The sequence below is a fragment of the Mycolicibacter algericus DSM 45454 genome, from assembly GCF_002086455.1.
GTDB classification, from domain to species: domain Bacteria; phylum Actinomycetota; class Actinomycetes; order Mycobacteriales; family Mycobacteriaceae; genus Mycobacterium; species Mycobacterium algericum.
The window spans coordinates 1-54,870 of sequence record NZ_MVHC01000012.1 but is presented as its reverse complement, the minus strand read 5'-3'; the positions used below and the strand labels follow the sequence as shown (position 1 = coordinate 54,870).

Genomic DNA, 54,870 nt, shown 5'->3' with positions numbered 1-54,870 from the left:
GAGGTGAATCGATGCTGATCATTGCACTGGTATTGGCGGCAATAGGGCTTGCTGCGTTGGTGTTCGCCGTGGTCACCAGTAATGCGTTGGTGGCGTGGGTATGCATTGTCGCGAGCTTGCTGGGTGTGCTGTTGCTGATTGTCGACGCGCTGCGGGAACGTCGCCGCGGCAGTCGGCCCCCGGCTCCGGAGCCGGGTGAGGAACCCGGAGATTCGGACGCCGTCGTCGACGAGGACGACGAAGCGGCGGCCGAGACGTCCGAGGCGGCCGAAGCAGCCGACGAGGCGGTTGTCGCGGACTACGACGAGGAGGCGGCCGAGGAGACGGCCGACGAGGAGCCGGTCGCGCACCCTGCGGACTAACTCGCAGTGGTGGTCGGTGTGGCCAGCAGGTCCCGTACTTCGTCGTCGCTGACCTGACGGAAGTCGAGATAGGCCTGGCCAACCGCGTCGAACGAGTCCGGCATCGTCGCGCACACGACGTCGTCGGCCTCTTGGGCGATCTTGCGGCACGCCGAGAGCGGGCCGACCGGTACCGCGACGACAGTGCGGGCCGGTTCGGCCGACTGCACCGCCCGCACCGCCGCCAGCACGCTTGCTCCGGTCGCGATGCCGTCGTCGACCAAGATCACCACCCGGCCGTGCAGGTCGGCAGGTGGCCGGTCGCCGCGGTAGGCGTGTTCGCGGCGGCGCAGTTCGGCTGATTCGCGGTCGATCACCGACTGCACATCGGCGCCGCCGATACCCAGGCTGCTGAGCACCTGGTCGTTCATCACCACCTGCCCGCCGGCCAGCGCGCCCATCGCCAGCTCGGGCTGCTGCGGCACACCGAGCTTGCGGACCAGGAACACGTCCAGCGGCGCGTTGAGCGCCGCTGCGACCTCCCATCCGACCGGAACCCCGCCGCGGGCCAGACCCAGCACCAGCAGGCCGTCGGCGTCGCGGTAGTCAGCCAGCCGTTCGGCCAGCGCCCGGCCGGCGTCACGGCGGTCGCGGAAGGTGCGAGCCGACGTCTGGTTCGAGCGGCTTGGACGAGTCATGTCCTTATCGAGCCTACGACGCTGAACACATTGTCGCTGCTGGCCGGGCAACTGCCTCGTCGCGGAGGCTGGTGGCTTCGAAACGCGGAAGCGACTCATCGCACGCGGTGTCCGAGGGGGGACTTGAACCCCCACGCCCGTTAATAGGGCACTAGCACCTCAAGCTAGCGCGTCTGCCATTCCGCCACTCGGACCGACCCGGCTCGGGCCGGGCAGCTAAGGCTAACGGATGCCGATCGCCGGACCCAAACCCAGCCCGCGCGGTGCCATCCGTGGGCGTTACGGCGAAGTGGTAGGAAAGGTAACTGTGACGGTCTGTCCCGATCCTGCCGACGAAGTGGTCGAACTGGTCAGTGCGCTCATCCGGTTCGACACTTCCAACACCGGCGAGCCCGAAACCACCAAGGGTGAAGCCGAGTGCGCCCGGTGGGTGGCCGCCCAGCTCGAGGAAGCCGGTTATGAGACCGAATACCTCGAGTCCGGAGCGCCGGGCCGGGGAAACGTCTTCACCCGCCTGAAGGGCAGCGATCCGTCCCGCGGAGCACTGTTGATCCACGGCCACCTCGACGTGGTGCCCGCCGAGGCGAGCGAGTGGAGCGTGCACCCGTTCTCCGGCGCGATCACCGACGGCTACGTGTGGGGCCGCGGCGCGGTCGACATGAAGGACATGGTCGGCATGATGATCGCGGTGGCCCGCCACCTGGCCCGCGCCGGCATCACCCCGCCGCGCGACCTGGTGTTCGCGTTCCTGGCCGACGAGGAGGCCGGCGGCAAGTACGGCGCGCACTGGCTGGTGGAGAACCGGCCGGATTTGTTCGCCGGGGTCACCGAGGCCATCGGCGAGGTCGGCGGCTTCTCGCTGACGGTGCCGCGTCGTGACGGGGGAGAACGCCGGCTCTATCTGATCGAGACCGCGGAGAAGGGGCTGTGCTGGATGCGGTTGCGCGCCCACGGCCGCGCCGGGCACGGGTCGATGATCAACGACGACAATGCCGTCACCATCCTGACCGAGGCGGTGGCCCGACTGGGCAGACACCGGTTCCCGTTGGTGCTCACCGAGGCCGTCGAGCAGTTCCTGGCCGCGGTCGCCGAGGAGACCGGGCATGCCATCGACGTCGATTCACCGGACCTGGAGGGGATGATCGAGAAGCTGGGGCCGATCGCCCGCATCGTCAACGCCACCCTGCGTGACACCGCGACCCCGACCATGCTGCAGGCCGGCTACAAGGCCAACGTGATCCCCGCGACGGCCGAGGCGGTGCTGGACTGCCGGGTGCTGCCCGGCCGTCAGGCGGCGTTCGAGGCCGAGGTCGACGCGCTGATCGGCCCGGACGTCACCCGCGAATGGATCACCAACCTGCCGCCGGTGCAGACGTCCTTCGACGGCGATCTGGTCGAGGCGATGAATGCCGCGCTGCTGGCCTGCGATCCCGACGCCCGGACCGTGCCCTACATGCTGTCCGGAGGAACGGATGCAAAAGCGTTCGCCCAATTGGGTATTCGCTGCTTCGGGTTCACCCCGCTGCGGCTGCCGCCCGATCTTGATTTCTCCGCGTTGTTCCACGGCGTCGACGAGCGGGTTCCGGTCGACGCACTGGAGTTCGGCACCCGCGTACTGCACCACTTCCTGACACACTGTTGACCCCGACGAGAGGACGAAGCCATGACCAACGCCCCCGACCCGTACGCCGCCCTGCCGCAGCTGCCGACGTTCACGCTGACCTCGTCGTCGCTGACCGACGGCGGGACACTGGCCAAACCGCAGGTCAGCGGGATCATGGGGGCCGGCGGCGAGGACGCCAGCCCGCAGCTGAGCTGGTCGGGCTTCCCGGAGGAGACCCGCAGCTTCGCGGTCACCGTCTACGACCCCGATGCGCCCACCGCATCCGGCTTCTGGCACTGGGCGGTGGCCAACCTGCCGGCCACCTGCACCGAGCTGCCCGAGGGCGTCGGAGACGGCAGCCTGCTGCCCGGTGATGCGCTGACCCTGGTCAACGACGCCGGGATGCGTCGCTACGTCGGCGCCGCCCCGCCGGCCGGGCACGGCGCGCACCGGTACTACGTCGCGGTGCACGCCGTCGACACCGAGAAGCTGGACCTGGCCGAGGACGCCAGCCCGGCCTACCTGGGCTTCAACCTGTTCATGCACGCGATTGCCCGCGCGGTGATCGTCGGCACCTACGAGCAGAAGTAGCGACACCCCCGGCCAGCAGACGCGAAAGCCCCCATTTCGATCTCGATTTGGGGGCTTTCGCGTCTGCTCGCGCTAACGGGCGGCCGAGCCGACCGCTTCGGTCAGCGACGCGAACCCGCCGGCACGTAACCGGTCGGCCAGCCCGTGGTGGATGTTGCGCGCCCACAGGCCACCGCCGTAGATGAACCCGGTGTAGCCCTGCAGCAGCGAGGCGCCGGCGGTGATGCGTTCCCAGGCGTCGTCGGCGGTCTCGATCCCGCCGACGCTGATCAGCACCAGCCGGTCACCGACGCGGGCGTACAGCCGCCGCAGCACCTCCAGCGCCCGGCGCGCCACCGGCGGACCGGAGATACCGCCCGGCCCCAGGTCTGCCGCCCCCGGGGTGGCCAGGCCCTCGCGCGACACCGTGGTGTTGGTGGCCACGATGCCGGCCAGGCCCAGTTCCACCGCCAGGTCGGCGACGGCATCCAGGTCGGTGTCGGCCAGGTCCGGTGCGATCTTGACCAGCACCGGCCGGGTGGTCTCGGCACGCACCGCGGCCAGGATGGGCCGCAGCGCTTCGACCGCCTGCAGATCGCGCAGCCCCGGGGTGTTCGGCGAGCTGACGTTGACCACCAGATAGTCGGCCAGCGGCGCCAGCAACCGGGCGCTGGCCCGGTAGTCGGCGACCGCGTCCTCGGCCGGGGTGGTCTTGGTCTTGCCGATGTTGACGCCGATCGGCACGTCGGCGTGATGGCGGGCCAGCCGGGTGGCCAGCGCGCCGGCGCCCTGATTGTTGAATCCCATCCGGTTGAGCAGCGCGCGGTCGTCGGGCAGCCGGAACAGCCGCGGCGCCGGGTTGCCCGGCTGCGGCGCCGCGGTCACGGTGCCGACCTCGGCGTAACCGAAACCCAATGCGCCCCAGGCTTTCAGCCCGACGCCGTCCTTGTCGAACCCGGCGGCCAGCCCGAGCGGACCGGGGAAGTGCACACCGAACACCGTGCTGGCCAGTATCGGATCATGGGGCGCCAGCCGGCGTTGCAGCAACCGGCGCGTCGGGGACAGCGCAGTGGCCCCGCGCAGCGCGGCGAACGCGAACGTGTGGCTGCGTTCGGGCGGTGCCAGGAACAGTGCGCGGCGCAGCGCGCCGTACCACCCCATCCGGCTACAGCCCCGGCTGGTCGACGCAGCGGTTCCCGCTGATCGCATTCATTTGAGATTTTTTGCGGCGCAACAGCACCCGCCTGCTCCCATCGGTATACAGCCGCACCCGGGTCAGCTCCCAGCCGCGATACTCGGCTTCGATCGCCAACCGGGTCGAGGCGCCGATCCGGGTGACCTCCGGCGGCAGCCGCAGCGGAATCCACTCGTAGTCATCGGACAGTTCGGATTCCCAGCTCGCGGGCAACCGGCGTGGCCGCAGCGCGGTCATCGTTGCCTCGTGGCGTGCTCGATCACCTGGACTCCGGCCTCGGCGCCCGACACCACGTACAGGGTGTCCGACGTGTCGTCGAAGGCCAGGGTGTTGGGTTGCTGCACGGTCGGGTATCGAACCTTTTCCACAGGTATTCCGGTGGTCAGATCGTAGCCGACCACGGTGTTCGTCGCGGTCTGCGACACCCAGGCGAACCCGTGCGAGCCGGCCACCCCGTACGGGGATTCCGGCACCGGGTAGGCCTGCCGCAGCATCAGCGGGTCGCTGCCGTACACCAGCAACTGGCCACCGCGGGTGTCGGTCACCAGCACCGGACCGTGCGGATCAGCGGCCAGTGTCGTCGCGCCCTGGCCGGCGCGCAACGCGTACTGCGGCTTCCCGTCGGCGCCGACGGTGGTCACCGACGTCTGGCCGCGATCCAGCACGATCGAGGTATTGCCTTGCGTCACAATCTGATCGACGCGGGCGAAGATCGTCGTCCGCTCTGCGGTCCGGGAGCCGTCGGCGGTCAGGGTATAGACGGCGCCGTCGGCACTGCCCAACACCAACGTGCCGTCGCTGCGCCGGGCGATCGCGGTGAAATCGACGTCGGCGGCGTCATCGACGTCGACCCGGCTGGCCTGGCGGGTGCGCAGGTCGACGGTGAAGTAGCCGCCGCGGCCGGACAGGTAGGCGAACCCGCTGCTGTCGCCGGCCAGCGCGGTCGCCGGGCCGGGCAGCGCCACCGCCGGGTGGCCGGGCGCGCCGATCAGGTTGACGCTCGCGGGTGCCTGCGGGTCGGGTCCGGGAGACAGCACCACCAGCAGGCCGGTCGCGGCGTCGAACACCGCACCGGTGACCGGAGCGTGCAACGGCCGCACCGTGCCGGCCGGGCGCTGCGACGCCGCCGGTGAGACGGCGGGCTGCGCCGCCGGGATGGTCGGCGGCGGCGCGGTGACGGGATTGGCCGAGCACGCCGTGACCAGCAGCAGCGACAACAGCAGGCCGGAGAACGGCCAGCGGGGCCGGCGGGGGGAGTGCATCGGCACGGGCAGCTCTTCCAGCTCTGGGGCGGTCGACGGTCGACGCCGGGACGAACCACCGATTCTAAGGAAGGCCCCGGCGCCGCATCGGCATGTCCGGGGTAACTATAAGTTCGCTTAGGTGTAACGTGCCCGTCATGACTGTGGCCGAAGACTGGCAGCTGGAGTGTTCGGAGTTTCTCGTCGAGGAGATCTGGACCGGCGCGTTCGCGAGCGGGTTCGGCCAGGTCGGTGACGGCCGTAGCTTCTCGTTCCGCATCGAGCAGCAACTGCTGGTGGTCGACGTCTACCGGCCCCTGCTGGAGTGCCCGGTCCCCCATGAGGAGGACGTGGTGGCGCGGGCGCGTCGCAGCCTGGTGGACATCGACCTCAGCGACGAGCGGAGCCTGACTGCGGCCGTGCGTGACGCGGTGTCGGTCGCCCGTTGACCGGGACGCGATAGTCGGCTCCGTCGGCGCACACCGGCTCGCCGGGCGGATGCCCGGACCGGCGGTGCCGTTCAGCTGCGGAGGCCTCCGGGGTGTGGTCCTCACTGATGCCGATCCGGTCGTGAAGCCGGGCGAGTAATCCCGGCGCCCACCAGTTCGCCCGGCCCATCAGGTGCATGAAGGCCGGCACCAGCACCGTGCGCACCAGCGTGGCGTCGGTCAGCACGGCCAGGGTCAGCCCCACACCGAACATCCGCATGAACGACACGTGCGCGGCGATCAGCGCCGCGAACGATATCGACATCACCAGCGCCGCGGCGGTGATCACCCGCCCGGTGCGGGCCAGGCCGAGCGCCACGCTGGCGTCGTTGTCCGCCGGGGTGCGGCCCGAGGCCAGCCAGTACTCCCGGATCCGGGCGATCAGGAACACCTCGTAGTCCATCGACAATCCGAATGCGACGCAGAACAGCAGCACCGGCATGTTGGCCACCAGCGTCCCGGTCGGTGTCGTGCCGAACGCCCCGAAATGGCCGTCCTGGAAGATCCAGACCAGCGCCCCGAACGCGGCCGTCAACGAGAGCACGTTGAGCACCAGTGCTTTCACCGGCAACACCACGCTGCCGGTGAGCAGGAACAGCAGCACGAACGTGATGGCCGCGATCAGCCCCAGTACCAGCGGCAAGCGGGACGTGATGGCGGCCACGCTGTCGCGGTTGTTCTGCGCCAGCCCGGCGAACAGGACCGTCTTCCCGGCCGGGCCGGCGATCTGGTGCAGTTGATCGAGCTGGTCATCGGAGTCGGCCGAGAACAGCGGGGCGGTGCTGGCGATGGTCACCAGCGCGAAGCCGTCGACCAGGCCGGTCGGTGCCGCCGGTGGCCCCGCCGGCTGCCCGTTGACGAACGTGGCGGTCGGCGCGGTCACCGCCGACACATGCGTCACCGCCGACAGGGCGGCCGCATAGCGCTCGAGATCGCCGGGGGCCAGCCCGGCGGCCTCGGGTACGACCGCGCTGATGGTGGCCGACGAGTCGTCGGCGAACCCGGTGCGCAGCCGGTCGCCGACCTGGTGCGCCGACGCCGACCGGGGCAGCGCCCGGTCATCGGGGAAGCCCCATTTGACGCCCAGAAACGGCGTCCCCAGCAGCATCAGCACGGTGACCCCGGCCACTGCGACGGGCACCGCGTGGCGGATCACCGCGGTCGTCGACCGGTGCCAGAACTGCTGTTCGACCGGCTTGGGTTCGGGCTCGCCGCGGCTGAGCAGCCGACGAGCCAACCGGTGCATGTCCAGCGCGTCGAGGCGGGCGCCGAGCACCACGATCAGCGCCGGGGTCAGCACAATGGCCGCGCAGGCGACGAACGCCACGGTGGCCACCCCGGCGTAGGCGAACGATTTCAGGAAGTACATCGGGAACAGCACCATGAACGCCATGGACAACGCCACGGTGGTCGCCGAGAACAGCACCGTGCGGCCCGCGGTGACCATGGTTCGGGTCAGCGCGGCGTCGGGTGCGGCACCGGTGGCGAGTTCGTCGCGGTAGCGGCTGATGATCAGCAGGGTGTAGTCGATCGCCAAAGCCAGGCCCATCGCCGTGGTCAGGTTGAGGGCGAAGATCGACACGTCGGTGTAGGCGGTGATCACCCGCAGGATGGTCATCGACCCGACGATCGCCACGGCGGCCACCGCGAGCGGCAGCGCCGCGGCGACCAGCCCGCCGAACACCCAGACCAGCACCAGAAAGCTCAACGGCACCGCGATGGCTTCCATCACCAGCAGGTCGTGTTGGTTCTGCTCGTTGATCTGCGCGTAGATCACCGCTTCGCCGCCGGCTGCGACGGTCACGCCATCCCGGTCGTACACGCCCAGGGCGGTCATCGATTCCAGCAGCGACTTGGCATAGTGCTGAGCGTTGTTCTCCCCGCCCCTCAACTCGGCGATCACCAGTCCCGATCTGCCGTCGGTGCTCACCAGCCCGGGCGAGTTGGTCCACGTCGAGGAGGTCCCGTAAACCCACGGCGAGGTCCGCAGTTGTTCGACGATCGCGATGCCGACCGAGGCGGCCCGATCGCTCGTCGCGCCGTCGGCGTCGGTGACGGTGATCAGCATCTGCTGGTCGCTCTGGCCGAACTTGTCGACCAGAATCCGGGCCGCTCGGGCCGACTCCGAGCCGGGATCGTTGAACCCACCCGCCGACAGCTTCCCGGCTACCGGTGCGCCGAAGATCGCCGAAGCGATCAGGATCAGGCCGGCCACGGCGAGCATGCGTCGCGGCGCGGAGAGTGCAGCCCAAGTGATCCCGCGCAGCATCGCCGATCCTTCCGAGTAGGTGTCGCCGATCTCTGAGTCACACGATCCCTGAGTTACATACGGAATCCAAGGCACTTTGGTTCACCCGATTCACCCTTGAGATCCGCGTTGAACCCTGAAGTCGGTGACGGCGTAATCCCGGATGTGACTACATTTCCTGCCATCGCCTCGGCCACCGTCGCGTTTCCGCCGCACCGCTACCGCCAAGAAGAGCTGACCGCGGCTCTGGCGGGCCTCGCGGGACCGGAGTTTCGGCGCTTCGGTGCCGCCAGCGGGGTCGCCACCCGGCGGCTGGCGCTGCCGTTGGAGCGCTACCGCGAGCTGAGCGGGTTCACCGAGGCCAACGACGTCTATCTCGACGTGGCACTGGAACTCGGTGAGCGAGCACTGTTGTCGGCGCTGGAGTCGGCCGGTCTCGAGCCGACCGAGGTCGATGTCGTCTTGTCGACGACGGTGACCGGGCTCGCCGTCCCGACACTGGAGGCGCGGCTGGCCAAGCGGGTCGGGCTGCGCCCCGATGTGAAGCGGGTCCCGCTGTTCGGGCTCGGCTGTGTCGCCGGTGCCGCCGGGGTGGCCCGCATGCACGACTATCTGCGGGCCTTTCCCGGTCATGTGGCGGCGCTGCTCGCAGTTGAACTGTGCTCGTTGACCATTCAGCGCAACGATCACTCGGTCGCCAATCTGGTCGCGTCCAGCCTATTCGGCGACGGCGCCGCGGCGGTCATCGCGACCGGCGCCGAACGCCCGCCAGCCGGGCCGACGCTGCTGGCCACCCGCAGTCACCTGTACCCCGACACCGAGGACGTCATGGGATGGCATATCGGCAGCGACGGATTCCGGATCATCCTGTCCGCCGACGTGGCGACCGTCGCCGAGAAATACCTCGGTGAAGACGTGCGCGAATTCCTCTCCGACAACGGACTGTCGGTCGCCGACGTCGCCTGCTGGATCTGCCATCCGGGCGGACCACGGGTGATCGAAGCCGTCGAAAACGGCTTGGGCCTGCATGCCGATGCGTTGGATCTGACCCGGAACTCATTACGGGACAACGGGAATCTGTCGTCGGTGTCGGTGCTCGACGTGCTGCGCGAGACGCTGGACGATCCGCCGCCGCCGGGGTCGGTCGGCTTGATCATGGCCATGGGTCCGGCGTTCTGCTCCGAACTCGTCCTGTTGCGCTGGTGACGCCGATGTACACCCTGTTGATCGTCGCGGTCGGGATCGAACGGTTGGTGGAGTTGCTGGTGTCGCGTCGCAACGCCGGTTGGGCTTTTTCCCAGGGTGGTGAAGAGTTCGGGCGCGGCCACTACCCGGTGATGGTGGTGCTGCACGGGGCCCTGCTGGCCGGCTGCCTGATCGAGGTGTGGGCCGCGCATCGGGTGTTCATCCCGCGGCTCGGCTGGCCGATGCTGGCGGTGGTGGCCGCCGGCCAGGCGCTGCGCTGGTGGTGTATCGGCACGCTCGGGCCCCGGTGGAACACCCGGGTGATCGTGATCCCGGGCTCGCCGCTGGTGCGCCGCGGCCCCTACCGATGGCTGCGCCACCCCAATTACGTGGCGGTGATGGTTGAAGGACTGGCCCTGCCGTTGGTTCATTCCGCCTGGCTGACCGCCATCGGTTTCGGTGTGGCCAATGCGGTGCTGCTGGTGGTCCGGATCCGGGTGGAGAACACCGCGCTGGGGTATGCATGACGACCTGTGACGCCGACGTGCTGGTCGCCGGCGGCGGGCCGGGCGGACTGGCCGCCGCGTTGTGCGCGCGCCGGCAAGGACTTTCGGTGATCGTGGCCGAACCACGTCCCGACCCGATCGACAAGGCGTGCGGCGAGGGGCTGATGCCCGGTGGGGTGGCCGAGCTGGCCGCTCTCGGGGTCAACCCGGCCGGAATGGCGCTCGCGGGCATCGCCTACGTGGGGCAGCGGCACCGAGCCGAGGCGCGGTTCACCGGTCCGCCGGGGCAGGGAGTGCGGCGCACCACGCTTCAGGCAGCGCTCACCGAACAGGCCAAAGCGCAAGGCGCCCAATGGGTTGCTCGACGGATCTCCGATGTCGAACAGGACCGGTGCGCGGTGGCGGCGGCCGGGATCCGGGCACGGTGGTTGATCGGTGCCGACGGGCTGCACTCGGTGGTCCGCCGCGCGGTCGGAATCCCGGCGGTAGCCGGCTCGCCCCGGCGCTACGGCGTGCGCCGGCACTACACCGTCCCGGCGTGGTCGGAGTTCGTCGAGGTGCACTGGTCGCAGTGGGGCGAGGCGTATGTCACACCGGTGCAGCCCGATCTGGTGGGCGTGGCCATCTTGTCCTCGCGCCGACCCGACCTGGACTGGTTCCCGTGGCTGGCGCACCATCTGCGGGACGCTGAGGCCGGGGCGGCCCGCGGCTGCGGCCCGCTGCGACAGGTCGTTGCCCGCCGCGTCGCCGGGCGGGTGCTGCTGGTCGGCGATGCCGCCGGGTACGAGGACGCCTTGACCGGCGAAGGCATCAGCCTGGCCGTCAAGCAGGCCGCCGCGGCGGTGGACGCGATCGCCGCCGACGCCCCGGCGTCCTACGAGCGGGCCTGGCACCGGCTCACCCGCCACTACCGCCTGGTGACCCGCGCCCTGGTGCTGGCCAGCGCCCCGCGCGCCACCCGGCGGGCGATCGTGCCCGCATGTGCGGCCCTGCCGGGTGTCTTCGGCGGGATGGTGCACACCCTGGCGCACTGAGGTTACTCACAGCGTGCGTTGCAACAGCACCTCGTCGCTGTCGGCGGAGACCACCTGGACCGAGGCGATCTGATCGACCGACATCGAGGTGCTGCCGGTGGGTGTCGCGGTGTGCCCGGGATGGGCCACCCAGCTCGCCAGCCGGTTGCGGCTGCCGTCGCGGCCCACCACCACCAGCGCCAGCAGGTCATGCGGGGCGCTGCTGTCGGCCAGGCAGACGCAGCGCAGCTCGATCAGCGTTCCCCAATCCATGTCGCTCACCGACACCGTGGAGGCCAGCAGCGCGGTGTGCACCTGGAGCATCGGCACCGCGGTGGCATCCGGGGGCGGAGCGGACTGACCGGCGACACCCACGAACACGGCCACCGCCACCGCCGCAGCCGCAGCCGCGGTGCCCACCCAGGACAGCCGCAGCCGGCGCCCGTTCCGGGCCGGCGGCACCGGCGCCGGCAGCTGATCATCCTCATCGTCCGGGTCCAGAGCCGCCACCAGGTCGAGGTCCAGGTGCGACAGCAGCTCGGACATTCCCTCAAGTTCGGCGACCGCGCTCTGGCACCACGGACACCCGATCAGGTGGCCCTCGAACTCGGCCCGTTCGGCCGTCGACAACGCCCCCAACACGTAGGCGGCGTCCCACATCGCGTAGGTGTGCGCAACCCCGCGGCCCGCATCGGGCCTTTGCTGTGTCACCGGGCCACTCCCATCTCCTGCAGGGCGCGTCGCAGTGCGCGTACCGCATAGTGCAGCCGCGACTTCACGGTTCCTTCGGCGATCCCGAGATCGGCGGCGATCAGCGCGGTGGTCCAGCCGTGGTAGTACGACCGGCAGATCACCTCGCGATGCTCGGGCGACAACCGGGTGACCGCTTCGGCGATCAGCATCCGGTCCAGTGTCGCGTTGATCTCGTCGGGGCCGGCCTGCTCGGGGACGCCGTCGAGCAAGCCGACCTCGTGGCGCGCCTGGGCGCTGCGGCTCTGGTCGATGATCAGGTGGCGGGCGACGGTGAACAGCCAGGCGCGGGCGGAATTGCCGGTGACCTCGAGGTGCTTCCAGGCCCGCAACAGCGTCTCCTGGACGATGTCGTCGGCCCGGCCCCGGTCGCCGGTCAACCGCAGTGCATATCGCCGGAGGGCGGCCGCGTGCTCGGCGTAGAGCACCCCGACCAGCGCATCTCTCGGGCTGCGGTCGGTGACGGTTCCGGCGGCGACGGCCATGCGATAAGACCTCCGGTGATGACACGATCGGCGACCCCGGCTGGTTCACTGTCGCGCGGTCAGTCCCCGAGCCAGTTGCCGTGGAACCCGTGCGGTACCCGTCTCGGCAACCGGATTCGGGCCACCGGATCACCAGCGAAATCGGCGGCGTCGATGATCACCAGGTCGCTGGCGTCGCGGGCCGGGTCGTAGACGTAGCTCAGGTACCACCCGGCCAGCTCGTCGTCGGGCCCGCCGTCGGCCGCGACGAAGATCGCCTCATCGGCGGTGCCGCGCACACCGTCGCTGACGAACCGGTGTTCCTCGGCGCTGCCGTTGTCGAGGTCATAGCGGACCAGCGTGTTGGTGCCGACGGTGACGGCGTACCGAGCCCGCCGACCGGAGCGCCGGTCGTCGATACGCGGGAATTCCACCCCGCGGTCGTCGAGTTGGGTTTGTTCGACGGAGCCGTCCGCCAGGTCGATCGTCCAGCGCCACAGCGTGGCGGCGTCATCGAAAACACTGTCGTCGCGCCACAACTCGGGGTACCGGATCACTTGCAGCACAATGGAATCGCCGTCTGCTGACGTCACGTCGTAGGCGTTGGCGATGTGAAAGACGTAGCAGGGGTCGACCTCGAACCAGCGCACCGCGCCGTACGGGTCGTCGCGGCGCAGCACCCCCAGGCGCGCACCGTAGGAGTCGTCCCACCGGTAGGGCAGGTCCTGGCCGGCGTCCATGGTCAGGGCCAGGCTCAAATCGAACAGCACCGGTAGGTCCAGGAACACGATGTGCCGGGCGGTCAGTGCGAAGTCGTGCATCAGGGTCAGCGCCGGAACGTCGATCGGACGGCTCAGGATGAGCTCGCCGACGGCGTCGGCACGGTGATAGGTGACGTGCGGCTGCACCAGGCTGCCGTAGCCGAAGAAGTGCAGCTCACCGGTGTCCGGGCAGATTTTGGGATGGGCGTTCATTGCGTCGGCCAATTTGCCGCCGAAATCGTAGGCGCCCAACGTCTTCAGGTCGTTGGTGATCTGGTACGGCAGGGACGTCTCCATCAGGGCCAGGGTCCTCCCGGCGTGTCGTACCACGTGAGTGTTGGCCACGCTGGAGCGCAGGTTGCGGCGGCCTCCGGCCCCGTACACCGGGAACGGGCGGTCGAAACTGTCGGTGTGCACCCAGCGGTTGCGGTACCAGGCGGCCCGGCCGCGCTCCAACCGGATGCCGTGGACCATGCCGTCGCCGATGCACCAATGACCCGTGGCGGTGCGCGGGTTCGGGCCGTTGCGCAGGTACCAGCCGGTCAACTCGGGCGGGATGGCGCCCTCGACGGGCAGGCCGAACGCGGTCTGCTCGTCGGGCACCGGGGCGTAGTTGCGGGTCCGGAAGAACGGCATGACCGTCTCGACCGGTTGAGCCGTTTCGCCGGTGCCCGGCGGCCCCGACCCGTTGCCGCTCGGCGCCGGGACCCGGCGGGCGGGCAGTGCCCGGCCCGCCTCGAGGGCGGCCAGGTCGTCGCGTGAGAGCAACGACAGCAGCCGGGGGATCGGGGCCAGCTCGGCGACCGCACTTCGACACGATGAACACCGGTCGAGGTGCCCCTCGAATTCCCGGCGGTCGGCACTCGACAACGAACCCAACACGTAGGCGGCGTCCCACGTGGCGTAGGGGTGATCGTCGCCGGTGGCACCCGCGTCGAACTCGCCCGTCATCGCGTCATCCCCATCTCGTCCAGCGTGTGGCGCAGTGCGCGCAGTGCGTAATGCAGCCGGGATTTCACGGTGCCTTCGGCGATCCCGAGGTCGTCGGCTATCTGTGCGGTGCTCCAGCCTTGATAGTAGGAACGGCGAACCACGCCACGGTGGTCCGCGGACAGCCGGGCAATCGCCTCGGTGATCAGCATCCGGTCCAGCGACAACCCGGCCTCGTCCGGGCCCGGCGGGTCGGGTGTTCCCGGACCGGAACGACTCTCGGAGCGGAAACGCATGCTGCGGCGCTCGTCGATGACGATGTTGCGGGCGACGGTGAACAGCCAGGCCCGCGCCGAGCGGGTGACGTCGTCGACGACCTCGGGGTGCTGCCAGGCGCGCAGCAGCGTCTCTTGGACCACGTCCTCGGCCCGGGAGGGGTCGCCGGTCAGCCGGAGCGCGTAGCGGCTCAACGCGGCCGCGTGTTGGTCGTAGAGCATCCGCATGGCACCGGCTTCCGGAATGTCCATTCACAGCCTTCCGGTGGGAAATACGGCAGATCCGCCCCCCGCGTTCACCGCAGGCGCCGATGGCAGCGGTGAATTCAAGTGTGCGACACCCGGCCGTCCGTCGCCACCCCCGCGGTACGGTCTTCGTCGTGTCGGTAGTCGAGGCCGCGATGTCGTGGCCGCAGGTCATCGTCCTGGCGATTGTTCAGGGGCTCACCGAATTCCTGCCGGTCTCGTCCTCCGGGCATCTTGCGCTGGTATCGCGGGCGTTCTTCGCCGGTGACGCCGGCGCATCGTTCACCGCGGTGACCCAGCTCGGCACCGAGGTGGCGGTCCTGGTCTATTTCGCCAAGGACATCGCGCGGATCGCCACCGCGTGGCTGTCCGGGGTGGCGTCGGCGCTGACCAGGACGCCGCTGGCCGCCGACCGCCAGGTCGACTACCGGATGGGCTGGTACGTCATCATCGGCACCATCCCGATTTGCGTGCTGGGCCTGGTGTTCACCGACCAGATCCGGTCCGGGGTGCGCAACCTGTGGGTGGTGGCGACCGCGCTGGTGGTGTTCTCGGCGGTGATCGCCGCCGCCGAATACCTCGGCCGCCAGACTCGCCACGCCAAACAGCTGACCTGGCGCGATGCCGTACTGGTGGGGTCGGCGCAAACCCTTGCGCTGGTGCCCGGCGTGTCCCGCTCCGGCGCCACGATCAGCGCCGGGCTGTTCGCCGGCCTGGACCGCGAACTGGCTGCCCGCTTCGGCTTCCTGTTGGCCATCCCGGCGGTGTTCGCCTCCGGGCTGTTCTCGTTGCCCGATGCGTTTCACCCGGCCGGTACCGGGATGAGTGCCAGCGGGCCGCAACTGTTGGTAGCCACCCTGATCGCCTTCGGGGTCGGCTGGGCGGCGGTGACCTGGTTCCTGCGGTTCCTGGTGTCCCACAGCATGTACTGGTTCGTCGGGTATCGGGTGGTCGTCGGGACGACGATCCTGGTCCTGCTGGCCACCGGTGTATTGGCGGCCCAGTCATGACGGTCATCTTGGTCCGGCACGGCCGGTCCAGCGCGAACACCGCCGGGGTGCTGGCCGGGCGTTCCGAAGGTGTCGCGCTCGACGCGTTGGGCCGCGAGCAGGCCGCACAACTCGTCGACCGGCTCGCCGGCCTGCCCATCAAGGCGCTGGTGCGCTCCCCGCTGCTGCGCTGCCGCAGCACCGTCGAGCCGCTGGCCGCCGCGCTCGGGCTGGACCCGCTCATCGACGATCGGCTCGTCGAGGTCGACTACGGAACCTGGACCGGTCGCAAGATGAGTGAGCTGACCGGCGAGCCGCTGTGGCGGGTGGTGCAGGCGCAGCCCAGCGCGGCGGTGTTCCCCGGCGGGGAAGGGCTGGCGCAGGTGCAGGCCCGGGCGGTGGCCGCGGTCCGCGATCACGACCGCGAGCTGGCCGAGCGGCACGGCGCCGACGTGCTGTGGTTGGCCTGCACCCACGGCGACGTCATCAAGGCCGTGATCGCCGACGCGCTCGGTGTCCACCTGGACGGCTTTCAGCGCATCACCGCTGACCCGGCGTCGGCCAGCGTGATCCGCTACACGCCGTTGCGCCCGTTCGTCATCCACCTCAATCACACCGGGGACTCACTGGCCGCCGCGGTCAGGAATTCGCCGCCCGCCGACGGCTCGTCGAGCGACGCCGTTGTCGGTGGGTCCACCACCTAGTCGACAGGGATACCGGTGTCATCGCCGACTGCCGGTATTTTGGAGATGCCATGTCCCGAGCCATCCACGTCTTTCGCACTCCCGACCGCTTCGTGGCCGGGACCGTCGGCCAACCCGGGAACCGCACCTTCTACCTGCAGGCGGTGCACGACGAGCGGGTGGTCTCGGTGGTGCTGGAGAAGCAGCAGGTAGCGGTGCTCGCCGAGCGGATCGGTGCACTGTTGTTGGAGGTCAACCGCCGATTCGGTACCCCGGTACCACCGGAGCCCACCGAGATCGAGGACCTCAACCCGCTGGTGACGCCGGTGGACGCCGAGTTCCGGGTCGGAACCATGGGCCTGGGCTGGGACTCCGAGGCGCAGACCGTGGTGGTCGAGCTGCTGGCGGTCAGCGACACCGAATTCGACGCGTCGGTGGTGCTCGACGACACCGAGGAGGGCCCGGACGCGGTGCGGGTGTTCCTGACGCCGGAGTCGGCGCGGCAGTTCGCCACCAGGTCGAACCGGGTCATCTCCGCGGGCCGCCCGCCGTGCCCGCTGTGCGACGAGCCGCTGGATCCGGCCGGCCACATCTGCGTCCGCACCAATGGCTATCGGCGGGGTGCATTCGGGCCCGACGATGAGCCCGATGACTCCGACCTCTGACGATAGGGAGGCGCTGCGCTCCGGGGAGCTGGAGATCCTGGGCCGCATCCGCTCGGCGAGCAACGCCACTTTCCTGTGCGAGGCGACGATGGGGGAGCGGCGCACCCACTGCGTGTACAAGCCGATCGCCGGTGAGCAGCCGCTCTGGGACTTCCCGGACGGCACGCTGGCCGGCCGCGAGCTCGTTGCGCACCTGATCTCCGTCGAGCTGGGCTGGAATCTGGTGCCCTACACCATTATTCGCGACGGCCCGGCCGGTCCGGGAATGGTGCAGCTGTGGGTGGACCAACCCGGCGACGGCGGCGACCCGCCGGCCGGGCCCGCGCTGGTCGACCTGGCGCCGGTCGGCGAGATCCCGGCCGGCTACCTGTCGGTGCTGCGGGCCTACGACTACGCCGGCGACCCGGTCGTACTGGTGCACGCCGATGATCCCCGGTTGCGTCGCATGGCGGTGTTCGACGTGGTGATCAACAACGCCGACCGCAAGGGCGGGCACGTCCTGTGCGGCACCGACGGTGTGGTCTACGGCGTCGACCACGGTGTGACCCTGCACACCCAAGACAAGTTGCGCACCGTGCTGTGGGGCTGGGCCGGCATGCCGCTGGACGACCCGGCCGAGTTGCAGGCGCTGGCCCGCTTGGCCGCCGCCCTGGACGGCCCGCTGGCCGCCGCCCTGGAGCCACATCTGACGTCGGCCGAGATCGCGGCCCTGCGGCAGCGCGTCGAGGATCTGCTGGAACATCCGGTGATGCCCGGCCCGAACAGTCATCGCCCGATACCCTGGCCGGCGTTCTGACCGCCTTCACCCCGGCCGAGTGTGCGTTCTGGTCGGGAAAAACCGCTCCGGGCGTACCGAACCGCACACTCGCGGCGGGGCCCCGCTGCCGGGTCGGGGATACTTCCTGACGTGACGCTGACCGACGCGGCGCTGGCCGCCGAACTGGCCGTCGAGGCCGGGAAGCTGTTGCTCAAGGTCCGCGACGAGGTGGGGTTCGGCCACCCGTGGCGCCTCGGCGACGCCGGGGATGCGCTCGCCAACCGTTTGATCCTCAGCCGGCTGCGGGAGGTACGCCCCGACGACGCGGTGCTCAGCGAGGAATCGCCCGACGATCTGGCCCGGTTGCAGGCCGATCGGGTCTGGATCATCGATCCGCTCGACGGCACTCGGGAGTTCACCACCCCCGGACGTGATGACTGGGCGGTGCATATCGCGCTGTGGCAGCGGGACGGTTCGGGGCTGGGCGCCATCACCGACGCGGCGGTGTCGCTGCCGGCCTATGACAACAGGAGCAACGTCGTCTTCGCCACCGACACGGTCACCGCGAACGCCTCGCCGGCCGGGGTCCCGAACCCGATACGGGTGGCGGTCAGCGCAACCCGGATGCCCGCGGTGGTGCGCATCATCCGGGAGGTGCTGCCGGTCGAACCGGTGCTGATGGGTTCGGCGGGCGCCAAGGCGATGGCGGTGGTGCGCGGCGACGTGGACGCCTACCTGCACGCCGGCGGCCAATGGGAGTGGGATTCGGCCGCCCCGGCCGGTGTGGTGCGGGCGGCCGGGCTGCACGCCTCTCGGCTCGACGGGTCGCCGCTGCTCTACAACCGCCCCGACCCCTACCTGCCCGACCTGCTGATGTGCCGGCCCGAGGTGGCGCCGACGCTACTCGACGCCATGCGGCGCACACTGCTGTAGCTAGTGGGCCTTACAGTCGAGGGCATGCAATCGTGGTCCGCGCCGGCCGTTCCGGCCCTGCCCGGGCACGGCCCGGCGCTGCGTCTGTATGACACCGCCGACCGCCAGGTCCGCCCCGTGTCGCCGGGCCCGACGGCCACCATGTACGTCTGCGGCATCACCCCTTATGACGCCACCCATCTGGGTCACGCCGCCACCTATCTGGTCTTCGACCTGATTCACCGGCTCTGGCTCGACGCCGGCCACCGGGTGGACTACGTGCAGAACGTCACCGACGTCGATGACCCGCTGCTCGAACGCGCCGACCGCGACGGTGTGGACTGGCAGCGGCTGGCGGCCGGCCAGGTCGAGCTGTTCGCGGCGGACATGACCGCGCTGCGGGTGCTGCCGCCCCAGCACTACGTGGCTGCCAGCGAGGCGATCGACGAGGTCGTCGAGGTGGTCGAGAAGATGCTGGCCTCCGGATCGGCCTATGTCGTCGACGGCGAACACCCGGACATCTATTTCCGCGCCGACGCCACCGACCAGTTCGGCTACGAATCGGGTCTTGACCGCGCCACCATGCTGGAACTGTTCGGCGAGCGCGGCGGAGATCCGGACCGGGCCGGCAAGACCGATCCGCTCGACGCCCTGCTGTGGCGCGCCGCCCGGCCGGACGAACCCAGCTGGCCCGCGCCGTTCGGCGCCGGACGGCCCGGCTGGCACGTCGAGTGCGCCGCGATCGCGTTGAGCCGGATCGGCAGCGGAATCGACATCCAGGGCGGCGGGTCCGACCTGATCTTCCCGCACCACGAGTTCTCCGCCGCGCACGCCGAATCGCTCACCGGGGAGCGGCGCTTCGCCCGGCACTACGTGCACGCCGGGATGATCGGCTGGGATGGGCACAAGATGTCCAAGAGCCGCGGCAACCTGGTGCTGGTGTCCAAGCTGCGTGCCCAGGGCGTGGAGCCGGCGGCGATCAGGCTGGGTCTGCTGGCCGGCCACTACCGCAGCGACCGGTTCTGGGACGACGCGATCCTCCAGGAGGCCCAAGCGCGGCTGGCCCGCTGGCGCGCCGCGACCACCCTGCCGGCCGGCCCGGCCGCCGACGACGTGATCGCCCGGCTGCGCCGCTACCTCGCCGACGACCTGGACACGGTGAAGGCGCTTGCCGCGCTGGACGCTTGGGCGACCGACGCGCTGGAGTACGGCGGCCACGACACCGCCACCCCGGGGCTGGTGGCCACCGCCGTCGACGCCCTGTTGGGTGTGGCGCTCTGACCCACCTGCGTCGGGAGTAGTTTGGCCGCATGGTTGCGATTCACTCCCAAGTCATCTTCATCACCGGCGGTGCGCACGGTATCGGCGCCGATACGGCCCGCCGGCTGCACGCCCAGGGCGCCAAACTGGTGCTGACCGACCTGGACCAGGCTCAGCTCACGGCGTTCGCCGACGAACTCGGCGGTGACCGGGTGCTGACCGTGGCCGCCGATGTCCGCGACCTGGACGCTATGCAGGCCGCCGCCGATGCGGCCGTCGAGCGGTTCGGACGGATCGACACTGTGGTCGCCAACGCTGGTATCGCCAGCTACGGCTCGCTGCTGGCCGTCGATCCCGAGGCGTTCCGACGGGTGATCGATGTCAACCTGGTGGGGGTGTTCAACACGGTGCGGGCCACGTTGCCGGCCATCGTCGAGCGCCGCGGCTATGTGCTGATCGTGTCGTCACTGGCGGCGTTCGCCGCCGCGCCGGGCATGATCCCCTACGACGCATCCAAGGCCGGTGTCGAGCACCTGGCCAACGCGTTGCGCCCGGAGGTCGCCCACCTCGGGGTGACCGTCGGCTCGGCGCACATGTCCTGGATCGACACCGCGCTGGTGCGCGACACCAAGTCCGACCTGTCGACCTTCGGTGAGTTGCTGACCAAGCTGCCCTGGCCGCTGAACAAGACCACGTCGGTGGCCGAATGCGTCGACGCGTTCGTCGACGGGATCGAGAACCGTCGCACCCGGGTGTACTGCCCCCGCTGGGTGGGCCTGTTCCGCTGGCTCAAGCCGCTGCTGTCCAGCGGGGTCGCGGAGGGCCAGATCGGCAAGGTGGCCGCCGAAATGCTGCCGCGGATGGACGCCGAGGTCGCCGCGCTGGGCCGTTCCACCAGCGCCTACAACGAGGCCATCGAAAAGTAAGCGGAAATAGCCGAAAAACAGGCGCGACGGAGGTCAGCGCCGGCGGCGCCGCAGGTAGCGCTCGAACTCCGCGGCCAGCGCGTCGCCGTCGATCTTGTTGAGCGCATCGGTCATGTCGACCTCGGCATCGCCGCGCTCCTCCAGCGACGTGACGTAGTCGGCGATCTCCTCGTCCTCGCTGGCCATTTCGGTGACCGCCAGCTCCCACTCCTCGGCTTGCGCCGGCAGATCGCCCAGCGGCACCTCGATGTCCAGGGCGTCCTCGACGCGGCGCAGCAGTGCGACCGTCGCCTTGGGGTTGGGCGGCTGCGAGACATAGTGCGGCACCGCCGCCCAGAACGTCACCGCCGGAATCCCGGCCGCCACGCACGCGTCCTGAAACACCCCGGTGATCCCGGTCGGACCCTCGTAGCGGGTCTCGGTCAGACCGAATCGGGTGGCCGACTCCGGCGAGTACGCCGCCCCCGAAACCGGCACCGGCCGGGTGTGCGGGGTGTCGGCCAGCAGCGCGCCCAGGATCACCACGGTGTCGACGTCGAGTTGCTCGATGACCGCCAGCAGCTGGGCGCAGAACATCCGCCAGCGCATGTTGGGCTCGACGCCGTGCATCAGCACGATGTCGCGGTCGCTGCCCGGTGGCCGGCAGTGCGAGACCCGCATCGACGGCCACACCAGTTCACGGGTGACACCGTCGAGCTGCCGGATCACCGGCCGATTCACCTGGTAGTCGTAGTACGCCTCGTCGTCGATGTCGACGATCAGCCGGGCGTCCCAGATGTCGTGCAGGTGCTGCACCGCGTCGCTGGCGGCGTCGCCGGCGTCATTCCAGCCCTCGAAAGCGGCCACCACGATGGTGTCGTGCAGGTCGGGAAGCGCGGTGCCGTCATCCGGTCGGGTCACACCGCCAGGGTAAGGCCTGTGCGGAGATCACGGGCCCTACCGAAGCGGCTGAGTCGGCTCGTTCGTCGGCGGATTCGTCCCCATGCCGGGTGAGCAAGTAGACTTTTCGGCGTCGAGAGGCGTTGCAACGGTTCGCCGGTTCCCGCCGGTGGCCGCCACGCTCGACGGAGTTAAGGACGCCTTCCGTCATGGAAGGGACCCGCGTGACTAACTTTGAGCCCAACATCCAGCCTGACTGCACCGAGGAGCTGACGGCTGCGCTGCGACGGCGGATCGTGGTGATCGACGGCGCGATGGGCACGGCGATCCAGCGCGACCGGCCGGATGAGGCCGGTTACCGCGGCGAGCGGTTCAGCGAGTGGCCCACCCCGCTGCAGGGCAACAACGACCTGCTCACCTTGACGCAACCGGAGATCATCGAGGGCATCCACCGCGAGTATCTCGAGGCGGGCGCCGACATCTTGGAGACCAACACCTTCAACGCGAACGCGATCTCGCTGTCGGACTACGACATGGCGGACCTCAGCTATGAGCTGAACTATGCGGGCGCCGCCCTGGCCCGCAAGGCCGCAGACGAATACAGCACCGCCGCCTTGCCCCGCTACGTGGCCGGCACCATCGGGCCGACGACGCGGACCGCGTCGATCTCGCCGGACGTCAACGACCCCGGCGCCCGCAACGTCTCCTACGACCAGTTGGTCGCTGCCTACCTCGAAGCCGCCAACGGCCTGGTCGACGGTGGCGCCGACATCATCCTCATCGAGACGATCTTCGACTCGCTCAACGCCAAGGCAGCGGTGTTCGCCGTCGAGACGTTGTTCGAGGAACGCGGACGCCGCTGGCCGGTCATCATCTCCGGCACCATCACCGATGCGTCCGGGCGCACCTTGTCGGGTCAGGTCACCGAGGCGTTCTGGAACTCGATCCGGCACGCGAGGCCCATCGCGGTGGGCCTCAACTGCGCCCTGGGCGCGCCGGAGATGCGGCCCTACATCGCCGAGATGGCGCGGATCGCCGACACCCACGTGTCCTGCTATCCCAACGCCGGCCTGCCCAACGCCTTCGGCGAGTACGACGAGGACCCGGAGCGTCAGGCCAGCTACATCGCCGAGTTCGCCGAGGCCGGCCTGGTCAACCTGGTCGGAGGTTGCTGCGGAACGGCGCCCGAGCACATCGCCGAGATCGCCAAGGTCGTCGAGGGCAAGCCGCCACGTGAGCTGCCGACCATCGAGGTGGCCACCCGGCTCGCGGGCCTGGAACCGCTCAACATCACCGACGACTCGCTGTTCGTCAACATCGGCGAGCGCACCAACATCACCGGTTCGGCCCGGTTCCGCAACCTGATCAAGGCCGAGGACTACGACACCGCGCTGTCGGTCGCGCTGCAACAGGTCGAGGTCGGTGCGCAGGTCATCGACATCAACATGGACGAGGGCATGATCGACGGCGTCGCCGCGATGGACCGGTTCACCAAACTGATCGCCAGCGAACCGGATATCAGCCGCGTCCCGGTGATGATCGACTCCTCCAAGTGGGAGGTCATCGAGGCGGGCCTGAAGAACGTGCAGGGCAAGCCGATCGTCAACTCGATCTCCATGAAGGAGGGCGAGGAGAAGTTCATCCGCGAGGCACGGCTGTGCCGCAAATACGGCGCCGCCGTCGTCGTGATGGCCTTCGACGAGCAGGGGCAGGCCGACAACCTGGAGCGCCGCAAGGAGATCTGCGGGCGCGCCTACCGGGTGCTGACCGAGCAGGTCGGCTTCCCGGCCGAGGACATCATCTTCGACCCCAACTGCTTCGCGTTGGCGACCGGCATCGAGGAGCACGCCACCTACGGGATCGACTTCATCGAGGCCTGCGCCTGGATCAAGGAGAACCTGCCCGGGGTGCACATCTCCGGCGGCATCTCGAACGTGTCGTTCTCGTTCCGGGGCAACAACCCGGTCCGCGAGGCCATCCATGCGGTGTTCCTGTACCACGCGATCAAGGCCGGCCTGGACATGGGCATCGTGAACGCCGGAGCGCTGGTGCCCTACGACTCGATCGACTCCGAGCTGCGGGAGCGCATCGAGGACGTCGTGCTGAACCGTCGCCCGGATGCGGCCGAGCGGCTGCTGGAGATCGCCGAACGGTTCAACTCCTCCGGGGAAGGAACCCGCGACGCGGATCTTGCGGAGTGGCGCAACCTCCCGGCCCGCGAGCGGATCACGCACGCCCTGGTCAAGGGCATCGACGCCCACGTCGACGAGGACACCGAGGAGCTGCGGGCCGAGATCGCCGCCGCCGGCGGCCGGCCGATCGAGGTCATCGAGGGCCCGCTGATGGACGGCATGAACGTCGTCGGCGACCTCTTCGGCGCCGGCAAGATGTTCCTGCCCCAGGTCGTGAAGTCGGCCCGGGTGATGAAGAAGGCCGTGGCCTACCTGCTGCCCTACATCGAGGCCGAGAAACAGCCCGGCGAAGACGACCACACCAACGGCACCATCGTGATGGCGACGGTCAAGGGCGACGTCCACGACATCGGCAAGAACATCGTCGGGGTCGTGCTGCAGTGCAACAACTACACCGTCGTCGACCTCGGGGTGATGGTGCCCGCCGAGAAGATCCTGACCGCGGCCCGGGAGTACGACGCCGACATGATCGGCCTCTCCGGCCTGATCACCCCGTCACTGGAGGAGATGGCCGGCTTCGCCGCCGAGATGGAACGCGAAGGCCTGGAGATCCCGCTTTTGATCGGCGGCGCGACCACGTCGAGCGCCCACACGGCCGTCAAGATCGCGCCGCGTCGTAGCGCTCCGGTCATCTGGGTCAAGGACGCGTCGCGCTCGGTTCCGGTGGTTGCGGCGCTGCTCGACGACAAGCAACGCCCGGCGCTGTTGGAATCGACCGCGGCCGACTACGCGTCGCTGCGGGAACGGCACGCCCAGAAGAACGAGCGGCCGATGGTGCCGCTGGAGAAGGCCCGCGCCAACCGGACTCCCATCGAGTGGGACGGCTACACGCCGCCGGTGCCCGTTATAGGGACCGGAGTGTGGGAATTTCTTGATTACGACCTCGCCGAGTTGCGCGAGTACATCGACTGGCAGCCGTTCTTCAACGCCTGGGAGATGAAGGGCCGCTTTCCCGACATCCTCAACAACCCGGCTTCCGGCGAGGCCGCGCGCAAGCTGTACAACGAGGCCCAGCAGATGCTCGACACCGCGATCGAGGAGAAGTGGCTGACGGCCAACGCGGTGATCGGGTTCTTCCCGGCCAACGCGGTCGGTGACGACGTCGAGGTCTACACCGACGACACCCGTACCGAGGTGTTGACCATGTTCCACAACTTGCGCCAGCAGGGCGCGCACCGGCCGGGTATCCCGAACCGGTCGCTGGGCGACTACATCGCCCCCAAAGAAACGGGTCTGGCCGACTACATCGGCGCCTTCGCCGTCACCGCGGGGCTGGGCAGCGGCGAGAAGATCGCGGAGTTCAAGGAGGCGCTCGACGACTACAGCGCGATCCTGCTGGAGTCGGTCGCCGACCGGCTGGCGGAGGCGTTCGCCGAACGGATGCACCAGCGGGTTCGCAAGGAGTTCTGGGGATTCCAGCCGGACGAGGCCTTGGACAATGACGCCCTGATCGCCGAGAAGTATCAGGGGATCCGCCCTGCCCCGGGCTACCCGGCCTGCCCGGAGCACACCGAGAAGGCGACGATCTGGAAGTTGATGGACGTCCAGGAGCGGACCCGCATCGAGCTGACCGACTCGATGGCGATGTGGCCCGGTGCCGCCGTCAGCGGCCTGTATTTCTCGCACCCGCAGTCGCAGTATTTCGTGATCGGCCGGTTGGCCCAGGACCAGGTCGCCGACTACGCGAAGCGCAAGGGCTGGACGCTGGCCGAAGCCGAGCGCTGGCTCGGCTCCAACCTCGGCTACAACCCGGAGGACTGAGTCCTGAGGTGGTGCCCTGATGGGTGAGTTGCGCGCGGTGCTGTGCGACATGGACGGCACCCTGGTCGATTCCGAGAAGCTCTGGGATGTCGCGATGGATGCGCTCTACGACCGCCTCGGCGGGGTGCTGACGCCGCAGGTGCGGGCGGCCACGGTCGGTGGCAGCGCGGCCGACAACATCCGCATCGTCTACGACGACCTGGGCCTGACACCCGACCCGGCGGCGATGGCCGACTCGGCGGCCTGGATGCACGACTACACCGCCGGGTTGTTCGATGCGGCCCTGCCCTGGTGCGACGGCGCCCAGGAGTTGCTGGAGGGACTCGCGGCGGCGGCCCTGCCCATGGCGCTGGTCACCAACACCCCGCGGCTGCTGGCCGAGCGGGCGCTGAACACCATCGGCCGGCACTATTTCGACGCGGTGGTCTGCGGTGACGAGGTGGGCCGGGGCAAGCCGGCGCCGGATCCCTACCTGCGGGCCGTCGAGTTGCTGGAGCTGGATCCGCGCGAGTGTCTGGCCGTGGAGGACTCGCCGACCGGCGCCGCCTCGGCCGAACTGGCCGGTTGTGCGGTGCTGGTGGTGCCCAACGCGATACCGGTGCCGCCCGGTGCGATGCGTCACCAGGTGGGGTCGCTGGCCGGGCTCGGGCTGACGGACCTGCACGAGATCTACACCCGGCTCTCTTCCTCCCGCGACCGGGCGCGTCTGCCCGCCGACACGCCGTAACGGCTGTACCGCTGTGCACGCTCGCCCGGCCACCGGAACCACCACGGGCGAAACTGCCGTGACTGCCCAGGACGGGGCATGAAACAATCCCTGCTCGTGAAGACCTTCGAGGAGCTGTTCGCCGAGCTCGGTGACCGCGCCGCCACCCGACCGGCCGGCAGCGCCACCGTGGCCGCGCTGGACGCCGGGGTGCACACCATCGGCAAGAAGATTCTGGAGGAGGCCGGCGAGGTGTGGCTGGCCGCCGAGCACGAGTCCGATGACGCGCTGGCCGGCGAGATCAGTCAGCTGCTGTATTGGACCCAGGTGCTGATGATCTCGCGCGGGCTGACGTTGTCCGACGTGTACCGGAAGTTGTGATCATGTTGCGTGTCGCGGTTCCCAACAAGGGAGCGCTCAGTGAGTCCGCCGCGGCGATGCTGGCGGAGGCCGGCTACCGCAGCCGTGCCGACGCCAAGGACCTGACGGTCCTGGATCCGTCGAACAAGGTGGAGTTCTTCTTCCTGCGGCCCAAGGACATCGCCATCTACGTCGGGTCGGGGGAGCTGGACCTGGGGGTCACCGGCCGGGACCTGGCCCTGGAATCCACTGCGCCGGTGCGCGAACGGCTGGCGTTGGGATTCGGCTCGTCGCGGTTCCGCTACGCCGCCCCGGCCGGGCGGGACTGGACCGTGGCGGATCTGGCCGGAAAGCGGATCGCCACCGCTTATCCCAATCTCGTTCGGAAAGACCTGGCGGCCAAGGGAATCGAGGCGACCGTCATCCGTCTGGACGGCGCGGTGGAGATCTCGATACAGCTCGGGGTGGCCGACGCGATCGCCGACGTGGTCGGGTCGGGCCGCACCTTGCGCCAGCACGACCTGGTGGCTTTCGGTGAGACACTGTGCGATTCGGAGGCGGTGCTCATCGAGGCCGCCAAGCCGAACGGCCGCAGTGAACAGACGGCCGCAGCCCGCGATCAGCTGGCGGGCCGGGTGCGCGGCGTGGTCTTCGGTCAGCAGTACCTGATGCTGGACTACAACTGTCCGCGGGCGGCTCTTGAGCAGGCTGCCGCGATCACCCCCGGCCTGGAGTCACCGACCATCGCTCCGCTGGCCGAGCCGGACTGGATCGCGGTCCGCGCGCTGGTGCCGCGCCGCCAGGTCAACACGATCATGGACGAACTGGCCGCCATCGGGGCCAAGGCCATCCTCGCCTCGGACATCAGGTTCTGCCGATTTTGATCAGTGCAGGTCGGGGAGTTGTTGACGTGTTAGCGTCCGGGAGAACCTAGGAGGCTCTCGTGACGCATTTCCTTGTGCTGCTCCTCGCGCTGTTGATCGGTGTCGTCGCCGGACTGCGTGCGCTGACCGCGCCGGCCGTGATGGCCTGGGCGGCCGCACTGCACTGGATCAACCTGGACGGCACCTGGGCTCAGTGGTTGAGCCACTCGGCGACCGTCACCATCCTGACGGTGCTGGCGGTTGGTGAACTCGTCACCGATCAATTGCCCAAGACACCGAACCGCACCGTGCCGCTGCAGTTCACCGCTCGGATCGTGTTGGGCGGGTTCGCCGGTGCAGTGCTCGGCACAGCCTGGAACTACACCTGGACGGCACTGGGCGCGGGCATGATCGGCGCGGTGATCGGCACGTTGGTCGGTTTTGCCGTGCGGCAGCGCCTGGTCGCCGTCAGTGGCGGGCGCGACCTGCCGATCGCGCTGCTGGAAGACAGTGTCGCGGTGCTGGGTGGCATCGCGATCGCGGCTTACACCGCGGTGCTGTGAGCTGAGACGTTCAGCGCCACTGCACCACCGAGCGGCCGTTCACGCCGCGCCGTCCATCGGCCAGCCGGGATAGGCCGGTGGGGTCCCGCCGAACGCCGGACACAACGCGCGGTGCGCGCACCTATCGCAGAACCGCGACGGGTTCGGCCGGAAATCACCGGTGGCACCGGCAGTTTGGATGGCACGCCAGATCGCGATCAGGGTCTTCTCGAAGCGCAGCAGCCCCGCGTGATCGGGTGAGTAGTCCAGCAACTGGCCGTCGGCCAGGTAGATCAGCCGCAGCTGTGCCGGAAGCACCCCGCGTGACCGCAGCAGCGCCACCGCATAGAACTTCATCTGGAACAGCGCCTTCGACTGGGCCGACGCGCTGCCCGACGAGGGCATGCGCCGACAACCCGCGCCTTCCACCCTGCGTAGGGTGAACGGCTGTGTCCGAATCCGGGATCTTCCAAGCAGGCGACCGGGCCCAGTTCACCGACGCCAAAGGTCGCCGCTACACCACGGTGCTGGTCCCCGGCGGTGACTTCCACACCCATCGGGGCGCCATCCCGCACGACGAGGTGATCGGGCTGCCGGACGGCAGCGTGGTCAAGTCCGCCAATGGTGACCCGTTCCTGGTGCTGCGGCCGCTGCTGGTCGACTATGTGATGTCGATGCCGCGCGGGGCGCAGGTGATCTATCCCAAGGATTCCGCACAGATCATTCACGAGGGCGACATCTTCCCCGGCGCCCGGGTGCTGGAGGCCGGTGCCGGTTCGGGCGCATTGACGCTGTCGTTGCTGCGAGCCGTCGGGCCGCAGGGCCGGGTGGTCTCCTACGAATTGCGCGATGACCACGCCGAGCACGCCCGCCGCAATGTCGAGACCTTCGTCGGGCAGCTGCCCGACAACTGGCGGCTGGTGATGGGCGATGTCGCCGACTGCGATCTGCCCGACGGGTCGATCGACCGGGTGGTGCTGGACATGCTGGCGCCGTGGGACGTGCTCGACGTCGTGTCGCGGGTGCTGATTCCCGGCGGGGTGCTGGTGATCTATGTTGCCACCGTCACTCAGCTCTCCCAGGTGAACGAGGCGCTGCGCGAGCAGCAGTGCTGGACCGAGCCGCGATCATGGGAGACCATGCAGCGCGGCTGGAACGTCGTCGGGCTGGCGGTGCGCCCGCAACATGCGATGCGCGGCCACACCGCCTTCCTGGTCTGCGCCCGCAGGCTGGCGCCCGGCACGGTCACCCCGACCCGGCTGGGACGCAAACGCCCGGTGTGAGCAGACGGGTCCGGTTGGGTTTACGGCCCCCAGAGGCGCGGATTCATGGCATGCGCCGACGGTGCCTCCACTTCCACGGCGCCATCCGCACCGGTCGTGTAGGGGAAGATCAGCCCTACCGCGGCGCCCTCACGGTGCTCGACACTGATCTCGATCCCGTCGCGGTGCGGATCGGTCAACGTGACGTTCAAGGCGACGACGGCGGCCCGCAGACTGTCCTTGAGCGCGGTCACGGCCCGCCAATGCGCCGCCAGTTGTTCGACGACGGCCAACTTCGCTGACGTCGGGTAGTCGGGTGCGATCACCTGGCGTTCGCCGTCGACGGACACCGCCAGCGCGAAAGGCAGGAACTCGCCGCGGGCCGCGATGGTCTCCAGCGCGAGGTTGACCGCGGCGTCGGTGAGTCCGTCAAGGTCCGCCTGCGCCTGTTCGGACACGGTGTCGCGCCAGCTCGCCATCTGCTGATCGCCTCCTCGTCAGATCGGTCTCAACGGTAGCCGGTCACCATCCGGATACCGGTCGTATCGCTGACCACCGGTCCAACTGAGCGCCGGCCCGCGACGGATCGCCGCGGCACTGTCGGCCTCGGCCGCCTCATATGAAGACTGAATCGGCCTGCGGCACAATCTCAGTCGTCGCTGCGGCTCAACCCCCGCCGCACCGACAGCAGCTCGATCTCTGGGCGCGCGGCCACCAGCCGCTCGGCCGCATCGAGGACTTCGACCACATGTCGGCGCTCCCCGGAAACCGCGGCCAGGCCGATGCCGCTGCGCCGGTGCAGATCTACCGAATCCGTCTCGGCCGCTGACACATTGAACTTACGGCGCAACTCCGCGACGATCGGGCGCACCACCGAGCGCTTCTGCTTGAGCGAGTGCACGTCACCGAGCAGCAGGTCGAACTCCAACCAGCCGACCCACATGGCTACGGCGTCGGCGTGGGAGGCGCTGTGGAGCCGGCATGTGCCTTGCCGAACGCCAGCAACGTTTTGGCGGTCTCCTGCGACAGTTGCCAGCCGCCGTCGCGCGGCGTGAACTCCATCGGGAACGCAAACCCACCGGCGTCGGGGTTGGCGGTATTGACGGTGACGTCGGCGGTCACGTTGCCCGGGTGGCGATCCGACCAGGTGATGCCGGCGGCATCGAGGGTCAGCGGCAGGTACCCGCCGTCTTTGAGCGCGGTGGCGAACTTGTCGATGGTCGCGGCGTCGGTGGGCTTGGCGCTCTCGATCAGGCTGACCTTCTCGGCGCCGGGAATCTCCGGATCGGACAACCGGTAGAGCACATCCGTGAGCGCCTCGGGCGCCGGCAGCGGCGACGACGGCGGCTCTGCCGCCACCGTTGTCGTGGCCGTCACCGGGACCTCGGTCGGCGGCTCAGCCGGTTGCGGGTGGCCGGCGCAGCCCGACAGCGCCAGCACCGCCGCCAGGGCGGTGCTGACGGTGCTCAAGGCGATGCGCTGCCGGGACATCCGCGATCAGTTCGACGTCAGTTGGACGAAGTCATCTGCGACAGCGTCATCAGCGACGTCTTGGACAGCTTCCAGCCGCCCTGGTCGACGAACATCAGGTTGACCGAACGCGGCTCCAGCTGCGGTCCGGAGGCGGTGACATCCGCGGTGGCCGCGCCGGGGCCGGCCGGGGCGATATTGGCCACGCTGATCGACAGCGGGAACTTGCCGTTGGCGACGCCCTTGGCCATCTTGCGGTCCATCACGCTGCTCTCGACCGGGCCGAGGCCGCCCTCGATGAGGTGGGACTTGCCGGCGGCGGGGATGCCGGGGTCGGCCAGGGTGTTCAGCACGTCGGTCAGCTGCTCCGGCGCCGGGATGGCGGCCGGCGGCTCGAGCGGCAGGGGCGCGCCCCAAACCGTCAACTGCACCTGCGGGGTCACGGTTGCAACCGAGGTCACACCTGCTGCGGCTGCCCCCACGAGCGCGGCGGCTGCGATGCCTGTGGCTAGGTATTTCACGGTCACAAAGGTCCTTTCGACGGCTTGAATCGTCACCCAGGCTAACAGCGTTTGTCGGTGTGTCGGATTGCCACAGCGCACGCGAATGCACAATGGCCGGTAGCGTTGAGGTATCCGTCGCTTCAACTTCCAGTTCGGGAAAGGAGCGCAACATGGACAACATGGGAGACTCGGCGCGTTCTGGGGCCTTCGACGCTTCCAGTGGGTCCGGCACGCCCGGCGACGACCTGGCCGAGCTGGAGGAGCTGCGCCGCGAGGCCGCTGTGCTGCGCGAACAACTCGACAACGCCCCGCAGGACACCGCCCGCGTCGGGCGTGACGTCCGTCAGCTCGAAGCGCACATCGACTCGCTGACCGCGCGCAACTCCAAGCTGATGGACACCCTCAAGGACGCACGTCAGCAGTTGCTGGCGCTGCGTGAGGAAGTCGACCGGCTTGGCCAGCCCCCCAGCGGTTATGGCGTGCTGCTGGCCACCCACGAGGACGAGACCGTCGACGTGTTCACCTCGGGGCGCCGGATGCGGCTGAACATCTCGCCCAATATCGAGGTCGTGACCCTCAAGAAGGGCCAGACGGTACGGCTCAACGAGGCGCTGACGGTGGTCGAAGCCACAACATTCGAGGCGGTCGGGGAGATCTCGACGCTGCGGGAGGTGCTGGCCGACGGCCACCGGGCGCTGGTGGTGGGCCACGCCGACGAGGAGCGCATCGTGTGGCTGGCCGAGCCGCTGGTCGCGGCGGATCTGCCCGAACGCAACCCGGACTCCGACTCGGACGACCGGCGGCCCCGCAAGCTGCGCCCCGGCGACTCCCTGCTGGTCGACACCAAGGCCGGCTACGCCTTCGAGCGCATCCCCAAGGCCGAGGTGGAAGATCTGGTGCTCGAGGAGGTGCCCGACGTCAGCTACGGCGACATCGGGGGCCTGGGCCGCCAGATCGAGCAGATCCGCGACGCCGTGGAGCTGCCCTTCCTGCACAAGGAGCTCTACCGCGAGTACGCGCTGCGCCCGCCCAAGGGTGTGCTGCTCTACGGCCCGCCCGGCTGCGGTAAGACGCTGATCGCCAAGGCGGTGGCCAACTCGCTGGCCAAGAAGATGGCCGAGGTCCGCGGCGACGACGCCCACGAGGCCAAGTCGTACTTCCTCAACATCAAGGGCCCGGAGCTGCTCAACAAGTTCGTCGGCGAGACCGAACGCCACATCCGGCTGATCTTCCAGCGGGCCCGGGAGAAGGCGTCCGAGGGCACTCCCGTGATCGTGTTCTTCGATGAGATGGACTCGATCTTCCGCACCCGTGGCACCGGTGTCTCCTCGGACGTGGAGACCACGGTGGTTCCCCAGCTGCTCAGTGAGATCGACGGCGTGGAGGGGCTGGAGAACGTCATCGTGATCGGGGCCTCCAACCGCGAGGACATGATCGACCCGGCGATCCTGCGGCCCGGCCGGCTCGACGTCAAGATCAAGATCGAGCGTCCCGACGCCGAAGCCGCCCAGGACATCTTCTCCAAGTACCTCACCGTGGGGTTGCCGGTGCACGCCGACGACCTGGCCGAGTTCGGTGGCGACCGTGCCGCGTGCATCAAGGCGATGATCGAGAAGGTCGTCGACCGGATGTACGCCGAGATCGACGACAACCGGTTCCTGGAGGTCACCTACGCCAACGGTGACAAGGAAGTCATGTACTTCAAGGACTTCAACTCCGGGGCGATGATCCAGAACGTCGTCGACCGGGCGAAGAAGAACGCCATCAAGTCGGTGCTCGAGACCGGTCAGCCCGGTCTGCGCATCCAGCACCTGCTGGATTCGATCGTCGACGAGTTCGCCGAGAACGAGGACCTGCCCAACACCACCAACCCCGATGACTGGGCACGGATCTCGGGCAAGAAGGGGGAGCGGATCGTCTACATCCGCACCCTGGTCACCGGCAAGTCGTCGAGCGCCAGCCGGGCGATCGACACCGAGTCCAACCTCGGTCAGTACCTGTAGCAGTCCCCGTTTGCGCGCCGAGCGTGCGCGTCCCCGTTTGCGCGCCGAGCGTGCGCGTCCCCGGTCGACACGCCGACAGAATCACCGGGAGTACGCACGCTCGCGTCAGGTACAAACCAGCCGGCGCCCCTGACTAGTTCGATGTGGCGACCTCGGCTGCGACATTGGCTGCGCCGATGGCCGCATACGAGCCGGTTAGGCCGACCATGCCCAGCGCCGCGCGCAGCGGCAGGTCGCCGCGCACCAGGTGGCTGAGCCCGTTGACGGTGTCGATGGTGTCCACCGCCAGCGAGAGTCGCTTCCAGCGGTAGCGTTCCCGGGCGCCACTGGTGAGGTACCCCAGACCCATCGCGAACGCTCGGGCGCCGTAGATGCGGGTCAGGTAGGTCAGTTCGGGCGACGGGGTCACGCCGAGCGCCCGGGCGAATTGCCGCGGCGCGGCCAGCGATACCGCAGCGAGGATCACCCGGCCGAGCGCCATCACCTGCAGTGGCCCGGGCCGGCGCGCAGCGACGGAAAGGTTCTGGCCGGTAGCGGTCTGGGTTGTTGCCATCCGAGCCTCCTCAGGCCTTGTCCAATACTGACTGACCGTCAGTCATGTTACTGTAACGGTGGATTTCCGGCGCTGTCAAACGTGCGATCCGCGCATTGGGGCGCCCGGGGAAGGGAGCGGTGCGGTGGCCCAGCAGGGGGTCCGGCGGCGGACGACGCTGCCGGCGGCGCAGCGCGAAAGTCAGTTGTTGGAGGTGGCGCGCGGCCTGCTGTTGGCCGACGGGCCGACCGAGCTGACGGTGGACAAGATCACCGCCGCCGCCCAGGTCGCCAAGGGAACGTTCTACCTGTACTTCGATTCCAAAGACCACCTGCTGGCGCGGCTGTGGGCCGACTACCTCGATGCCTTCCTTGACACCGTGCAAGACCAACTCGCCGCACCGATGGCCCCGGAACCGGGTTGGCCGGCAGCGCTCGATGCGCTGATCGAGCAGATGATCCGCTACGACATGACCAATGCCGCTCTGCACCGGGCGGTGTTCTCCCAAGCATCCGGCGACGGGCTGCGCCAATTGCGCCAGGCTGATGCAAAAGTCGTCACGCTGCTCGCCGACACCGTTGCCGCGGCGGTGGCAGCCGGGGCCGCGACCGTGACCGATCCGCCCACCACCGCCGCGCTGTTGTACTACGCCGTCGATGGCCTGCTGAACGCTGCCTACCTGGCGCACGCCGAGCCGGATACGGACACCGTCATCGCGGCGGCCAAGGAGATGGTCCACCGCACCCTGCGGACCGCCCACGACTAGATTCGCCCAGCGTTCGTGGTTGTGACGCCGGCACGCCCATGTTCGGGCACCGGCCATCTGCTGATCATGGAAGATGCGGGTCCGCTGTGCCTGCACTGCTCGACCCGCAGGCAGTTCGGCTGGCGGTTGCGGCCTCGGTCCGCCACACTGACACCGACTACGACGTGCTGCTGATGGCAGGTGTGGGTCGGGAAGCAGCTCGACTCCGGGTACACGACCATGTCGAGGACGTGCTTGCCAACTGGCGCTCGCGCCACCTGCGTTAGCCCTTCGTACCCCTCGCCTAGGCTCTAGGCATGCAACGGATCATCGGTACCGAAGTCGAATACGGCATCGCTTCGCCGTCGGATCCGACCGCGAACCCGATCCTGACCTCGACTCAGGCGGTGCTGGCCTACGCCGCTGCCGCCGGAATCCCGCGCGCCAAGCGCACCCGCTGGGACTACGAGGTGGAGTCACCGCTGCGCGACGCCCGCGGATTCGACCTGAGCCGATCGAGCGGCCCGCCGCCGATCATCGACGCCGACGAGGTCGGCGCGGCCAACATGATTCTGACCAACGGGGCGCGGCTCTACGTCGACCACGCCCACCCCGAGTACTCCGCACCCGAGGTGACCGACCCGCTGGACGCGGTGATCTGGGACAAGGCCGGCGAGCGGGTGATGGAGGCCGCCGCTCGCCACGTGGCCAGCGTGCCGGGTGCGGCCAAACTGCAGCTGTACAAGAACAACATCGACAACAAGGGCGCCTCCTACGGCACCCACGAGAACTACCTGATGAGCCGGCAGACGCCGTTCTCGGCGATCATCGCGGGGCTGACCCCGTTTTTCGTGTCGCGGCAGGTGGTCACCGGCTCCGGCCGCGTCGGTCTGGGCCCGGCCGGCGACGAACCGGGCTTCCAGCTCTCGCAGCGCGCCGACTACATCGAGGTCGAGGTGGGGCTGGAGACGACGCTGAAACGCGGCATCATCAACACCCGCGACGAACCGCACGCCGACGCCGACAAGTATCGCCGCCTGCACGTGATCATCGGCGACGCCAACCTCGCCGAGACATCGACGTATCTGAAGCTGGGGACGACCGCGCTGGTGCTCGATCTCATCGAGGAGGGGCCCGAGCACGGGATTGACCTGAGCGATCTCGCGCTGGCCCGCCCGGTGCGCGCCGTACACGTGATCAGCCGCGACCCGACACTGCGGGCGACCGTCGCGCTGGCCGACGGGCGGGAGATGACCGGCCTTGCGCTGCAACGGATCTACCTCGACCGGGCGGCGAAGCTCGTCGATGCGCGCGATCCGGACGCGCGAGCCACCGACATCATCGAGACCTGGGCCCGGGTCCTCGACCAGCTGGAACGCGACCCGATGGAGTGCGCGGACCTGCTGGACTGGCCGGCCAAGCTGCGGCTGCTGGAGGGTTTCCGGCAGCGGGAGAATCTGAGCTGGTCGGCGCCGCGGTTGCACCTGATCGATCTGCAGTACTCCGATGTCCGCCTCGACAAGGGCCTCTACAACCGGCTGGTGGCCCGCGGGTCGATGAAGCGGCTGATCACCGAGCAGCAGGTGCTCGACGCAGTCGACAATCCGCCGACCGACACCCGCGCCTACTTCCGCGGCGAGTGCCTGCGCCGGTTCGGCGCCGACATCGCCGCCGCCAGCTGGGACTCGGTGATCTTCGACCTGGGCGGGGAATCGCTGGTCCGGATTCCGACCCTGGAGCCGCTGCGCGGCAGCAAAGCCCACGTCGGGGCGCTGCTGGACTCGGTGGACAGCGCGGCTGAACTGGTCGAACAACTCACTACGTAGACGTTCGTGAAATCGGCGACGGCGTCGTAGCTTTCACCGTCCGCCGCGGGGTCGTCAGCGGACACGGATCTCTACGCTGTGACCACCCGAGCGCGCCAGTCGCCGGTCACGGGTCAGCACAGCGCATTCCAACGCCTCGGCGAGCGCCACATAAGCCGCGTCGTAGGCCGTCAGATTGTCGCGCAGCGTGAACGCCCGCAGCCGAAGTTCCGCGCTACCGGGCCACCGCCGGATGGCCAGCGCATCGAAGTCGGCCAGGGCGTCGTGCGCCCGTGCCGCGCTGAGCTGCCCGCCGCGGGTCAGGCCACGCAACGCGGAGACGACTTCGAAGTCCAACAACGCCGGGGCATGTAGTTCCTCGTCGGCGAGTTCACTGCGCAGTTCGTCGGTGCCGTCGACGCCGGTGAGCGCGTCGACGAGCGCTGCGGCATCGACGACGATCATCTGCGGGGGCCGGCCAATTGCGCATCCCGCTCGATTCGGTCGGCGTCGACTACATCGATCGCCGACCCGCTGGCATGCTCGGCGCGTTGCGCGGCGCGCTGCAGGACTTCGGCGACTGTGGGGCGGTTCACTTCCCGGCTGATCAGGTCGAGCAGGTAGGCGTTCAGTGACTGGCCCTGTATGGCCGCCCGCGCCTTGAGTTCCCGACGAACCGCGTCGGGAACATTGCGGATCTGAAGTAGCGAACTCATGCATACAGTCTATATCAATAACCATACATTCTGTATTCATTGACGACGTTTCGCCGGGGTCGTTCCCCACACTTGTGCGGAGTCGTTCGACACGCAATACACCCGGGGCAACACCGGCACGGACCGGTAGGGTGGAGAAACCGGCCTGCACGTCATGCGTGGGTCGATGGAGATGCAGGAGGCAGCGATGGCTCAAGAGCAGACCAAACGTGGCGGTGGCGGTGGCGATGAGGACGATCCCACCGGTCCCGCGGCGGCCGGCCAGGAGCGTCGCGAGAAGCTGACCGGCGAGACCGACGACCTGCTCGACGAGATCGACGACGTGCTGGAAGAGAACGCAGAGGACTTCGTGCGCGCGTACGTCCAAAAGGGCGGCCAGTGAGCTGGCCGTTCCATGATCGCCTTCCTGTCAATTCCGCACTTCCCGGGATGCCGTCCAGCCCGGTAGACCTGTCGTCGTTCTCGGATTTCCTGCGCCGCCAGGCGCCGGATCTGCTGCCGGCGGGCAGTGCAGGCTTGAGTTCGGCCGGCACCGCTGAGCTGCCGCACGGCACCACCATCGTCGCGCTCAAATACCCCGGCGGTGTGGTGATGGCCGGCGACCGGCGCTCCACGCAAGGCAACATGATCGCCGGGCGCGACGTGCAGAAGGTCTACATTACCGACGACTACACCGCCACCGGCATCGCCGGCACCGCCGCGATCGCGGTCGAGTTCGCCCGGCTCTACGCCGTCGAACTGGAGCACTACGAGAAGCTCGAAGGGGTGCCGCTGACGTTCGCCGGGAAGGTGAACCGGCTGGCGATCATGGTGCGCGGCAACCTCGGTGCGGCGATGCAGGGGTTGCTGGCGCTGCCGCTGCTGGTGGCCTACGACATCGACGATCCCGACGGGCAGCATGCCGGGCGCATCGTGTCGTTCGACGCGGCCGGCGGCTGGAACGTCGAGGAGGAGGGCTACCAGGCGGTGGGCTCCGGTTCGCTGTTCGCCAAGTCGTCGATGAAGAAGCTGTACGCGCAGGTGGCCGATGCGGATTCGGCGTTGCGAGTGGCGGTCGAGGCGCTGTACGACGCCGCCGACGACGATTCAGCCACCGGCGGACCGGACCTGGTGCGCGGCATCTACCCGACGGCGGTGTCCATCGACGCTGACGGCGCCGTTGATGTCCCCGAGTCGCGGATTGCCGAACTGGCCCGTGAGATCATCGAGAGTCGAACTCGCGGAGGGGATTCGGCAGCGAAGACCAAGCGGGGTAAGAAATGAGCTTCCCGTACTTCATCTCGCCCGAGCAGGCGATGCGTGAGCGCGGTGAGCTCGCGCGCAAGGGCATCGCCCGCGGCCGCGGCGTGATCGCACTGGCCTACGCCGACGGCGTGTTGTTCGTCGCCGAGAACCCTTCGCGCTCACTGCAGAAGATCAGCGAACTCTATGATCGGGTCGGGTTCGCCGCCGCCGGACGGATCAACGAGTTCGAGAACCTACGCCGCGGTGGCATCCAGTTCGCCGACACCCGTGGCTACGCCTACGACCGCCGCGACGTGACCGCGCGCCAGTTGGCCAACGTCTACGCGCAGACCCTGGGAACGATCTTCACCGAGCAGGCCAAGCCGTATGAGGTCGAGTTGTGCGTGGCCGGGGTGGCCTACCAGGGTCAGACCAAAGCCCCTGAGCTGTACCGGATCACCTACGACGGGTCGATCACCGACGAGCCGCACTTCGTGGTGATGGGTGGCACCACCGAGCCGGTGATCGCCGCGCTCAAGGAGTCCTACACCGAGAACGCCGAGCTTGCCGACGCACTGCACATCGCGGTCAACGCGCTCAAGCAGACCGACACCGGCAACGGTGCCGAGCAGCGTGAGCTGGGTCCGGGAACACTCGAGGTGGCCATCCTCGACGCCAACCGGCCCAAGCGGGCATTTCGCCGTATCGCCCGGTCGACGCTGGAAGAACTGTTGCCGCAGGCAGATTCGTCGGGGGAGAACTCCGGCAACGCTTCCGGCTAGGGTGACGGCTACCGGCCGATCCGGAAGCGCTTGACCCGCGCCGCTGCTCCCGAAGCCAGCTCGACGCGGCTGCGCGGCACCTCGAAGTACTGCGCCAGCAGCCGGATCACCGCTGCATTGGCTTTCCCGTCGACAGCCGGCTCGCGCACGTAGACCGTCAGCTGGCCGTCGTCGTCGGTCTCCACCAGCGGGCCTTTGCGGCTGCCGGGTTTGACCTTGACGACGACGGTTTCACTTTGAGACATGATGACAGCATGCTATCAATAGGTTTGATGCTATGCTGTCATATGCGCACCACCGTGACATTGGATGATGACGTCGAGCAGTTGATTCGTCGCCGGATGGCAGAACGTCAGCTGTCGTTCAAGCAGGCGCTCAACGAGGCGATCCGCGACGGATCGGCCGGCCGCGCAACACCGCAATTCCAGACCCGGACCGCTGATCTCGGGGTCCCGTCGGTCAATCTGGACAGGGCACTGCAGCTTGCTGCGGATCTGGAGGACGAAGAGCTGATCCGCCGGCAACGCCGCGGTGCCTAGCAGACCATGAAGATCGTCGACGCCAATGTGTTGCTCTATGCGGTGAACACTGCCGCAGAGCACCATGACGCCTCGCTGCGCTGGCTCGACCGTGCGCTGTCCGGGGCGGACACGGTTGGCTTCGCCTGGGTTCCGCTACTGGCGTTCGTCCGGCTCTCCACCAAGGAGGGTTTGTTTCCCCATCCGCTGCGGCCGGAGGACGCGGTGGACCGGGTGGCCGAGTGGACCGCGGCATCTAGTGCGGTAGTCGTCAATCCCACGCCTCGACATGCCGACATCCTGACCGGGCTGCTCGCCCGTGTCGGCGCCGGGGGAAACCTGGTGAACGACGCGCACCTGGCGGCGCTCGCCATCGAGCACCGCGGCGGAATCGTTTCCTACGACGCGGATTTCGGCCGATTCGGGATCCGTTGGGATCGGCCCGACGACCTGGCGTAGGCGAGGCCTACCGCGAAGGTGCGTAAATCCGGCCCAAACGTCGGCGTGTCGATGGGGGACACGCACGCTCGCGCGAATGGTGATCGCTAGCGGGCGACGATCACCGACGAGCCGTGCCCGAACAGCCCCTGATTGGCGGTCACACCCACGGTGGCGCCCTCGACCTGCCGGCCGGTAGCGGTGCCGCGCAGCTGCCAGGTCAGCTCGCACACCTGGGCGATGGCCTGCGCCGGGATCGCCTCACCGAAGCAGGCCAGCCCGCCGGACGGGTTCACCGGGACGCGACCACCGATCGTGGTGGCGCCGCTGCGCAGCAGCTGCTCGCCCTCACCCTTGGGGCACAGGCCCAGGTGCTCATACCAGTCCAGCTCCAGTGCGGTGGACAGGTCGTAGACCTCGGCCAGGCTGACGTCCTCCGGCCCGATACCGGCCTCGGCGTAAGCCGCGTCCAGGATCTGGTCCTTGAACACCCGCTCCGGCGCGGCCACCACCGCGGTGGAATCTGTTGCGATGTCAGGCAATTCGGGCAAGTGCTGCGGGTACTGCGGGGTGACGGTTGACACCGCCCGCACCGACGGCACGCCGTCGAGCGACCCCAGGTGCTTGCGCGCGAACTCCGCGCTGGCCACGATCAGCGCCGCCGCGCCGTCGGAGGTGGCGCAGATGTCGAGCTGGCGCAGCGGGTCGGAGACCACCGGGCTGGCCAGCACGTCTTCGACCGCGGACTCCTTGCGGTAGCGGGCATTCGGATTGGACAAGCCGTGCCGGGAGTTCTTCACCTTCACGCTCGCGAAGTCCTCGGAGGTGGCGCCGTAGAGGTCCATCCGGCGGCGCGCCAGCAGCGCGAAGTACACCGGGTTCATCGCGCCGATCAGGTGGAACCGCTGCCAGTCCGGGTCGTTTTTGCGCTCACCGCCGACCGGGGCGAACGCGCCCTTGGGGGTGGTGTCGGCGCCGATCACCAGCGCGACGTCGCAGAACCCGGCCAGGATCTGGGCGCGGGCGCTCTGCAGCGCCTGCGAACCCGACGCGCAGGCGGCATAGCTCGACGACACCGGAACGCCGTTCCAGCCCAGCTTCTGGGCGAACGTCGAACCGGCGATGAAACCGGGATAGCCGTTGCGGATGGTGTCCGCGCCGGCGACCAGCTGGATCTGGCGCCAGTCCAGGCCGGCGTCGGCCAGCGCGGCGCGGGCGGCGACCACGCCGTACTCGGTGAAGTCACGGCCCCACTTGCCCCACGGGTGCATGCCCGCACCCAGGATGTAGAGCGGCTCGGGAGTGCTCATGCGCCCACCTTCTTCCACGCATAGACGGTGCGCGTCACGCCGTCGTCGTCGGTGTAGAGCGGCATGGTGGTCAGCTCCATCTCCATCCCGACCTTCAGGTCCGCGGCCAGCGTTCCCTCGACGACCTTGCCCAGCACGATCAGGCCTTCGTCGGCCAGCTCCACCGCGGCGATCGCGAACGGCTCGAACGGCTCGCTCGGCGGGTACGGCGCCGGCGGCAGGTACCGGTTCTCGGTGTAGCTCCAGATGGTGCCGCGCCGCGACAGCGCGACGGGTTCGAGCACATCGCCGTCGCAGGCGGGGCTGGGGCAGTTGTTCTCACGCGGCGGGAACACATAGGTGCCGCACTGCGGGCATTTGGCGCCGATCAGGTGGGGGAGGCCGGCGTCGTCGGTGGCGTACCACCCGTCGATGGCCGGCTGCGAGGCTACATCTGGCACCAGGTCAGCGTACCGAACCACGACCGCAAAACTGAAACGTGTTGCAATTCCGCCGGGGCCGACGGCCGCGCCCACCGGGTGCATAGAGTTGTCTCCGTGAGCTCAGCCAAGACCGCCCCGACCGACGCTGCGCAAGAAACCCAGACCAAACCGACGCTGTTGCTGCTGGACGGAAACTCGCTGGCCTACCGGGCCTTCTACGCCCTTCCCGCGGAGAACTTCAAGACCCGCAGCGGCCTGACCACCAACGCCGTCTACGGATTCACCGCCATGTTGATCAACCTGCTGCGCGACGAGACACCCAGCCACGTCGCCGCCGCGTTCGACGTGTCACGGCAGACGTTCCGCTCCGAGCGCTACCCGGAATACAAGGCCACCCGCTCGTCGACGCCCGACGAGTTCCGCGGCCAGATCGACATCACCAAGGAGGTCCTCAATGCGCTGGGGATCACCACCTTGTCCGAGCCCGGCTATGAGGCCGACGACCTGATCGCCACGCTGGCCACCCAGGCCGACGGCGAGGGCTACCGGGTGCTGGTGGTCACCGGCGACCGCGACGCACTGCAACTGGTCAACGACAACGTGACCGTGCTCTACCCCCGCAAGGGGGTCAGCGAGCTGACCCGGTTCACCCCCGACGCCGTGCTGGAGAAGTACGGCCTGACCCCGGCGCAGTACCCGGATTTCGCGGCGCTGCGCGGTGACCCGAGCGACAACCTGCCGGGCATCCCCGGGGTGGGGGAGAAGACCGCCACCAAATGGATCGCCGAGTACGGCTCCCTGGAAGGACTGGTCGACAAGGTCGACACCGTCAAGGGCAAGGTCGGAGATGCGTTGCGCGCCAACCTGTCCAGCGTGATCCTCAACCGGGAGCTCACCGACCTGGTGCGCAACGTGCCGCTGGCCCAGACACCGGACACGCTGCGGCTGCTGCCGTGGGACCGCGAACAGATCCATCAGCTCTTCGACGACCTCGAGTTCCGGGTGCTGCGCGACCGGCTGTTCGAGACGCTCGCCACCGCCGAGCCGGAGGTGGAGGAGGGCTTCGAGGTGCGCGGCGGCGCTCTGGAGCCGGGGACGGTGGCTTCCTGGCTGGCACAGCATGCCGCGGACGGCCGCCGTGCGGGACTGGCGGTGATCGGCACCCACCGCAGCTACGACAGCGACGCCACCGCCTTGGCGATCGCCACCGCCGACGGGGAGGGCGGCTACGTCGACACCGCCACCCTGACCGCCGACGACGAGGCGGCGCTGGGCGCCTGGCTGGCCGACCCGGCTAGACCCAAGGCGCTGCACGAGGCGAAGCTGGCCATGCACGACCTGGCCGGGCGCGGCTGGACGCTCGACGGTGTCACCAGCGACACCGCGCTGGCCGCCTACCTGGTCCGGCCCGGCCAGCGCAGTTTCAGCCTCGACGACCTGTCGGTGCGTTACCTGCGCCGCGAACTGCGTGCCGAATCCGATGAGCAGCAACAACTCTCGCTGCTCGACGACACCGACGGGATCGATGACCAGGCGGTGCAGACCGCGATCCTGCGGGCCCGCGCCGTCACCGATCTGGCCGACGCGCTGGATGCCGAACTGGCCCGCATCGACTCGGGCGGCCTGCTTGACGACATCGAATTGCCGCTGCAGCGGGTACTGGCCGAGATGGAGTCCGTCGGCATCGCCGTCGACCTCGACCACCTCGGACAGCTGCAGAGCCGCTTCGGCGACCAGATCCGTGACGCGGCCGAGGCCGCCTACGCGGTGATCGGCAAGCAGATCAACCTGGGTTCGCCCAAACAGCTGCAGGTGGTGCTCTTCGACGAGCTCGGCATGCCCAAGACCAAGAAGACCAAGACCGGCTACACCACCGACGCCGACGCGCTGCAGTCACTGTTCGACAAGACCGGCCACCCGTTCCTGGAACACCTGCTGGCCCACCGCGACGTCACCCGGCTCAAGGTCACCGTCGACGGGCTGCTCAAGGCGGTGGCCTCCGACGGGCGGATTCACACCACGCTGAATCAGACCATCGCCGCCACCGGCCGGCTCTCCTCGACCGAGCCGAACCTGCAGAACATCCCGATCCGCACCGAGGAAGGCCGGCAGATCCGCAACGGCTTCGTCGTCGGCTCAAACGACGACGGGGCCTACACCGAGCTGATGACCGCCGACTACAGCCAGATCGAGATGCGCATCATGGCGCATCTGTCGAAAGACGACGGCCTGATCGAGGCGTTCAACACCGGCGAGGACCTGCACTCGTTCGTCGGCTCACGGGCGTTCGGCGTGCCGATCGGCGAGGTGACCGCGGACATGCGGCGCCGGGTCAAGGCGATGTCCTACGGCTTGGCCTACGGCCTGAGCTCCTACGGGTTGTCGCAGCAGCTCAAGATCTCCACCGAAGAGGCCAAAGAGCAGATGGACGCCTACTTCGACCGGTTCGGCGGGGTGCGCGACTACCTGCACGACGTCGTCGAGCAGGCCCGCAAGGACGGTTACACCTCGACGGTGCTGGGCCGGCGGCGCTACCTGCCGGAGCTCGACAGCAGCAACCGCCAGGTCCGCGAGTCCGCCGAGCGGGCCGCGCTCAACGCCCCGATCCAGGGCAGTGCGGCCGACATCATCAAGGTGGCGATGATCGACGTCGACCAGGCCTTGAAGGCTTCCGGCCTGCGCTCGCGGATGCTGCTGCAGGTGCACGACGAGTTGCTGTTCGAGGTCGCCGAGGGCGAGCGCGAGGAGCTGGAAAAACTGGTGCGCGCTCAAATGGGCGGCGCGTATCAGCTGAGCGTCCCGCTTGAGGTCGCGGTCGGCTACGGGCGGTCCTGGGACGCTGCCGCGCACTGACGGCTTGTCGCAACCGACAACAGGCGAGGTGTTCGTCGAGTGTGCGGTTTGGCAGGCAAATTCGGCCGAACGCGTGCCAAAACGCACACTCGGCGCGGAATTGCGGGAGCTACCGGCGGACGAGCACCGGCGAACGGTAACCGGCCATCACCTGCAGCACCGGTGCCGCGGCCCGGGCCGCCACCACCCCGTGGGCGTCCTCGTGCTGGCGGGCGAACACCTCGGGATCGCCGAAGCCGCGGTCGATGCGGTCCCGCACGAACGCCAGCTCGACGACCTGGGCGGCGAACTTCTTGACGCTGCGGGCGGCCGGCTTGCCACCGATACGGCGCGCCTCGCGGATCGCGTGCTTGCGGGCCCGGATCGAGCCCAGCCAGGTCTCCTCGTTCGGGCTGATCAGCCCGCCCATCACCATGGCGGGCAGCTTGGTGGAGACCAGGTGTTGCTCGTGCCGGCGACTCACCGCGCCCAGCACCACCATCAGCAGGAACACCGGGACCATCCAGAACAGGTAGGTGGTCAGGAAGTACCGGGCGCCGCCCATCGCCAGCGACGCGTTCCACAGGGCGTGCATGCCCACCGCCCCCAGGTACCCGAGCAGGATCACGAACGCCTTCGACCAGAACCCGCGGCGACGCAGCGCGAAGAACACCCCGATGCCGGTCATCGTGGTGAACAGCGGGTGGGCGAACGGCCCGACGACCAGCCGCGCGATGGCCACCGCGGCCATCTTGGCCGGCGAGTCGGCGGGCGCGATGTAGACGATGTCCTCCATCCAGGCGAATCCCACCGCCGCTACGCCCGCGTAGACCATGCAGTCGGTCAGCGAGTTGAGCTCATGGCGCCGGCGGCCGGTCAGCATGATCAGCAGGAACAGCCCCTTGGCGGCCTCCTCGATGAACGGCGCCTGGATCGCGGCCATGTCGAAGGTCTTCGACACCAGCGGCCGCACCGTGGCCACCGAGGAGCCGAACGTCTCCAGCCCCACCGCCAGCACCACGGCGACCGACGCGCCCCACAGGAAGGCCAGCTGCAGCAACCGGCGTGGTTCGGGTTCCCAGCGGTCCAGCCAGCGGTAGCAGAGCAGCACCACCAGCATTGACATGCTGGCCAGCACCAGCGCGGTGAGGGTGCCGGCCGGGTTGGCCGCGGTGAAGAACAGCAGCAGCAACGCGGTGAGGACGCTGAGCAGGACGATGACGTACAGCGGCGCTCCGACCTTGCGGCGGTTCCGCATCTGGGGCATAGCGACGCAGCTTAGATGTTATGACCACCGGTTTGTCCAGCGTGCAACGCGTCGAGTAGCCTCGACAGGTAGTCCTCGGCCAGTTCTAGCAGGGTCGTCGGCCACCGCATGCCTGGCATGCGTGATATCACCTGTCCCTACGACCACAACTTGTCCGGAGCAACCCAACACATGCCAAGTCCCACCGTCACCTCGCCGCAAGTAGCCGTCAACGACATCGGCTCGGCCGAGGATTTTCTCGCCGCCATCGACAAAACGATCAAGTACTTCAACGATGGCGACATCGTGGAAGGGACGATCGTCAAGGTTGACCGGGACGAGGTCCTGCTCGACATCGGCTACAAGACCGAAGGCGTCATTCCCAGCCGCGAGCTGTCCATCAAGCACGACGTCGACCCCCACGAGGTGGTGTCCGTCGGTGACGAGGTCGAGGCCCTGGTCCTGACCAAGGAGGACAAAGAGGGCCGGCTGATCCTGTCCAAGAAGCGCGCCCAGTACGAGCGCGCCTGGGGCACGATCGAAGAGCTCAAGGAGAAGGACGAGGCCGTCAAGGGCACCGTCATCGAGGTCGTCAAGGGCGGCCTGATCCTCGACATCGGGCTGCGCGGCTTCCTGCCCGCCTCGCTGGTGGAGATGCGCCGGGTCCGTGACCTGCAGCCCTACATCGGTCGCGAGATCGAAGCCAAGATCATCGAGCTGGACAAGAACCGCAACAACGTGGTGCTGAGCCGCCGCGCCTGGCTGGAGCAGACCCAGTCCGAGGTGCGCAGCGAGTTCCTCAACCAGCTGCAGAAGGGCGCCGTCCGCAAGGGCGTGGTGTCCTCGATCGTCAACTTCGGCGCGTTCGTCGACCTGGGCGGGGTGGACGGCCTGGTGCACGTCTCCGAGCTGTCCTGGAAGCACATCGACCACCCGTCCGAGGTGGTTCAGGTGGGCGACGAGGTCACCGTCGAGGTGCTCGACGTCGACATGGACCGCGAGCGGGTTTCGTTGTCGCTCAAGGCCACCCAGGAAGACCCGTGGCGGCACTTCGCCCGCACCCACGCGATCGGCCAGATCGTGCCGGGCAAGGTCACCAAGCTGGTGCCGTTCGGCGCGTTCGTCCGCGTCGAGGAGGGCATCGAGGGCCTGGTGCACATCTCCGAGCTGGCTGAACAGCACGTCGAGGTGCCCGACCAGGTGGTCGCGGTCGGCGACGACGCCATGGTCAAGGTCATCGACATCGACCTGGACCGCCGCCGCATCTCGCTGAGCCTCAAGCAGGCCAACGAGGACTACACCGAGGAGTTCGACCCCTCGAAGTACGGCATGGCCGACAGCTACGACGAGCAGGGCAACTACATCTTCCCCGAGGGCTTCGACGCCGAGACCAACGAGTGGATCGAGGGTTTCGACAAGCAGCGCGCCGAGTGGGAGGCCCGCTACGCCGAGGCCGAGCGCCGGCACAAGATGCACACCGCGCAGATCGAGAAGTTCGCCGCCGCCGAGCACGCCGAGCCCCGCTCGGGTGCCAACGGGTCGCACCGCGACGAGGCACCGGCCGGCGGCTCGCTGGCCAGCGACGAGCAGCTCGCGGCGCTGCGGGAGAAGCTCGCCGGTAACAGCGCCTAGGCACGCGGCAACGCAGATGCTGCGTATCGGGCTGACCGGCGGGATCGGCGCCGGCAAGTCGACGGTGTCGGCCGCCTTCAGCCGGTTCGGCGCCGTCGTCGTCGACGGCGACGTCATCGCCCGTGAAGTCGTCGAACCCGGCACCGAAGGCCTGGCCGCACTGGTCGAGGCCTTCGGGCCGGGGATCCTGTTGCCCGACGGCGCCCTGGACCGCCCGGCGCTGGCCGCGATCGCCTTCAGCGACGACGACAAGCGGGCGACCCTCAACGGCATCGTGCACCCGCTGGTGGCGCGGCGCCGCAGCGAGCTGATCGCCGCGGCAGGCGAGGATGCGATCATCGTCGAGGACATCCCGCTGCTGGTCGAGTCGCAGATGGCGCCGATGTTCCCGCTGGTGATCGTCGTGCACGCGGACGTCGAGACGCGAGTAACCCGACTCCGCACCCACCGCGGCATGCCCGAGGCGGATGCGCGCGCCCGCGTGGCCGCACAGGCCACCGAGCCGCAGCGCCGGGCGGTCGCCGACGTCTGGCTGGACAACTCCGGGGATCCCGACGATCTGGCGGACCAGGCGCTGCAGTTGTGGCAGCAGCGCATCGAGCCGTTTGCCCACAACCTGGCGGCCCGCCGCACCGTGTCGTCGCCGTCCCAGCCGGTGCCGGCCGACCCGACCTGGCCGGATCAGGCGCAGCGCATCATCGCCCGGCTGCAGACCGCCTGCGGGCACCGGGCGCTGCGCATCGACCACGTCGGCGACACCGCGGTGGCCGGGCGCGACGCCCGCGACGTCATCGACATGCAGGTGACCGTGGAATCCCTGGCGGTAGCCGACGAGCTCGCCGAGCCGCTGCTGGCGGCCGGCTACCCCCGGGTCGAGGGGGTCATCGCCGACAGCGCGCTCACCGACGACGATCCAGCGTTGTGGGAGAAGCGGTTTCACGCTTCCGCTGACCCGGGACGGCCCACCCGCATCCAGCTGCGGGTGGACGGCCGGCCCAACCAGCGGTTCGCCCTGCTGGTTCCGGCTTGGCTGGCGGCCAACCCGGAAGAGCGTCTCGCCGACGCCGACGATCTCGACGAAGGCGCCTACCGGCGGGCGTGGGCGTGGGCCGACGACACCGGCTGGCGTCCCTAACGGGTTTAGCGGCCGGTCAGGCCATGCTGCTGATCAGCGCGCCGCAGAGCATCGCGCCGTTGCGCGGGTCGCTGCTGTCTTTCCAGGTGGTGACGAAGCGGTCGCTCTTCACGGCCACGATGTCATCGACGTGGATCTCGCAGTGCACGTTCGCCGACGACGGCCAGCGCAGCCGGATCACCATGCCCGCCTTGCTCGGGTCGGACAGCACCGCGTTGGCCTGGAAGGGCGCCCCGAAGCCGTCGATGTCACCGCTGGCGGTCTGATTGTCATTGAGCATGAAGGTGACCACGCTGCCGGTGGTCCACGCGTCGACCCGCGCGATGTAGGTGACGTTGTGCAGCTCGTCGGCTGCGGCCGTCGCCGGGATCAGCTGACCGCACCCCAACAGGGCCGCGGTCGTCGCGGTGGCGACACCGATTCGCAGGTTGGCGTTCATCTTCTCGAGATTACCTAACCAACAGCCGGCGGTGTCGCGGTTGACTAGGGCGCTCCCGGCGGCGACCCGGTGAGACCGTCGCTGACCGGCCAGGACACCGGCATTCCCAGGCCGGTCAGCCAGCGCTGCAGGTCGTAGCCGTTGCCGGCCAGGCCATCGACGGCGGCGACCGCCCGCATCACCGCCCGCTCGGCGTCGTCCTGGGTGAGCAGGCCCTCCCGCACGGCGACCATCAACTCGTCGACGTCGGTGAGCTCGACGCCGCGGCCGGTGCGCACCACCAGGTCCAGATAGTGGTCCCGGGAGCGCCACTGCTCCGGTCCCGGGGTGTAGTCGCCGACGTCGAGGTAGAAGTCCTGGTCGCGTTCGTGGCCTGGGTTGAAGTGGAAGATCGTCGCGCGCAGCCCCAGCTCGGGGAGCAGCCACGACTCCAGGTAGCGGAACTGGGCGCGCCCCGGGGTGGGTCGGGCCAGGTAGAGACCCCACGGCTGCACGGTGTAGACGTCGACGGCGCGCACCACCCCTTTCGGGTCGGTGTTGGTGTTCGCGACCAGGTCAAAAGTCTCGTGCTTGGGTGGATGCACCGTGCCTCCTTCTTGCCGCCAACGTGCGTGTCCCCCGTCCGACGCGCCGTGTCGGGACCGGAAGCACGCACGCTCGCGTTGTCAGACACCCGGCCTACTCTGGGTTCGTGGCTTTCGCAACCGAACACCCCGTCGTCGCGCATTCGGAGTACCGGCCGCCCGCCGACGCCGTCGAAGGCATCGTGCGGGCCGGCGGCCGTTTCGAAGTGGTCAGCGACTACCAGCCCGCCGGTGATCAACCTACCGCCATCGCCGAGCTGGACCGGCGCATCACCGCGGGGGAGAAGGACGTGGTGCTGCTCGGCGCCACCGGCACCGGAAAGTCGGCCACCGCGGCCTGGCTGATCGAACGGCTGCAGCGGCCCACCCTGGTGATGGCGCCGAACAAGACGCTGGCCGCGCAGCTCGCCAATGAACTACGAGAGATGTTGCCGCACAACGCCGTCGAGTACTTCGTCTCCTACTACGACTATTACCAGCCGGAAGCCTACATCGCCCAAACCGACACCTACATCGAGAAGGACAGCTCCATCAACGACGACGTGGAGCGGCTGCGCCACTCGGCGACCTCGAGCCTGCTGTCCCGGCGCGACGTGGTGGTGGTGGCGTCGGTGTCGTGCATCTACGGTCTGGGCACCCCGCAGTCCTATCTGGACCGCTCCGTCGAGCTGCAGGTGGGCTCGGAGGTGCCGCGCGACGGGCTGCTGCGGCTGCTGGTCGACGTGCAGTACACCCGCAACGACATGGCGTTCACCCGCGGCTCGTTCCGGGTGCGCGGCGACACCGTCGAGATCATCCCCTCGTATGAGGAGCTGGCCGTGCGCATCGAGTACTTCGGCGACGAGATCGAGGCGCTCTATTACCTGCATCCGCTCACCGGGGACGTGGTCCGCAAGGTCGACTCGCTGCGTATCTTCCCGGCCACCCACTACGTGGCCGGCCCGGAGCGGATGACGCAGGCCATCTCCACCATCGAGGAGGAGCTGGCCGTCCGGCTCGACGAGCTGGAGCGCCACGGCAAGCTGCTGGAGGCGCAGCGGCTGCGGATGCGCACCAACTACGACATCGAGATGATGCGCCAGGTCGGGTTCTGCTCGGGCATCGAGAACTATTCGCGTCACATCGACGGTCGCGGCGCCGGCTCGCCACCGGCCACCCTGCTGGACTACTTCCCGGAGGACTTCCTGCTCATCATCGACGAGTCGCACGTCACAGTGCCGCAGATCGGCGGCATGTACGAGGGCGACATGTCGCGGAAGCGCAACCTGGTGGAATTCGGGTTCCGGCTGCCGTCGGCGTGCGACAACCGGCCGCTGACCTGGGAGGAGTTCGCCGACCGGATCGGGCAGACGGTCTACATGTCGGCCACCCCCGGCCCCTACGAGCTCAGCCAGGCCGCCGGTGAGTTCGTCGAGCAGGTGATCCGCCCGACCGGCCTGGTCGACCCGAAGGTGGTGGTGAAGCCGACCAAGGGCCAGATCGACGACCTGATCGGCGAGATCCGGCAGCGCGCCGAGGCCGACGAGCGGGTGCTGGTGACCACGCTGACCAAGAAGATGGCCGAAGACCTCACCGACTACCTGCTGGAGATGGGGATCCGGGTGCGCTACCTGCACTCCGAGGTCGACACGCTGCGCCGGGTGGAGCTGCTGCGGCAGCTGCGGCTCGGCGACTACGACGTCCTGATCGGGATCAACCTGCTGCGGGAGGGCCTGGACCTGCCGGAGGTGTCGCTGGTGTCGATCCTGGATGCCGACAAGGAGGGCTTCCTGCGCTCCACCCGCAGCCTGATCCAGACCATCGGCCGGGCGGCTCGCAACGTCTCGGGCGAAGTGCACATGTACGCCGACAAGATCACCGACTCGATGCGCGAGGCCATCGACGAGACCGAACGGCGCCGGGCCAAGCAGATCGCCTACAACGAGGCGAACGGAATCGACCCGCAGCCGCTGCGCAAGAAGATCGCCGACATCCTCGACCAGGTGTATCGGGAGGCGGCCGACAGCGAAACCGTCGAGGTCGCCGGCTCGGGGCGCAACGCCTCGCGCGGGCGGCGCGCGCAGGGGGCACCGGGACGGGCGGGCCAATCCGTCAGCGCCGGGGTGTTCGAGGGCCGCGACACCAAGAGCATGCCGCGCGCCGAACTGGCCGACCTGATCAAGGACCTCACCGAACAGATGATGAACGCAGCCCGTGACCTGCAATTTGAGTTCGCCGCACGAATCCGCGATGAGATCGCCGACCTCAAGAAAGAATTGCGGGGTATGGACGCCGCCGGAATCAAGTGACGCGCCAGCATGGGGACCGTTTTCGCGTGTCATGGCGATCCGTGATTGACTGCAAGCGGTGGTGGATCTGACTGAAGCGGTGACGACCGAATCCGCTATAAACACCGGCAGCTGGCGTGAGCTGCTCGGAAGGCGCTACTTAGGCACTTCAGCCGTGCTGGCCGGGGGCGTGGCGCTCTACGCCACCAACGAGTTCCTGACGATCAGCCTGCTGCCGAGCACGATCAAGGAGATCGGCGGCGAACGGTATTACGCCTGGGCCACCACGCTGTATCTCGTCGGGTCGGTGATCGCGGCCGCCGCAGCCAACCCGGTGCTGGTTCGCATCGGTTCCCGGTTCGCCTACCTGCTGGGCGTGCTGGCGTTCGGCGTCGGCGCTGTGGTGTGCGCGATAGCACCCCAGATGGAGATCCTGCTGGTCGGCCGCACCCTGCAGGGCATGGGCGGCGGCCTGTTGGCCGGGCTGGGTTATGCACTGATCAATGCGGTCCTGCCCAGCTGGCTGTGGACCCGCGCATCGGGGCTGGTCTCGGCGATGTGGGGTGTCGGCACCCTGGTGGGGCCGGCGGCCGGTGGCCTATTCGCCCAGTTCGGCATTTGGCGGTGGGCGTTCGCCATCATGGCGGTGCTGTCCGGAGTGATGGCTGTGGCGGTGAGCGTGGTGCTGCGTGCCAGCCGCGGCGGCCAGCAGGACGATGCGATGAAGGTCCCGGTGCGCTCGCTGCTGTTGCTGGGGGGCGCCGCGCTGGTGGTCAGCACCGCCCAACTGCCGCACAGTCTCATCGGGGCCGCCAGTCTGCTGATCGCGGGCGCGGTGCTGTTGGGCGTGTTCCTGGTGGTGGACCGCCGCTCGTCGGCGGCTGTGCTGCCCCCCAGCGCGTTCCACCCCGGCCGGGAGAAGTGGATCTACCTGACGCTGGGCGTGCTGATGGCCACCACGAAGGCCAACCTGTACATCCCGCTGCTCGGGCAGCGACTGGCTCACCTGCCGCCGGTGATGGCCGGATTTCTGGGTGCCGCCCTGTCGACCGGCTGGACGATCAGCGAGATCGCCAGCGCCTCGGTCAGTAAGGTGCGGGTGATCATCGGGCTGGTGATCAGCGGGCCACTGGTGATGTCGGGCGGCCTGGCGGTGGTCGCCTTCGCCCGGATGAGCAGTTACAACCCGACCGCGGTCGGCGCGATCTGGGCGCTGGCGCTGCTGGTCGTCGGTGTCGGTGTCGGTGTCGGCTGGCCGCATCTGTCGGCATGGGCCATGAGCTGCGTCGATGACCCCGCCGAGGGCGGTACGGCCGCCGCCGCGATCAACACCGTCGCGCTGATCGGCGGGGCATTCGGCGCGGGTATCGCCGGCCTGGTGGTCAACACCGCGATGAGCTCCGGCCTTCCGGCGGCCCGCTGGCTGTTCGCGATCTTCGCTGTCATGGCCGCCCTGGGTTGCGTGGTGGCCTATCGGGCCGCCCGCGGCGCCGATCCGGTGGTCGGCCCCCACGTCTGAGGGGTTGATGCGGTGGTTCCAGCGGGATCACCGGGTGGCCTTGATGACCTGGGAGAAGGTGAACTGCCAGCGTTCGACGACGTGGAAGCCCAGCTGGCGCAGCACCTGGCCGTCGGGGGTGCGGGCGAACCGGGTGCCCGACGGCAGCTTGACGGCGACCTGGTGGGCCGGCAGCGATCGGTCGTGATCGGTGATCGTCCAGATCGTCGAGCACCGCTCGAGCTCGTCGGTCAGCGCCCACACCGCCAGATGCCCGTCCCAGAGCCGGCCCAGCTGCTGCCGGTGCGGGCCCCGGCCCGGGTCTCGCAGCTTGGCGAACGTCTCGGGCCGACCGGCGGGCAGTGCCCGGATCGGGCCGGGCAACCACCTGGTGGTGTTGTCGATCAGTAAGCAGTCCCCGGGCCGAGCGTGCGCGTCGATCACGTCGGCCACCGCACTGTAGTCCCAGCCCTCTTTGGTGTAGCGATCACGTTGATTGGCAACATAATTGGGTGCTGCGGCGATCATCAGTACCGTCATGGCGCCGATGATGGCGCGGCGAGGCCGGGCGAGTGTGGTCACGGCGATGTGCAACGCGAGGGCCAACGTGATCGCCATGGCGGGCGCCGTACTGATCAGGTAACGCGGATAGTAGACGGGTTTCACCATCACCGAATAGGCCACGGTGGCCACGGTGGGGATGACCAGCCAGGGAGCCTGTCACGAATTCTGTGTAAGTCAGAGATGATTTGACTACGAGTTGTAGTCTAGCACAACGGGATTCGACCGGGGAACAGCCTGGCGAGTGTGTTGAGTGCCACGGTCCAGTTGTGGGTTCCGGTCCCGGAATAGCCTCCTCTCTCGCTGGAGATGTTGCGCAGCCCGAGGTACAGCAACTTCATCGCGGCGTCCTTGTCCGGGAAATGGCCCCGGTTCTTGGTGATTTTGCGCAGCTGGAAGTTGATCGACTCGATGGCGTTAGTGGTGTAGACGATCTTGCGTAGCTCCACCGGATAGTCCAGGAACGGCACGAATTCTGGCCAGGCGCCCCGCCACACGTCGATCGCGCCCGGGTACTGGGTGCCGAATTGCTGATCGAACTCCTTGAGTGCCAATTCAGCGCCATCGACGGTGGGCGCGGTGTAGATCGTCCGCATCGCGGTGGCGACCTTTTTGCGGTCCTTGTAAGACACGAACCGCATCGCGTTGGGGCGTGTCATTCCATCTGTGTAAGTCCGAGGTGGTCCATCATCGGACCGCCGTTGGGGCGGACAGAAGGAGTGTTTTGTGACCAAGTCCACGAAGGCGCCGGCTCAGGACAAGACGGCGGCCCGACGGTTGGCGGAGGCGTTCAGCGCCGACACACTGGATTCGCTGATCGCCGATGCAGTGAAATCGGGGACCCCGATCGACGGCGCGGACGGTTTGCTCAACGAGCTGACCAAGGCCGTGCTCGAGCGTGCCCTGAATTCGGAGTTGACCCATCACCTGGGTTACG

General features: G+C 68.6%; 58 protein-coding genes, 1 tRNA gene and 3 pseudogenes. 35 read left to right on the top strand and 27 right to left on the bottom strand.

The window, feature by feature from the left end:
• The first annotated feature begins 11 nt into the window (after window positions 1-11).
• The gene (locus tag BST10_RS13010) at window positions 12-362 is read left to right on the top strand and encodes a hypothetical protein (protein ID WP_083038178.1); all 351 of its coding nucleotides are present in this window, start codon (window positions 12-14) and stop codon (window positions 360-362) included.
• On the opposite strand, the gene BST10_RS13005 is transcribed toward BST10_RS13010, so the two are convergent.
• Together BST10_RS13005 and BST10_RS13000 are read right to left on the bottom strand one after the other, a co-directional pair.
• Complete coding sequence (locus tag BST10_RS13005) at window positions 359-1,039, bottom strand: phosphoribosyltransferase (RefSeq protein ID WP_083038177.1); 681 nt, start codon at window positions 1,037-1,039, stop codon at window positions 359-361. The two genes, BST10_RS13010 and BST10_RS13005, sit on opposite strands and share 4 nt — an antisense overlap.
• Before the next feature lie 108 nt (window positions 1,040-1,147).
• Window positions 1,148-1,233, bottom strand: a tRNA-Leu gene (locus tag BST10_RS13000).
• A gap of 95 nt (window positions 1,234-1,328) precedes the next feature.
• Between BST10_RS13000 and BST10_RS12995 the strand changes: the two genes are divergently transcribed.
• A complete protein-coding gene (locus BST10_RS12995) occupies window positions 1,329-2,681 on the top strand; it encodes a M20/M25/M40 family metallo-hydrolase (RefSeq protein ID WP_193374463.1) in 1,353 nt (450 codons plus the stop codon).
• A 21-nt stretch (window positions 2,682-2,702) separates the two neighbouring features.
• Entirely contained in the window at window positions 2,703-3,233 is a 531-nt protein-coding gene (locus BST10_RS12990; protein WP_013828691.1) for a YbhB/YbcL family Raf kinase inhibitor-like protein, read from the top strand.
• A gap of 72 nt (window positions 3,234-3,305) precedes the next feature.
• On the opposite strand, the gene BST10_RS12985 is transcribed toward BST10_RS12990, so the two are convergent.
• The 3 genes from BST10_RS12985 to BST10_RS12975 are packed head-to-tail and all read right to left on the bottom strand — an operon-like array spanning window position 3,306 to window position 5,669.
• Entirely contained in the window at window positions 3,306-4,373 is a 1,068-nt protein-coding gene (locus tag BST10_RS12985) for a quinone-dependent dihydroorotate dehydrogenase (protein WP_083038176.1), read from the bottom strand.
• A gap of 4 nt (window positions 4,374-4,377) precedes the next feature.
• Window positions 4,378-4,644 (bottom strand): DUF5703 family protein, encoded by a 267-nt coding sequence (locus BST10_RS12980; protein WP_083038175.1) that lies wholly within the window; start codon window positions 4,642-4,644, stop codon window positions 4,378-4,380.
• Window positions 4,641-5,669: a YncE family protein gene (locus BST10_RS12975; protein ID WP_083038234.1), complete on the bottom strand. Its 1,029-nt coding sequence runs from the start codon at window positions 5,667-5,669 to the stop codon at window positions 4,641-4,643. The genes BST10_RS12980 and BST10_RS12975 overlap by 4 nt, the downstream gene beginning before the upstream one ends.
• A 137-nt stretch (window positions 5,670-5,806) precedes the next feature.
• Between BST10_RS12975 and BST10_RS12970 the strand changes: the two genes are divergently transcribed.
• The gene (locus tag BST10_RS12970; protein WP_041317739.1) at window positions 5,807-6,097 is read left to right on the top strand and encodes a hypothetical protein; all 291 of its coding nucleotides are present in this window, start codon (window positions 5,807-5,809) and stop codon (window positions 6,095-6,097) included.
• On the opposite strand, the gene BST10_RS12965 is transcribed toward BST10_RS12970, so the two are convergent.
• The gene (locus BST10_RS12965) at window positions 6,039-8,405 is read right to left on the bottom strand and encodes an MMPL family transporter (RefSeq protein WP_083038174.1); all 2,367 of its coding nucleotides are present in this window, start codon (window positions 8,403-8,405) and stop codon (window positions 6,039-6,041) included. The genes BST10_RS12970 and BST10_RS12965 overlap by 59 nt on opposite strands.
• 144 nt (window positions 8,406-8,549) lie before the next feature.
• Here BST10_RS12965 and BST10_RS12960 point away from each other — a divergent pair, with 144 nt between their 5' ends.
• The 3 genes from BST10_RS12960 to BST10_RS12950 are packed head-to-tail and all read left to right on the top strand — an operon-like array spanning window position 8,550 to window position 11,109.
• The gene (locus tag BST10_RS12960; protein WP_109559506.1) at window positions 8,550-9,590 is read left to right on the top strand and encodes a type III polyketide synthase; all 1,041 of its coding nucleotides are present in this window, start codon (window positions 8,550-8,552) and stop codon (window positions 9,588-9,590) included.
• A gap of 5 nt (window positions 9,591-9,595) precedes the next feature.
• Window positions 9,596-10,096 (top strand): isoprenylcysteine carboxyl methyltransferase family protein, encoded by a 501-nt coding sequence (locus tag BST10_RS12955; protein ID WP_083038170.1) that lies wholly within the window; start codon window positions 9,596-9,598, stop codon window positions 10,094-10,096.
• Window positions 10,093-11,109 carry an NAD(P)/FAD-dependent oxidoreductase gene (locus tag BST10_RS12950; RefSeq protein ID WP_083038168.1) on the top strand — a complete coding sequence of 339 codons (1,017 nt, stop codon included), beginning with the start codon at window positions 10,093-10,095 and terminating at the stop codon, window positions 11,107-11,109. Before BST10_RS12955 ends, BST10_RS12950 begins: the two co-directional genes overlap by 4 nt.
• A gap of 6 nt (window positions 11,110-11,115) precedes the next feature.
• On the opposite strand, the gene BST10_RS12945 is transcribed toward BST10_RS12950, so the two are convergent.
• Genes BST10_RS12945 through BST10_RS12930 form a run of 4 tightly spaced genes read right to left on the bottom strand, consistent with a single transcriptional unit; the run spans window position 11,116 to window position 14,520 of the window.
• Entirely contained in the window at window positions 11,116-11,748 is a 633-nt protein-coding gene (locus BST10_RS12945; protein ID WP_083038167.1) for an anti-sigma factor family protein, read from the bottom strand.
• A 47-nt stretch (window positions 11,749-11,795) separates the two neighbouring features.
• Entirely contained in the window at window positions 11,796-12,323 is a 528-nt protein-coding gene (locus BST10_RS12940; RefSeq protein ID WP_083038165.1) for a sigma-70 family RNA polymerase sigma factor, read from the bottom strand.
• 59 nt (window positions 12,324-12,382) lie between these two features.
• The gene (locus BST10_RS12935) at window positions 12,383-14,014 is read right to left on the bottom strand and encodes a carotenoid oxygenase family protein (RefSeq protein ID WP_083038163.1); all 1,632 of its coding nucleotides are present in this window, start codon (window positions 14,012-14,014) and stop codon (window positions 12,383-12,385) included.
• A complete protein-coding gene (locus BST10_RS12930; protein ID WP_083038161.1) occupies window positions 14,011-14,520 on the bottom strand; it encodes a sigma-70 family RNA polymerase sigma factor in 510 nt (169 codons plus the stop codon). Before BST10_RS12930 ends, BST10_RS12935 begins: the two co-directional genes overlap by 4 nt.
• A 149-nt stretch (window positions 14,521-14,669) precedes the next feature.
• Between BST10_RS12930 and BST10_RS12925 the strand changes: the two genes are divergently transcribed.
• From BST10_RS12925 to BST10_RS12895, 7 genes are all read left to right on the top strand, one after another.
• Window positions 14,670-15,524, top strand: a complete 855-nt coding sequence (locus tag BST10_RS12925; protein WP_083038159.1) for an undecaprenyl-diphosphate phosphatase — start codon at window positions 14,670-14,672, stop codon at window positions 15,522-15,524.
• Window positions 15,521-16,207: a histidine phosphatase family protein gene (locus BST10_RS12920; RefSeq protein ID WP_083038157.1), complete on the top strand. Its 687-nt coding sequence runs from the start codon at window positions 15,521-15,523 to the stop codon at window positions 16,205-16,207. Before BST10_RS12925 ends, BST10_RS12920 begins: the two co-directional genes overlap by 4 nt.
• Before the next feature lie 50 nt (window positions 16,208-16,257).
• Window positions 16,258-16,851: a DUF3090 domain-containing protein gene (locus BST10_RS12915; protein WP_013828705.1), complete on the top strand. Its 594-nt coding sequence runs from the start codon at window positions 16,258-16,260 to the stop codon at window positions 16,849-16,851.
• Window positions 16,835-17,647, top strand: a complete 813-nt coding sequence (locus BST10_RS12910; RefSeq protein WP_083038155.1) for an SCO1664 family protein — start codon at window positions 16,835-16,837, stop codon at window positions 17,645-17,647. Before BST10_RS12915 ends, BST10_RS12910 begins: the two co-directional genes overlap by 17 nt.
• Window positions 17,648-17,758: 111 nt before the next feature.
• A complete protein-coding gene (locus tag BST10_RS12905) occupies window positions 17,759-18,541 on the top strand; it encodes a 3'(2'),5'-bisphosphate nucleotidase CysQ (RefSeq protein WP_109559505.1) in 783 nt (260 codons plus the stop codon).
• A gap of 24 nt (window positions 18,542-18,565) precedes the next feature.
• Window positions 18,566-19,801, top strand: a complete 1,236-nt coding sequence (gene mshC / locus BST10_RS12900; RefSeq protein WP_013828708.1) for a cysteine--1-D-myo-inosityl 2-amino-2-deoxy-alpha-D-glucopyranoside ligase — start codon at window positions 18,566-18,568, stop codon at window positions 19,799-19,801.
• 29 nt (window positions 19,802-19,830) lie between these two features.
• Entirely contained in the window at window positions 19,831-20,706 is an 876-nt protein-coding gene (locus BST10_RS12895) for an SDR family oxidoreductase (protein ID WP_083038152.1), read from the top strand.
• Between the two features lie 33 nt (window positions 20,707-20,739).
• Here the strand turns inward: BST10_RS12895 and BST10_RS12890 are convergent, their stop codons facing one another.
• A complete protein-coding gene (locus tag BST10_RS12890; RefSeq protein WP_083038150.1) occupies window positions 20,740-21,606 on the bottom strand; it encodes a PAC2 family protein in 867 nt (288 codons plus the stop codon).
• Window positions 21,607-21,809: 203 nt separating this feature from the next.
• On the opposite strand from BST10_RS12890, the gene metH reads away from it, so the two are divergent.
• The 5 genes from metH (at window position 21,810) to BST10_RS12865 (ending at window position 28,030) form a co-directional block, all read left to right on the top strand.
• The gene (gene metH, locus BST10_RS12885) at window positions 21,810-25,538 is read left to right on the top strand and encodes a methionine synthase (protein WP_242665669.1); all 3,729 of its coding nucleotides are present in this window, start codon (window positions 21,810-21,812) and stop codon (window positions 25,536-25,538) included.
• Window positions 25,539-25,557: 19 nt separating this feature from the next.
• Window positions 25,558-26,265: an HAD family hydrolase gene (locus BST10_RS12880; protein WP_205277385.1), complete on the top strand. Its 708-nt coding sequence runs from the start codon at window positions 25,558-25,560 to the stop codon at window positions 26,263-26,265.
• Window positions 26,266-26,343: 78 nt separating this feature from the next.
• A complete protein-coding gene (locus BST10_RS12875; RefSeq protein WP_041317750.1) occupies window positions 26,344-26,625 on the top strand; it encodes a phosphoribosyl-ATP diphosphatase in 282 nt (93 codons plus the stop codon).
• Between the two features lie 2 nt (window positions 26,626-26,627).
• Window positions 26,628-27,488, top strand: coding sequence for an ATP phosphoribosyltransferase (gene hisG, locus BST10_RS12870; protein WP_013828714.1), 861 nt, complete (start codon window positions 26,628-26,630; stop codon window positions 27,486-27,488).
• Window positions 27,489-27,547: 59 nt separating this feature from the next.
• On the top strand, window positions 27,548-28,030 hold the full coding sequence (locus BST10_RS12865) for a DUF4126 family protein (RefSeq protein WP_083038144.1): 483 nt from the start codon (window positions 27,548-27,550) through the stop codon (window positions 28,028-28,030).
• A gap of 39 nt (window positions 28,031-28,069) precedes the next feature.
• On the opposite strand, the pseudogene BST10_RS12860 reads toward BST10_RS12865, so the two are convergent.
• A pseudogene (locus BST10_RS12860) lies at window positions 28,070-28,390 on the bottom strand (PD-(D/E)XK nuclease family protein); the annotation flags it as partial.
• Between the two features lie 68 nt (window positions 28,391-28,458).
• On the opposite strand from BST10_RS12860, the gene BST10_RS12855 reads away from it, so the two are divergent.
• The gene (locus BST10_RS12855; RefSeq protein ID WP_013828717.1) at window positions 28,459-29,292 is read left to right on the top strand and encodes a tRNA (adenine-N1)-methyltransferase; all 834 of its coding nucleotides are present in this window, start codon (window positions 28,459-28,461) and stop codon (window positions 29,290-29,292) included.
• A gap of 20 nt (window positions 29,293-29,312) precedes the next feature.
• Here BST10_RS12855 and BST10_RS12850 read toward each other — a convergent pair whose 3' ends face one another.
• The 4 genes from BST10_RS12850 to BST10_RS12835 all read right to left on the bottom strand — a co-directional run bounded on the left by BST10_RS12850 (window position 29,313) and on the right by BST10_RS12835 (window position 31,268).
• Window positions 29,313-29,750 carry a hypothetical protein gene (locus BST10_RS12850; protein ID WP_013828718.1) on the bottom strand — a complete coding sequence of 146 codons (438 nt, stop codon included), beginning with the start codon at window positions 29,748-29,750 and terminating at the stop codon, window positions 29,313-29,315.
• A 170-nt stretch (window positions 29,751-29,920) separates the two neighbouring features.
• The gene (locus BST10_RS12845) at window positions 29,921-30,214 is read right to left on the bottom strand and encodes a DUF503 domain-containing protein (protein ID WP_013828719.1); all 294 of its coding nucleotides are present in this window, start codon (window positions 30,212-30,214) and stop codon (window positions 29,921-29,923) included.
• A gap of 2 nt (window positions 30,215-30,216) precedes the next feature.
• On the bottom strand, window positions 30,217-30,762 hold the full coding sequence (lppK, locus tag BST10_RS12840) for a lipoprotein LppK (RefSeq protein ID WP_083038142.1): 546 nt from the start codon (window positions 30,760-30,762) through the stop codon (window positions 30,217-30,219).
• Between the two features lie 17 nt (window positions 30,763-30,779).
• Window positions 30,780-31,268, bottom strand: a complete 489-nt coding sequence (locus BST10_RS12835; protein ID WP_041317756.1) for an MTB12 family secreted protein — start codon at window positions 31,266-31,268, stop codon at window positions 30,780-30,782.
• Window positions 31,269-31,423: 155 nt separating this feature from the next.
• Here BST10_RS12835 and arc point away from each other — a divergent pair, with 155 nt between their 5' ends.
• Complete coding sequence (gene arc / locus BST10_RS12830; RefSeq protein ID WP_083038229.1) at window positions 31,424-33,247, top strand: proteasome ATPase; 1,824 nt, start codon at window positions 31,424-31,426, stop codon at window positions 33,245-33,247.
• A gap of 133 nt (window positions 33,248-33,380) precedes the next feature.
• On the opposite strand, the gene BST10_RS12825 is transcribed toward arc, so the two are convergent.
• On the bottom strand, window positions 33,381-33,800 hold the full coding sequence (locus BST10_RS12825; protein ID WP_083038140.1) for a hypothetical protein: 420 nt from the start codon (window positions 33,798-33,800) through the stop codon (window positions 33,381-33,383).
• Window positions 33,801-33,924: 124 nt separating this feature from the next.
• Between BST10_RS12825 and BST10_RS12820 the strand changes: the two genes are divergently transcribed.
• From BST10_RS12820 to dop, 3 genes are read left to right on the top strand one after another with little or no spacing between them, the layout of a single operon-like run.
• Entirely contained in the window at window positions 33,925-34,545 is a 621-nt protein-coding gene (locus BST10_RS12820) for a TetR/AcrR family transcriptional regulator (protein WP_083038138.1), read from the top strand.
• 38 nt (window positions 34,546-34,583) lie between these two features.
• Window positions 34,584-34,811: a DUF2293 domain-containing protein gene (locus BST10_RS12815; protein WP_083038136.1), complete on the top strand. Its 228-nt coding sequence runs from the start codon at window positions 34,584-34,586 to the stop codon at window positions 34,809-34,811.
• Between the two features lie 30 nt (window positions 34,812-34,841).
• The gene (gene dop / locus BST10_RS12810; RefSeq protein WP_013828727.1) at window positions 34,842-36,350 is read left to right on the top strand and encodes a depupylase/deamidase Dop; all 1,509 of its coding nucleotides are present in this window, start codon (window positions 34,842-34,844) and stop codon (window positions 36,348-36,350) included.
• Window positions 36,351-36,404: 54 nt separating this feature from the next.
• On the opposite strand, the gene BST10_RS12805 is transcribed toward dop, so the two are convergent.
• Window positions 36,405-36,794 carry a type II toxin-antitoxin system VapC family toxin gene (locus BST10_RS12805; RefSeq protein ID WP_013828728.1) on the bottom strand — a complete coding sequence of 130 codons (390 nt, stop codon included), beginning with the start codon at window positions 36,792-36,794 and terminating at the stop codon, window positions 36,405-36,407.
• A complete protein-coding gene (locus BST10_RS12800) occupies window positions 36,791-37,045 on the bottom strand; it encodes a FitA-like ribbon-helix-helix domain-containing protein (protein WP_013828729.1) in 255 nt (84 codons plus the stop codon). The genes BST10_RS12805 and BST10_RS12800 overlap by 4 nt, the downstream gene beginning before the upstream one ends.
• 187 nt (window positions 37,046-37,232) lie before the next feature.
• On the opposite strand from BST10_RS12800, the gene BST10_RS12795 reads away from it, so the two are divergent.
• Genes BST10_RS12795 through prcA form a run of 3 tightly spaced genes read left to right on the top strand, consistent with a single transcriptional unit; the run spans window position 37,233 to window position 39,051 of the window.
• Entirely contained in the window at window positions 37,233-37,427 is a 195-nt protein-coding gene (locus tag BST10_RS12795; protein WP_013828730.1) for a ubiquitin-like protein Pup, read from the top strand.
• Window positions 37,424-38,308: a proteasome subunit beta gene (gene prcB / locus BST10_RS12790; RefSeq protein ID WP_041317760.1), complete on the top strand. Its 885-nt coding sequence runs from the start codon at window positions 37,424-37,426 to the stop codon at window positions 38,306-38,308. The genes BST10_RS12795 and prcB overlap by 4 nt, the downstream gene beginning before the upstream one ends.
• Window positions 38,305-39,051 (top strand): proteasome subunit alpha, encoded by a 747-nt coding sequence (gene prcA / locus BST10_RS12785; protein WP_013828732.1) that lies wholly within the window; start codon window positions 38,305-38,307, stop codon window positions 39,049-39,051. The genes prcB and prcA overlap by 4 nt, the downstream gene beginning before the upstream one ends.
• 8 nt (window positions 39,052-39,059) lie before the next feature.
• Here the strand turns inward: prcA and BST10_RS12780 are convergent, their stop codons facing one another.
• Complete coding sequence (locus BST10_RS12780) at window positions 39,060-39,296, bottom strand: DUF167 domain-containing protein (protein WP_013828733.1); 237 nt, start codon at window positions 39,294-39,296, stop codon at window positions 39,060-39,062.
• A 42-nt stretch (window positions 39,297-39,338) separates the two neighbouring features.
• On the opposite strand from BST10_RS12780, the gene BST10_RS12775 reads away from it, so the two are divergent.
• Together BST10_RS12775 and BST10_RS12770 are read left to right on the top strand one after the other, a co-directional pair.
• Entirely contained in the window at window positions 39,339-39,590 is a 252-nt protein-coding gene (locus tag BST10_RS12775; RefSeq protein WP_013828734.1) for a hypothetical protein, read from the top strand.
• A 6-nt stretch (window positions 39,591-39,596) separates the two neighbouring features.
• A complete protein-coding gene (locus tag BST10_RS12770) occupies window positions 39,597-40,028 on the top strand; it encodes a type II toxin-antitoxin system VapC family toxin (RefSeq protein ID WP_013828735.1) in 432 nt (143 codons plus the stop codon).
• 86 nt (window positions 40,029-40,114) lie between these two features.
• On the opposite strand, the gene BST10_RS12765 is transcribed toward BST10_RS12770, so the two are convergent.
• Window positions 40,115-41,317 (bottom strand): lipid-transfer protein, encoded by a 1,203-nt coding sequence (locus tag BST10_RS12765; protein WP_083038134.1) that lies wholly within the window; start codon window positions 41,315-41,317, stop codon window positions 40,115-40,117.
• A complete protein-coding gene (locus BST10_RS12760) occupies window positions 41,314-41,757 on the bottom strand; it encodes a Zn-ribbon domain-containing OB-fold protein (protein ID WP_083038228.1) in 444 nt (147 codons plus the stop codon). Before BST10_RS12760 ends, BST10_RS12765 begins: the two co-directional genes overlap by 4 nt.
• Before the next feature lie 96 nt (window positions 41,758-41,853).
• Between BST10_RS12760 and polA the strand changes: the two genes are divergently transcribed.
• Complete coding sequence (gene polA / locus BST10_RS12755) at window positions 41,854-44,592, top strand: DNA polymerase I (RefSeq protein ID WP_083038132.1); 2,739 nt, start codon at window positions 41,854-41,856, stop codon at window positions 44,590-44,592.
• Window positions 44,593-44,701: 109 nt separating this feature from the next.
• Here polA and BST10_RS12750 read toward each other — a convergent pair whose 3' ends face one another.
• Complete coding sequence (locus BST10_RS12750) at window positions 44,702-45,838, bottom strand: PrsW family intramembrane metalloprotease (RefSeq protein ID WP_371869101.1); 1,137 nt, start codon at window positions 45,836-45,838, stop codon at window positions 44,702-44,704.
• A 171-nt stretch (window positions 45,839-46,009) separates the two neighbouring features.
• Here BST10_RS12750 and rpsA point away from each other — a divergent pair, with 171 nt between their 5' ends.
• Together rpsA and coaE are read left to right on the top strand one after the other, a co-directional pair.
• Window positions 46,010-47,449, top strand: a complete 1,440-nt coding sequence (gene rpsA / locus BST10_RS12745) for a 30S ribosomal protein S1 (protein ID WP_013828741.1) — start codon at window positions 46,010-46,012, stop codon at window positions 47,447-47,449.
• Between the two features lie 16 nt (window positions 47,450-47,465).
• Complete coding sequence (coaE, locus tag BST10_RS12740) at window positions 47,466-48,584, top strand: dephospho-CoA kinase (protein ID WP_083038129.1); 1,119 nt, start codon at window positions 47,466-47,468, stop codon at window positions 48,582-48,584.
• A gap of 16 nt (window positions 48,585-48,600) precedes the next feature.
• Here the strand turns inward: coaE and BST10_RS12735 are convergent, their stop codons facing one another.
• Complete coding sequence (locus BST10_RS12735) at window positions 48,601-49,023, bottom strand: hypothetical protein (RefSeq protein WP_083038126.1); 423 nt, start codon at window positions 49,021-49,023, stop codon at window positions 48,601-48,603.
• A gap of 44 nt (window positions 49,024-49,067) precedes the next feature.
• Window positions 49,068-49,607: a ribonuclease FAU-1 family protein gene (locus BST10_RS12730; RefSeq protein WP_083038124.1), complete on the bottom strand. Its 540-nt coding sequence runs from the start codon at window positions 49,605-49,607 to the stop codon at window positions 49,068-49,070.
• A 107-nt stretch (window positions 49,608-49,714) separates the two neighbouring features.
• On the opposite strand from BST10_RS12730, the gene uvrB reads away from it, so the two are divergent.
• Together uvrB and BST10_RS12720 are read left to right on the top strand one after the other, a co-directional pair.
• A complete protein-coding gene (uvrB, locus tag BST10_RS12725) occupies window positions 49,715-51,895 on the top strand; it encodes an excinuclease ABC subunit UvrB (RefSeq protein ID WP_083038122.1) in 2,181 nt (726 codons plus the stop codon).
• A gap of 58 nt (window positions 51,896-51,953) precedes the next feature.
• Window positions 51,954-53,393, top strand: a complete 1,440-nt coding sequence (locus BST10_RS12720; protein ID WP_083038120.1) for an MFS transporter — start codon at window positions 51,954-51,956, stop codon at window positions 53,391-53,393.
• Between the two features lie 27 nt (window positions 53,394-53,420).
• On the opposite strand, the gene BST10_RS12715 is transcribed toward BST10_RS12720, so the two are convergent.
• Window positions 53,421-54,056: a hypothetical protein gene (locus BST10_RS12715; RefSeq protein WP_205277386.1), complete on the bottom strand. Its 636-nt coding sequence runs from the start codon at window positions 54,054-54,056 to the stop codon at window positions 53,421-53,423.
• 83 nt (window positions 54,057-54,139) lie between these two features.
• Window positions 54,140-54,580, bottom strand: a pseudogene (locus tag BST10_RS12710) (transposase); the annotation flags it as partial.
• A gap of 130 nt (window positions 54,581-54,710) precedes the next feature.
• Between BST10_RS12710 and BST10_RS12705 the strand changes: the two are divergent.
• Window positions 54,711-54,870, top strand: a pseudogene (locus BST10_RS12705) (IS256 family transposase); the annotation flags it as partial.

Coding starts and splice junctions, on each gene's coding strand:
- dop (WP_013828727.1), top strand. CDS start 34,842: ATGCAACGGATCATCGGTACCGAAGTCGAATACGGCATCGCTTCGCCG.
- BST10_RS12935 (WP_083038163.1), bottom strand. CDS start 14,014: ATGACGGGCGAGTTCGACGCGGGTGCCACCGGCGACGATCACCCCTAC.
- BST10_RS12880 (WP_205277385.1), top strand. CDS start 25,558: ATGGGTGAGTTGCGCGCGGTGCTGTGCGACATGGACGGCACCCTGGTC.
- BST10_RS12765 (WP_083038134.1), bottom strand. CDS start 41,317: ATGAGCACTCCCGAGCCGCTCTACATCCTGGGTGCGGGCATGCACCCG.
- rpsA (WP_013828741.1), top strand. CDS start 46,010: ATGCCAAGTCCCACCGTCACCTCGCCGCAAGTAGCCGTCAACGACATC.
- BST10_RS12925 (WP_083038159.1), top strand. CDS start 14,670: ATGTCGTGGCCGCAGGTCATCGTCCTGGCGATTGTTCAGGGGCTCACC.
- BST10_RS12910 (WP_083038155.1), top strand. CDS start 16,835: ATGACTCCGACCTCTGACGATAGGGAGGCGCTGCGCTCCGGGGAGCTG.
- BST10_RS12805 (WP_013828728.1), bottom strand. CDS start 36,794: ATGATCGTCGTCGATGCCGCAGCGCTCGTCGACGCGCTCACCGGCGTC.
- BST10_RS12985 (WP_083038176.1), bottom strand. CDS start 4,373: ATGGGGTGGTACGGCGCGCTGCGCCGCGCACTGTTCCTGGCACCGCCC.
- arc (WP_083038229.1), top strand. CDS start 31,424: ATGGGAGACTCGGCGCGTTCTGGGGCCTTCGACGCTTCCAGTGGGTCC.
- BST10_RS12800 (WP_013828729.1), bottom strand. CDS start 37,045: ATGAGTTCGCTACTTCAGATCCGCAATGTTCCCGACGCGGTTCGTCGG.
- BST10_RS12975 (WP_083038234.1), bottom strand. CDS start 5,669: ATGCACTCCCCCCGCCGGCCCCGCTGGCCGTTCTCCGGCCTGCTGTTG.
- BST10_RS12775 (WP_013828734.1), top strand. CDS start 39,339: ATGCGCACCACCGTGACATTGGATGATGACGTCGAGCAGTTGATTCGT.
- BST10_RS12945 (WP_083038167.1), bottom strand. CDS start 11,748: ATGTGGGACGCCGCCTACGTGTTGGGGGCGTTGTCGACGGCCGAACGG.
- BST10_RS12845 (WP_013828719.1), bottom strand. CDS start 30,214: ATGTGGGTCGGCTGGTTGGAGTTCGACCTGCTGCTCGGTGACGTGCAC.
- BST10_RS12825 (WP_083038140.1), bottom strand. CDS start 33,800: ATGGCAACAACCCAGACCGCTACCGGCCAGAACCTTTCCGTCGCTGCG.
- BST10_RS12955 (WP_083038170.1), top strand. CDS start 9,596: ATGTACACCCTGTTGATCGTCGCGGTCGGGATCGAACGGTTGGTGGAG.
- prcA (WP_013828732.1), top strand. CDS start 38,305: ATGAGCTTCCCGTACTTCATCTCGCCCGAGCAGGCGATGCGTGAGCGC.
- BST10_RS12780 (WP_013828733.1), bottom strand. CDS start 39,296: ATGTCTCAAAGTGAAACCGTCGTCGTCAAGGTCAAACCCGGCAGCCGC.
- BST10_RS12875 (WP_041317750.1), top strand. CDS start 26,344: ATGAAACAATCCCTGCTCGTGAAGACCTTCGAGGAGCTGTTCGCCGAG.
- BST10_RS12965 (WP_083038174.1), bottom strand. CDS start 8,405: ATGCTGCGCGGGATCACTTGGGCTGCACTCTCCGCGCCGCGACGCATG.
- BST10_RS12735 (WP_083038126.1), bottom strand. CDS start 49,023: ATGAACGCCAACCTGCGAATCGGTGTCGCCACCGCGACGACCGCGGCC.
- BST10_RS12750 (WP_371869101.1), bottom strand. CDS start 45,838: ATGCCCCAGATGCGGAACCGCCGCAAGGTCGGAGCGCCGCTGTACGTC.
- BST10_RS12930 (WP_083038161.1), bottom strand. CDS start 14,520: ATGGACATTCCGGAAGCCGGTGCCATGCGGATGCTCTACGACCAACAC.
- BST10_RS12940 (WP_083038165.1), bottom strand. CDS start 12,323: ATGGCCGTCGCCGCCGGAACCGTCACCGACCGCAGCCCGAGAGATGCG.
- hisG (WP_013828714.1), top strand. CDS start 26,628: ATGTTGCGTGTCGCGGTTCCCAACAAGGGAGCGCTCAGTGAGTCCGCC.
- BST10_RS12920 (WP_083038157.1), top strand. CDS start 15,521: ATGACGGTCATCTTGGTCCGGCACGGCCGGTCCAGCGCGAACACCGCC.
- BST10_RS12895 (WP_083038152.1), top strand. CDS start 19,831: ATGGTTGCGATTCACTCCCAAGTCATCTTCATCACCGGCGGTGCGCAC.
- BST10_RS13010 (WP_083038178.1), top strand. CDS start 12: ATGCTGATCATTGCACTGGTATTGGCGGCAATAGGGCTTGCTGCGTTG.
- coaE (WP_083038129.1), top strand. CDS start 47,466: ATGCTGCGTATCGGGCTGACCGGCGGGATCGGCGCCGGCAAGTCGACG.
- BST10_RS12990 (WP_013828691.1), top strand. CDS start 2,703: ATGACCAACGCCCCCGACCCGTACGCCGCCCTGCCGCAGCTGCCGACG.
- BST10_RS13005 (WP_083038177.1), bottom strand. CDS start 1,039: ATGACTCGTCCAAGCCGCTCGAACCAGACGTCGGCTCGCACCTTCCGC.
- BST10_RS12850 (WP_013828718.1), bottom strand. CDS start 29,750: ATGGCGAGCTGGCGCGACACCGTGTCCGAACAGGCGCAGGCGGACCTT.
- BST10_RS12970 (WP_041317739.1), top strand. CDS start 5,807: ATGACTGTGGCCGAAGACTGGCAGCTGGAGTGTTCGGAGTTTCTCGTC.
- BST10_RS12815 (WP_083038136.1), top strand. CDS start 34,584: ATGTTCGGGCACCGGCCATCTGCTGATCATGGAAGATGCGGGTCCGCT.
- BST10_RS12915 (WP_013828705.1), top strand. CDS start 16,258: ATGTCCCGAGCCATCCACGTCTTTCGCACTCCCGACCGCTTCGTGGCC.
- BST10_RS12950 (WP_083038168.1), top strand. CDS start 10,093: ATGACGACCTGTGACGCCGACGTGCTGGTCGCCGGCGGCGGGCCGGGC.
- BST10_RS12980 (WP_083038175.1), bottom strand. CDS start 4,644: ATGACCGCGCTGCGGCCACGCCGGTTGCCCGCGAGCTGGGAATCCGAA.
- lppK (WP_083038142.1), bottom strand. CDS start 30,762: ATGTCCCGGCAGCGCATCGCCTTGAGCACCGTCAGCACCGCCCTGGCG.
- BST10_RS12795 (WP_013828730.1), top strand. CDS start 37,233: ATGGCTCAAGAGCAGACCAAACGTGGCGGTGGCGGTGGCGATGAGGAC.
- mshC (WP_013828708.1), top strand. CDS start 18,566: ATGCAATCGTGGTCCGCGCCGGCCGTTCCGGCCCTGCCCGGGCACGGC.
- BST10_RS12770 (WP_013828735.1), top strand. CDS start 39,597: ATGAAGATCGTCGACGCCAATGTGTTGCTCTATGCGGTGAACACTGCC.